At 71.0% G+C, this 55,858-nt stretch carries 55 protein-coding genes and 1 riboswitch; of the genes, 34 read left to right on the top strand and 21 right to left on the bottom strand.

The features are described 5' to 3' along the window. Positions 1-128: 128 nt before the first annotated feature. A complete protein-coding gene (locus ABD817_RS34325; RefSeq protein WP_344922506.1) occupies positions 129-665 on the bottom strand; it encodes an MBL fold metallo-hydrolase in 537 nt (178 codons plus the stop codon). A 612-nt stretch (positions 666-1,277) separates the two neighbouring features. Here ABD817_RS34325 and ABD817_RS34320 point away from each other — a divergent pair. The 4 genes from ABD817_RS34320 to ABD817_RS34305 all read left to right on the top strand — a co-directional run bounded on the left by ABD817_RS34320 (position 1,278) and on the right by ABD817_RS34305 (position 3,130). Next, positions 1,278-1,472 (top strand): DUF5999 family protein, encoded by a 195-nt coding sequence (locus ABD817_RS34320; RefSeq protein WP_344922504.1) that lies wholly within the window; start codon positions 1,278-1,280, stop codon positions 1,470-1,472. Beyond that, positions 1,469-1,924 (top strand): ATP-binding protein, encoded by a 456-nt coding sequence (locus tag ABD817_RS34315; protein WP_344922503.1) that lies wholly within the window; start codon positions 1,469-1,471, stop codon positions 1,922-1,924. Before ABD817_RS34320 ends, ABD817_RS34315 begins: the two co-directional genes overlap by 4 nt. A gap of 51 nt (positions 1,925-1,975) precedes the next feature. Then, the gene (locus ABD817_RS34310; RefSeq protein WP_344922502.1) at positions 1,976-2,320 is read left to right on the top strand and encodes a hypothetical protein; all 345 of its coding nucleotides are present in this window, start codon (positions 1,976-1,978) and stop codon (positions 2,318-2,320) included. 111 nt (positions 2,321-2,431) lie between these two features. Next, complete coding sequence (locus ABD817_RS34305) at positions 2,432-3,130, top strand: DsbA family oxidoreductase (protein ID WP_344922501.1); 699 nt, start codon at positions 2,432-2,434, stop codon at positions 3,128-3,130. Between the two features lie 38 nt (positions 3,131-3,168). Here the strand turns inward: ABD817_RS34305 and ABD817_RS34300 are convergent, their stop codons facing one another. Together ABD817_RS34300 and ABD817_RS34295 are read right to left on the bottom strand one after the other, a co-directional pair. Next, entirely contained in the window at positions 3,169-3,801 is a 633-nt protein-coding gene (locus ABD817_RS34300; RefSeq protein ID WP_344922499.1) for a thymidine kinase, read from the bottom strand. Positions 3,802-4,012: 211 nt separating this feature from the next. After that, positions 4,013-4,660: an SRPBCC family protein gene (locus ABD817_RS34295; RefSeq protein WP_344922497.1), complete on the bottom strand. Its 648-nt coding sequence runs from the start codon at positions 4,658-4,660 to the stop codon at positions 4,013-4,015. 302 nt (positions 4,661-4,962) lie between these two features. Here ABD817_RS34295 and ABD817_RS34290 point away from each other — a divergent pair, with 302 nt between their 5' ends. From ABD817_RS34290 to ABD817_RS34270, 5 genes are all read left to right on the top strand, one after another. Beyond that, positions 4,963-5,418, top strand: coding sequence for a hypothetical protein (locus tag ABD817_RS34290; RefSeq protein WP_344922496.1), 456 nt, complete (start codon positions 4,963-4,965; stop codon positions 5,416-5,418). A gap of 207 nt (positions 5,419-5,625) precedes the next feature. Beyond that, positions 5,626-7,698 carry a hydantoinase/oxoprolinase family protein gene (locus ABD817_RS34285; protein ID WP_344922494.1) on the top strand — a complete coding sequence of 691 codons (2,073 nt, stop codon included), beginning with the start codon at positions 5,626-5,628 and terminating at the stop codon, positions 7,696-7,698. A gap of 120 nt (positions 7,699-7,818) precedes the next feature. Further along, the gene (locus ABD817_RS34280) at positions 7,819-9,720 is read left to right on the top strand and encodes a hydantoinase B/oxoprolinase family protein (RefSeq protein WP_344922492.1); all 1,902 of its coding nucleotides are present in this window, start codon (positions 7,819-7,821) and stop codon (positions 9,718-9,720) included. A 40-nt stretch (positions 9,721-9,760) separates the two neighbouring features. Beyond that, positions 9,761-9,907, top strand: a complete 147-nt coding sequence (locus tag ABD817_RS34275) for a hypothetical protein (protein ID WP_344922491.1) — start codon at positions 9,761-9,763, stop codon at positions 9,905-9,907. A 228-nt stretch (positions 9,908-10,135) separates the two neighbouring features. After that, on the top strand, positions 10,136-10,339 hold the full coding sequence (locus ABD817_RS34270; RefSeq protein WP_343967313.1) for a cold-shock protein: 204 nt from the start codon (positions 10,136-10,138) through the stop codon (positions 10,337-10,339). Between the two features lie 502 nt (positions 10,340-10,841). Here the strand turns inward: ABD817_RS34270 and ABD817_RS34265 are convergent. Genes ABD817_RS34265 through ABD817_RS34255 form a run of 3 tightly spaced genes read right to left on the bottom strand, consistent with a single transcriptional unit; the run spans position 10,842 to position 13,778 of the window. Further along, on the bottom strand, positions 10,842-11,966 hold the full coding sequence (locus tag ABD817_RS34265; RefSeq protein WP_344922490.1) for a serine hydrolase domain-containing protein: 1,125 nt from the start codon (positions 11,964-11,966) through the stop codon (positions 10,842-10,844). Between the two features lie 49 nt (positions 11,967-12,015). After that, positions 12,016-12,837 carry an ABC transporter permease gene (locus ABD817_RS34260; protein WP_344922489.1) on the bottom strand — a complete coding sequence of 274 codons (822 nt, stop codon included), beginning with the start codon at positions 12,835-12,837 and terminating at the stop codon, positions 12,016-12,018. Continuing rightward, positions 12,834-13,778, bottom strand: a complete 945-nt coding sequence (locus ABD817_RS34255) for an ATP-binding cassette domain-containing protein (RefSeq protein ID WP_344922488.1) — start codon at positions 13,776-13,778, stop codon at positions 12,834-12,836. Before ABD817_RS34255 ends, ABD817_RS34260 begins: the two co-directional genes overlap by 4 nt. Before the next feature lie 58 nt (positions 13,779-13,836). On the opposite strand from ABD817_RS34255, the gene ABD817_RS34250 reads away from it, so the two are divergent. The 4 genes from ABD817_RS34250 (at position 13,837) to ABD817_RS34235 (ending at position 20,077) form a co-directional block, all read left to right on the top strand. Then, positions 13,837-14,682, top strand: a complete 846-nt coding sequence (locus ABD817_RS34250; protein WP_344922487.1) for a TetR/AcrR family transcriptional regulator — start codon at positions 13,837-13,839, stop codon at positions 14,680-14,682. Positions 14,683-15,456: 774 nt separating this feature from the next. Continuing rightward, positions 15,457-16,614 carry a CaiB/BaiF CoA transferase family protein gene (locus ABD817_RS34245; protein WP_344922486.1) on the top strand — a complete coding sequence of 386 codons (1,158 nt, stop codon included), beginning with the start codon at positions 15,457-15,459 and terminating at the stop codon, positions 16,612-16,614. A 247-nt stretch (positions 16,615-16,861) separates the two neighbouring features. Further along, positions 16,862-18,358 (top strand): carboxyl transferase domain-containing protein, encoded by a 1,497-nt coding sequence (locus ABD817_RS34240; RefSeq protein ID WP_344922485.1) that lies wholly within the window; start codon positions 16,862-16,864, stop codon positions 18,356-18,358. 198 nt (positions 18,359-18,556) lie between these two features. After that, positions 18,557-20,077, top strand: coding sequence for an MFS transporter (locus tag ABD817_RS34235; protein ID WP_344922483.1), 1,521 nt, complete (start codon positions 18,557-18,559; stop codon positions 20,075-20,077). Positions 20,078-20,138: 61 nt separating this feature from the next. Here the strand turns inward: ABD817_RS34235 and ABD817_RS34230 are convergent, their stop codons facing one another. The 4 genes from ABD817_RS34230 to ABD817_RS34215 are packed head-to-tail and all read right to left on the bottom strand — an operon-like array spanning position 20,139 to position 22,819. Further along, positions 20,139-20,570 carry a hypothetical protein gene (locus ABD817_RS34230; RefSeq protein ID WP_344922482.1) on the bottom strand — a complete coding sequence of 144 codons (432 nt, stop codon included), beginning with the start codon at positions 20,568-20,570 and terminating at the stop codon, positions 20,139-20,141. Continuing rightward, positions 20,567-21,028, bottom strand: coding sequence for a hypothetical protein (locus ABD817_RS34225; protein WP_344922481.1), 462 nt, complete (start codon positions 21,026-21,028; stop codon positions 20,567-20,569). Before ABD817_RS34225 ends, ABD817_RS34230 begins: the two co-directional genes overlap by 4 nt. A gap of 10 nt (positions 21,029-21,038) precedes the next feature. Next, positions 21,039-21,833, bottom strand: a complete 795-nt coding sequence (locus tag ABD817_RS34220; protein ID WP_344922480.1) for a carbon-nitrogen hydrolase family protein — start codon at positions 21,831-21,833, stop codon at positions 21,039-21,041. Then, positions 21,830-22,819, bottom strand: coding sequence for a DUF418 domain-containing protein (locus ABD817_RS34215; protein WP_344922479.1), 990 nt, complete (start codon positions 22,817-22,819; stop codon positions 21,830-21,832). Before ABD817_RS34215 ends, ABD817_RS34220 begins: the two co-directional genes overlap by 4 nt. A 427-nt stretch (positions 22,820-23,246) precedes the next feature. Between ABD817_RS34215 and ABD817_RS34210 the strand changes: the two genes are divergently transcribed. Continuing rightward, on the top strand, positions 23,247-24,851 hold the full coding sequence (locus tag ABD817_RS34210) for a GDSL-type esterase/lipase family protein (protein WP_344922477.1): 1,605 nt from the start codon (positions 23,247-23,249) through the stop codon (positions 24,849-24,851). A gap of 81 nt (positions 24,852-24,932) precedes the next feature. Here ABD817_RS34210 and ABD817_RS34205 read toward each other — a convergent pair whose 3' ends face one another. Both ABD817_RS34205 and ABD817_RS34200 read right to left on the bottom strand, forming a co-directional pair. Next, positions 24,933-25,739 (bottom strand): helix-turn-helix domain-containing protein, encoded by an 807-nt coding sequence (locus tag ABD817_RS34205; protein ID WP_344922476.1) that lies wholly within the window; start codon positions 25,737-25,739, stop codon positions 24,933-24,935. Further along, on the bottom strand, positions 25,729-26,967 hold the full coding sequence (locus ABD817_RS34200) for an MFS transporter (protein ID WP_344922475.1): 1,239 nt from the start codon (positions 26,965-26,967) through the stop codon (positions 25,729-25,731). The genes ABD817_RS34205 and ABD817_RS34200 overlap by 11 nt, the downstream gene beginning before the upstream one ends. Positions 26,968-27,085: 118 nt before the next feature. Here ABD817_RS34200 and ABD817_RS34195 point away from each other — a divergent pair, with 118 nt between their 5' ends. The 3 genes from ABD817_RS34195 (at position 27,086) to ABD817_RS34185 (ending at position 30,085) form a co-directional block, all read left to right on the top strand. Then, positions 27,086-28,270: a pyridoxal phosphate-dependent aminotransferase gene (locus ABD817_RS34195; protein WP_344922474.1), complete on the top strand. Its 1,185-nt coding sequence runs from the start codon at positions 27,086-27,088 to the stop codon at positions 28,268-28,270. 10 nt (positions 28,271-28,280) lie between these two features. Beyond that, a riboswitch (ZMP/ZTP riboswitch) is annotated at positions 28,281-28,363 on the top strand. Positions 28,364-28,377: 14 nt separating this feature from the next. Continuing rightward, positions 28,378-29,301: a bifunctional 5,10-methylenetetrahydrofolate dehydrogenase/5,10-methenyltetrahydrofolate cyclohydrolase gene (locus tag ABD817_RS34190; RefSeq protein WP_344922539.1), complete on the top strand. Its 924-nt coding sequence runs from the start codon at positions 28,378-28,380 to the stop codon at positions 29,299-29,301. Between the two features lie 283 nt (positions 29,302-29,584). Next, positions 29,585-30,085 carry a ricin-type beta-trefoil lectin domain protein gene (locus ABD817_RS34185; protein WP_344922473.1) on the top strand — a complete coding sequence of 167 codons (501 nt, stop codon included), beginning with the start codon at positions 29,585-29,587 and terminating at the stop codon, positions 30,083-30,085. A gap of 287 nt (positions 30,086-30,372) precedes the next feature. Here the strand turns inward: ABD817_RS34185 and ABD817_RS34180 are convergent, their stop codons facing one another. Beyond that, positions 30,373-31,965 (bottom strand): MDR family MFS transporter, encoded by a 1,593-nt coding sequence (locus ABD817_RS34180; protein ID WP_344922471.1) that lies wholly within the window; start codon positions 31,963-31,965, stop codon positions 30,373-30,375. A gap of 81 nt (positions 31,966-32,046) precedes the next feature. Between ABD817_RS34180 and ABD817_RS34175 the strand changes: the two genes are divergently transcribed. The 4 genes from ABD817_RS34175 to bar all read left to right on the top strand — a co-directional run bounded on the left by ABD817_RS34175 (position 32,047) and on the right by bar (position 35,773). After that, positions 32,047-32,640, top strand: coding sequence for a TetR/AcrR family transcriptional regulator (locus ABD817_RS34175; protein ID WP_344922470.1), 594 nt, complete (start codon positions 32,047-32,049; stop codon positions 32,638-32,640). 155 nt (positions 32,641-32,795) lie between these two features. After that, complete coding sequence (locus ABD817_RS34170) at positions 32,796-33,524, top strand: thioesterase II family protein (RefSeq protein ID WP_344922468.1); 729 nt, start codon at positions 32,796-32,798, stop codon at positions 33,522-33,524. 221 nt (positions 33,525-33,745) lie between these two features. Further along, positions 33,746-34,654, top strand: coding sequence for a carbamate kinase (locus ABD817_RS34165; RefSeq protein WP_344922466.1), 909 nt, complete (start codon positions 33,746-33,748; stop codon positions 34,652-34,654). Positions 34,655-34,681: 27 nt separating this feature from the next. After that, positions 34,682-35,773, top strand: coding sequence for a barbiturase (gene bar / locus ABD817_RS34160; RefSeq protein ID WP_344922465.1), 1,092 nt, complete (start codon positions 34,682-34,684; stop codon positions 35,771-35,773). Between the two features lie 60 nt (positions 35,774-35,833). Here bar and ABD817_RS34155 read toward each other — a convergent pair whose 3' ends face one another. Together ABD817_RS34155 and ABD817_RS34150 are read right to left on the bottom strand one after the other, a co-directional pair. Beyond that, entirely contained in the window at positions 35,834-36,595 is a 762-nt protein-coding gene (locus ABD817_RS34155) for a VOC family protein (protein ID WP_344922464.1), read from the bottom strand. Between the two features lie 119 nt (positions 36,596-36,714). Continuing rightward, a complete protein-coding gene (locus ABD817_RS34150; protein ID WP_344922463.1) occupies positions 36,715-37,692 on the bottom strand; it encodes a helix-turn-helix transcriptional regulator in 978 nt (325 codons plus the stop codon). 52 nt (positions 37,693-37,744) lie between these two features. Between ABD817_RS34150 and ABD817_RS34145 the strand changes: the two genes are divergently transcribed. Together ABD817_RS34145 and ABD817_RS34140 are read left to right on the top strand one after the other, a co-directional pair. Continuing rightward, positions 37,745-38,890, top strand: a complete 1,146-nt coding sequence (locus ABD817_RS34145; RefSeq protein ID WP_344922462.1) for an epoxide hydrolase family protein — start codon at positions 37,745-37,747, stop codon at positions 38,888-38,890. A 235-nt stretch (positions 38,891-39,125) separates the two neighbouring features. Then, complete coding sequence (locus ABD817_RS34140) at positions 39,126-39,689, top strand: SseB family protein (protein ID WP_344922461.1); 564 nt, start codon at positions 39,126-39,128, stop codon at positions 39,687-39,689. Here the strand turns inward: ABD817_RS34140 and ABD817_RS34135 are convergent. Both ABD817_RS34135 and ABD817_RS34130 read right to left on the bottom strand, forming a co-directional pair. Beyond that, positions 39,610-40,629: a cation:proton antiporter gene (locus ABD817_RS34135; RefSeq protein WP_344922459.1), complete on the bottom strand. Its 1,020-nt coding sequence runs from the start codon at positions 40,627-40,629 to the stop codon at positions 39,610-39,612. The genes ABD817_RS34140 and ABD817_RS34135 overlap by 80 nt on opposite strands. Continuing rightward, positions 40,608-41,600 carry a hypothetical protein gene (locus ABD817_RS34130; RefSeq protein ID WP_344922458.1) on the bottom strand — a complete coding sequence of 331 codons (993 nt, stop codon included), beginning with the start codon at positions 41,598-41,600 and terminating at the stop codon, positions 40,608-40,610. Before ABD817_RS34130 ends, ABD817_RS34135 begins: the two co-directional genes overlap by 22 nt. A gap of 166 nt (positions 41,601-41,766) precedes the next feature. Between ABD817_RS34130 and ABD817_RS34125 the strand changes: the two genes are divergently transcribed. The 5 genes from ABD817_RS34125 (at position 41,767) to aroQ (ending at position 46,058) form a co-directional block, all read left to right on the top strand. After that, complete coding sequence (locus ABD817_RS34125) at positions 41,767-42,492, top strand: prepilin peptidase (protein WP_344922457.1); 726 nt, start codon at positions 41,767-41,769, stop codon at positions 42,490-42,492. 89 nt (positions 42,493-42,581) lie between these two features. Beyond that, positions 42,582-43,760: a chorismate synthase gene (gene aroC / locus ABD817_RS34120; RefSeq protein ID WP_344922455.1), complete on the top strand. Its 1,179-nt coding sequence runs from the start codon at positions 42,582-42,584 to the stop codon at positions 43,758-43,760. Positions 43,761-43,824: 64 nt separating this feature from the next. Beyond that, positions 43,825-44,328, top strand: a complete 504-nt coding sequence (locus ABD817_RS34115; protein WP_344922454.1) for a shikimate kinase — start codon at positions 43,825-43,827, stop codon at positions 44,326-44,328. Beyond that, entirely contained in the window at positions 44,325-45,401 is a 1,077-nt protein-coding gene (gene aroB / locus ABD817_RS34110) for a 3-dehydroquinate synthase (protein WP_344922453.1), read from the top strand. The genes ABD817_RS34115 and aroB overlap by 4 nt, the downstream gene beginning before the upstream one ends. A gap of 222 nt (positions 45,402-45,623) precedes the next feature. Then, positions 45,624-46,058: a type II 3-dehydroquinate dehydratase gene (aroQ, locus tag ABD817_RS34105; RefSeq protein WP_344922452.1), complete on the top strand. Its 435-nt coding sequence runs from the start codon at positions 45,624-45,626 to the stop codon at positions 46,056-46,058. A 97-nt stretch (positions 46,059-46,155) separates the two neighbouring features. On the opposite strand, the gene ABD817_RS34100 is transcribed toward aroQ, so the two are convergent. Further along, a complete protein-coding gene (locus ABD817_RS34100; RefSeq protein ID WP_344922451.1) occupies positions 46,156-48,234 on the bottom strand; it encodes an ATP-dependent DNA helicase in 2,079 nt (692 codons plus the stop codon). A gap of 265 nt (positions 48,235-48,499) precedes the next feature. On the opposite strand from ABD817_RS34100, the gene ABD817_RS34095 reads away from it, so the two are divergent. After that, positions 48,500-49,927, top strand: coding sequence for a hypothetical protein (locus tag ABD817_RS34095; RefSeq protein ID WP_344922450.1), 1,428 nt, complete (start codon positions 48,500-48,502; stop codon positions 49,925-49,927). Between the two features lie 202 nt (positions 49,928-50,129). Beyond that, entirely contained in the window at positions 50,130-51,713 is a 1,584-nt protein-coding gene (locus ABD817_RS34090; RefSeq protein ID WP_344922449.1) for a Na+/H+ antiporter, read from the top strand. Positions 51,714-51,829: 116 nt separating this feature from the next. Here ABD817_RS34090 and ABD817_RS34085 read toward each other — a convergent pair whose 3' ends face one another. Further along, the gene (locus ABD817_RS34085; protein ID WP_344922447.1) at positions 51,830-52,087 is read right to left on the bottom strand and encodes a ubiquitin carboxyl-terminal hydrolase 14; all 258 of its coding nucleotides are present in this window, start codon (positions 52,085-52,087) and stop codon (positions 51,830-51,832) included. Positions 52,088-52,232: 145 nt separating this feature from the next. On the opposite strand from ABD817_RS34085, the gene ABD817_RS34080 reads away from it, so the two are divergent. From ABD817_RS34080 to ABD817_RS34065, 4 genes are all read left to right on the top strand, one after another. Beyond that, positions 52,233-52,634, top strand: a complete 402-nt coding sequence (locus tag ABD817_RS34080; RefSeq protein ID WP_344922446.1) for a hypothetical protein — start codon at positions 52,233-52,235, stop codon at positions 52,632-52,634. Between the two features lie 174 nt (positions 52,635-52,808). Continuing rightward, complete coding sequence (locus ABD817_RS34075) at positions 52,809-53,150, top strand: YidH family protein (protein WP_329083778.1); 342 nt, start codon at positions 52,809-52,811, stop codon at positions 53,148-53,150. A 19-nt stretch (positions 53,151-53,169) separates the two neighbouring features. Continuing rightward, complete coding sequence (locus ABD817_RS34070; protein WP_344922445.1) at positions 53,170-53,502, top strand: DUF202 domain-containing protein; 333 nt, start codon at positions 53,170-53,172, stop codon at positions 53,500-53,502. A 24-nt stretch (positions 53,503-53,526) separates the two neighbouring features. After that, complete coding sequence (locus tag ABD817_RS34065; protein ID WP_344922444.1) at positions 53,527-54,246, top strand: hypothetical protein; 720 nt, start codon at positions 53,527-53,529, stop codon at positions 54,244-54,246. A gap of 253 nt (positions 54,247-54,499) precedes the next feature. Here ABD817_RS34065 and ABD817_RS34060 read toward each other — a convergent pair whose 3' ends face one another. After that, positions 54,500-54,994, bottom strand: a complete 495-nt coding sequence (locus ABD817_RS34060) for an aggregation-promoting factor C-terminal-like domain-containing protein (RefSeq protein WP_344922443.1) — start codon at positions 54,992-54,994, stop codon at positions 54,500-54,502. 339 nt (positions 54,995-55,333) lie between these two features. Further along, positions 55,334-55,723, bottom strand: coding sequence for an aggregation-promoting factor C-terminal-like domain-containing protein (locus tag ABD817_RS34055; RefSeq protein WP_344922442.1), 390 nt, complete (start codon positions 55,721-55,723; stop codon positions 55,334-55,336). Positions 55,724-55,858 lie beyond the last annotated feature (135 nt).

Genomic DNA, 55,858 nt, shown 5'->3' with positions numbered 1-55,858 from the left:
GGCGAAACTGTGAAGCGGATCGGTAGGGCGGGCCGTCGGTGGGGGCCACGGTTTCCCTCGCCCCGTGATTCCCTCCCCCTTGTGGGGCCCCGCCTCCGTGGAGGAAGGTGCCCGTTCTGGCGCGGGTGTCAGCCGAAGGTGTGCGGTGTCAGATAGTCCGGGATCACGACTTTCGCCTTGGGACTGACGCCGCGCACCGCCGCGACGAGCTCGGCGAGGCTCTTCCTCGACTTCTCGTCGGTCCGCGATGGGTTCCGCAGTTCCACCTCGAAGTTGTCCCAGTGCACCGGTACGACCACCCGCGGCATGTCCAGAGCCCGCAGGAGGCGCGGCACGTGGTCGTACGTGGACGACGAGGAGGTGGTGGTGGGAATCATCGCGACGTCCGGGGCGAGACCGGTGAGGTTACGCTCGACGAAGTCGCTGTCGCCCATGAGGAAAACCGACGGGCCGCCCTTGACCGTCACCTGGAACGCCAGGGTGTCGCCCTCGGGCAGCTCGGAGATGTTCTCCGGCCTGTGTTCCGGCCTGGTCAGCCGGACCCCGGGGAAGACCACGGAGTAATTGGCGTTGCGGCTGTGCAGCGACGCCACCACCTCGACGACGTAGTCGCCGAAGTCCAGGACCTCCCCGCCCTTCACCGGACTGAGCAGGCTGTCCTTCACGTCGAATCGCCCCTGGTCCGTCGTCTACACCTCCTGAAACCTGTTCTGGTTTTTGGGCGGGATGAAGGCTGTGGATCCGCGGAAGGGCGCCCCGCAGGTGGGGGTCGGCGGGGAGCCTCATCCCTCGGGGCCTGTCCGGGACCCCTCGCCGTCGTCCGCCTTTACCTGGCGCAGGAAGAATCTCGTACTGCAAAGAATGCTCTACCAGGACAAGACCATAGTTCTATCGACGCTTAACACATACGGGTGTAAACACAGATGAATCAACACATAAACGGCGGCAAAATCAACACCGTGTTCGCCTGGGGATCGTGACAGAAGATTCCACGTCACGTAAAGGTCATCGAACGGGTGGATGTGGCCGCCGACGGGGCCTGGTCACAGCCGGAACCGTCCGCCGCGAACCGGCCGCGCCGAGATACGCCGAAGTGCACGGAGGCGCGAGCGCGCGAAAGTGCCGCCGCCGGGGAGTGGAAGCGGGGTGGTCCCCCTCCCGTCCGGAGAGGGAACCGATCTCGTCGTCGCTGAGCCGGAGGCGAGCCGGTGAGGACGATCCCTCGCTCGGGCTTGCGTAAGGTCCCTTTCGTGGCCAATCAAGATCGGAGTAGAGCCGTGTGTCAGCACATGCCCGCCTGTCCGCCCGCGGACGCTCGCGATCATGAGGCGGCTCGTCTCATGATCTCTCATCCCGAGCAGGGATGGGGGCTGCTCTGCAACGGTGTGGTGGTCTTCGATGACACCGGGGAGCTCCTGCCCGACGGACGCGGTATTCCCGCCCATCGCGGCCCCTGCGGGAGGCCGGTATGAGACCGTTCACCGTTCTCGCCCTCTGCGCGGTCGCCGTCCCGTTCCCCCGGTCCCGTCCCAAGAGGGCGTCCTGGCCGCTCTTTCCCATCCCGGCCTCGGTGCCCAGGGCCCGGTGGCTGATCGGCGACCGGCTGGCCCAGTGGGGGATCGACGGGCAGGGCGAGATCGCCCGGCTGCTCACCAGCGAGCTCGTCACCAACGCGCTGCGCCACGCGTGGGGGCCGATCCGGCTCACCATCTCCTACCGGGACGGAACGCTGCGCTGCGAGGTGGGTGACGCCAATCCGGCCCTGCCCAGCCCACGCGACGCCCGTGAGGACGACGAGGGAGGGCGCGGGCTGCAACTGATCGACATGCTTTCCGACCACTGGGGCAGCGACCGCACGCCCATGGGAAAGGTCAGCTGGTTCGAACTGGCCGCCCCCGCGCATCCCGACGGTACGGCGGCCTGAGGGGGCCGGGGAACCTCACCGGAACCCGCCGCGACAGGAGAATCCCTCCTCATGGACGGCCCGAACGATCCGGATGGCCTGAACGATCTGGATGGCTTGAACGATTTGGATAGACCGAACGATCCGAGCGGCCTGAACGATCCGGACGACCTGAACGATCCGGACGACCTGAACGATCCGGACGGCTTGAACGATATAGGCGACGTAGGCGATATGAGTGATTCGCGCCGCCCGGACGGCGGCGCACGATGGGAATCGGCAGGCCAGGCCCGTACACGCACACGACAGGAGTCCCGAACGATGCACCGTCAGATCCGGATCCGCAAGCGTCCACGACGCCCCGCCCGGGGCGTGCTGGACCTGCGGAGCCCGTCGGGAAGGCCGCTGCCCTACTGATCCCCGTCGCCGGACGTGAACACCCCACCGTTCCAGCCGGTGGGTGACGGGACGAATCAGGCGAGGCGAATCGGCGGAATCAGTGGGTTCCCGTGCCGGTTGCAGCGTTGTGTGAAGGTTGAAATTTACTCAGACGTCGTCTGCCCCTGGTGCTATATCGGCCACACCCGCTTCGCCCGCGCCGTGGAGCGCTACCGGGCCAAGGGCGGTGAGGTGGAAATCGAGTTCAGGCCGTTCCAGCTCGCGCCGGACGCGAAGTCCAACGGCGAGCTCACGCTCACCTGGGCCGCGGCGAAGTTCGGCGGGGCCGAGCAGGCCGCCCAGATGTTCGAGAGGGTGACCGGGGTCGCCGCCGAGGACGGGCTGGTGCTGGACTTCGATCACTCGATCCAGGCCAACACCTTCGACGCGCACCGCCTCATCCGGCTCGCCGGGGAGCAGGGTAAGGGAGAGGAGGCGCTCTACGCCCTCTTCCGCGCCCACTTCACCGACGGCCTCGACGTCGGCTCCCGCGAGGTCCTTACCGGGCTGGCCCGGGAGGTCGGCGTACAGGCCGACCTGGACGGGGAGGACGGCGCGGCGGCGGTGCGGGAGGAGCTGGCCCAGGCCCGCGCCATCGGCGTCAGCTCGGTGCCGCTGTTCCTTTTCGAGGGTCAGTTCGCCGTGTCCGGCGCCCAGCCCGAGGACACCCTGCTCGCCGCCCTCGAAGAGGTCGCCGAGCGCACCGGCCAGTCACCTGCCGCCAGGGCCGTCAAGGCCGCCACGACCGGTGGAGACGCCTGCGACGACGAGGGATACTGCCCCGTCTGACATCCGCCGGTCGGGACGCTCCTCCCGCCCGGCGGGTATCAGACGGGCAGGCCGAGCTCGCCGGAGCGGTGGTGGCGGCGGCACAGGACCTGGTAGCGGATTGGGTCGGCGCCCGTGTCGCCGATGACGACCTGCTCGCCCGTACGGACCATCCTGCCGCCGACGACCCGGGCGTTCAGGCGCCCGGGGCGTCCGCACCAGCACAGGACCTCGACCTGCAGGCGGCTGATCTCGTCGGCCAGCTCGAACAGCCGCTGGGCGGCGGGGAACATCCGCGAGCGGAAGTCCGAGGCCAGGCCGAAGGCGTAGACGTCGACGCCGTAGCCGTCGGTGAGATCGGCGAGCTGCTCGATCTGGGCGACCGTGTAGAAGCACGCCTCGTCGCAGATGACGTAGTCGATGGGCTCGTGCGCGCGGACCAGGGCCACCAGGTCGAGGTCGTCGACGACCTCGACGGCCTCGCTGCCCAGGCCGATCCGGCTGGTGACCTGCGGTGTTCCCGAGCGGTCGTGCTTGGTGAGCACCAGGCCGCGCCTGCCCTGGCGGCCGTGGTTGTAGTTCATCTGCAGGGCCAGCGTGGACTTGCCGCAGTCCATCGGCCCGAAGTAGAAGCGCAACACTCCGTCCCGGGAACCGGAGGGAACGGCGGAGAGGGCAGACAATTCGGTCACGGGGCGCCAGCCTAGTACTGCGGCTACGCTCCGCGATCTCCACCCCTGATGATCGATCTGCCGCTCGGAGCGTACGGGATCTCCCGCCGGGCACGGCGGGGACGTCTCCGGTCTCATGGGGAGAGGCTTCCGGCCCGCCCGGGAGAGCCGGGGGAGCCGGGGGCTGGGAAGGGCGGGAGAACCGAGGGGGCGGGCCCCCTCGGCCGGTGGGTCAGAGCTCGCCGCTCTCGATGGCCGCCTTGAGGCCCGCCTGCGTCGCCTGGTGGGAGGAGACGCCGTTCGTCACGGTGAAGTCGATGAGCAGGATGCTCGCCTCGAAGGTGAGATGCTCGGTGACGCGCGTCCGCCCGTCGCCCAGGTCCTCGAAGACGATCCTCTGGTGCGTGACGACGTTCGGCAGCGTCCAGGTGTCGGTCTCGTAGTAGAGGTCGTCGCGGTGGATGCGCTGCTGCGCGTGCGTGTTGGCGGTGACGGGCACCCCGGCGACCGGGATGTCCTCCACGGCCGTGAAGTCGACGTAGCGCGTCCCGGCCTCGGTCCGGTCGGCGTGGGTGACGACCCGCTTCAGGAACGAGTGCATGCCGATGTGGTTGTTGATGTTCGAGTAGGCGTCGAACACGTGCTCCACCGGCGCGTTGATCTCAATGGATATGTCGCGCTTGACCTGGCTGCGTCCTGTTATCGGGAGGGGAGCGGCCAGGCACTCGTAGAACCTGTAGGTGTCCCACGCGATCTGCCACTGGGCGGCGAGCACAGGGTCGGTGTCGGCACGGGCGGGGGTGGAGAACACGGTGAGAAGGAGGGCGGCGGCGGACAGCGGCGCCACGAGGAGCCGCAGGAGCCGGGGGAGCTTCGTCACAGATACCTCTGAGAACCGGATGAAAGTAGGTGAATGTCTTCTACCTCATCCGATCGCGGTTTAGTGGGCCGCTCACGGATCGTGATCTCCATGTTTCATGGTGGTTCGTCCTCGTACGTCCGCCCGAAAGATAACGATCTACACATGACAGTGAACTGTGAGCCGTATGGGGACGTTTAGCAGGAAGATGCGCTGGTAGGAGTGGGTGATCCTCGGTTGACAGGCCATGACATGACCCGACTTGGCTTGACGGTGAAAACCGTGGGAGATTCCTTTTGGTCCATCGAAAAGTGGGAGAATCTGTGACGACCACCAACAATTCCGCTCCACCCCTCGGCAAGACACCGGCCGTCGTGACCTCCGGACCCTCCGGCCCCTCCAGTACGGAGACCACGGAGATGCCCGCGGCGCTCGCGGCGATGATGACCGAGGACGAGGCCGTCGCCGCCCAGGCCGAGGCGGCTCGCTGGCGGTACGGGTTCTACGTCGTCGTCACGGGGCTCATGGTCATCCTGATCGGCTTCGTGGTGATCGCGCTGCGCGAGGGCGACACGGCCGCGCCGTTCGCCGGGCTCGTCGGGGTCTCGGGCGCGATCATCGGCGCCTACTTCGGCGTGCAGGTCGGCCAGTCCGGCAAGGACCGGGTCGAGGCCGAGCTGCGCCGTACGAACGAGATGGCCATCCGCCTCGCCGCCAAGATCCACGCGCACGACGCCGACGCGGTGATCAACACCACCATGGGTCCCCGCCGCCGCTAGGGTCCGTTCCCGCGGCCTCCCGGCCCGTGACCGGTGACGGCGGGAGCGTCTCCGGAGAGGCCGCCTCCCGCCGACCCTGCCCAAGCACTGCCCGAGCCTTGTCCGAGCCCTGTTTGAGCCCTGCCCAAGCACTGCCCAAGGATCGGGCGCAGCTTCGGCAGGGTCCGCCGATTTGTGGACTCGCCGGGACTGGGTAGACACGGGGTCATGCGCAGCGTCCGTATCGGGGTCGACACCGGAGGCACGTTCACCGACGTGGTCGCGGTGGACGAACAGACCGGTGAGATCACCACGACCAAGACTCCCTCCACCCCCGCCAACCCGGCCGACGGGTTCATGGAGGGGGTGCGGAAAGTCCTGCGGAAGGCGGCCGGTGCGGAGGACGTGACCATGGAGGCCGTGTCGGCCGTCGTGCACGGCACCACGGTCGCCACGAACCAGCTCCTCGAAGACCGCATCGCCGACCTGGGCTTCGTCACCACCGAGGGCTTCGAGTTCATCCTGGAGATCGCCCGCCAGAGCGTGCCGGACGGCTACGGCAACTCCTACTTCTGGGTGAAACCACCCCGTATCGTCCCGGTGCACCGGGTCAGGACCATCGGCGGGCGCCTGGACCACACCGGAGCCGAGGTACGGCCGTTCGACGAGGAACAGGCCGTCGCGACGGCCCGGTGGTTCCGCGACCGCGGCGTCACCGCGATCGGCGTGTGCCTCCTGCACTCGTACGCCAACCCCGCCCACGAACTGCGCATGCGGGAGATCCTCGAACGGGAGCACCCGGACGCCGTCGTCTCGATCTCGTGTGACGTGCTGCGCGAGTACCGCGAGTACGAGCGGTCGGTCACCACCCTGGTCGACGCGGCGGTCAAACCGACCATGCGCCGCTACATCGCCAACCTGGCCGAACGCCTGGAGGCGGCGAGCCGCGCGCGGGACGCGGACGGCATGCCGTTCTCCGTCATGAAGAGCAACGGCGGCGTGCTGTCCGCGGCCGAGGTCGTACACCAGCCGATCACCACCGTGCTCTCGGGACCGGCCGCGGGCGCGCTCGGCGCCGCGCTGATCGCCTCCACCGCGGGCCGCCCCTCGGTGATCACCCTGGACGGCGGCGGCACCTCGACCGACGTCGCGGTGGTCGTCGACGGGGAACCGTCCCTGACCACCGAGGGCAGCATCGGCCGCTACCCCTGCAAGATCCCGATGATCGACATCGTGACCGTCGGCGCGGGCGGCGGCTCCGTCGCGTGGATCTCCCCCGAGGGCACGCTGAAGGTCGGCCCCAGATCGGCCGGGGCCGACCCGGGGCCGCTCTGCTACGGCCGGGGCGGCACCGAGGTCACCGTCACCGACGCGCACGTCTTCCTCGGCCGGGTCCCCCCGCACCTGCTCGGCGGGGAGATCCCGCTCGACGCCGACGCCGCCCGCGAGGGGATCGAGGCGTTCGCGGGCAAGATAGGGCTGTCCCCCGAACGGACCGCGGCGGGCATCCTGGAGATCAGCGCGTTCAACCAGTCGAACGCGATCCGCCAGATCACCGTCAAGCGCGGCCTGGACGTGCGCGACTTCCCCATGGTCGCCTTCGGCGGCTCGGGACCGCTGCTGGTCTGCCGGTTGGTCGACATCCTCGGCCTGCCATCGGTGATCGTCCCGCCCGACCCGGGCAACGTCTCGGCCTTCGGGCTGCTCACCGTGGACGTCAAGAACGACTACGTGCGTACCTTCGTCACCCGCGACCTCTCCCCGGAGGCCGCCCAGGAGATCTTCGGCGACCTGGAGGGGCAGGCCGCCTCGGCCCTGGACCGCGAGGGCTTCGCCACCGAGGCGCACGTCTACGCGCGCAGCGCCGACCTGCGCTACTACGGCCAGGCGTACGAGGTCAGGGTGCCCGCGCCCTCCGGCCCGCCGGACGAGGAGTGGCGGGCCGAGGTGCTGGACCGCTTCCACACCGAGCACCACAGGCTCTACGGGTACGGCTACCGGGACGATCCCCGGCACGGTGTCGAGTGGGTCAACCTCCGCGTCTCCGGCATCGGCCCGATCATCCGCCCCGTCATCGGCCGCAGACCCCACGGCGACCGGAGGCCCGAGCCCACGGCCTTCCGCGAGGTCTTCTACGACGAGTGGGTCACCGTCCCCATCCACCGCCGCTCCGACCTGGCCACAGGAGCGGAGATCACCGGCCCGGCGGTCATCGAGGAGTACGGCTCCACCCTGCCGCTCCACCCCGGCTTCACCGCGACCGTGGACGAGTTCGGAAACCTGGAGGTACGCCGTGCGTGACGCGGAGCGAACCCGGCGCGATGAGCGACCGATGAGCGCGCGACGAACCCGGCGCGATAAGCGGAGTGGTCCTCGAGGGGCGAGTAGTCCGTGCAGTGAGCGAGGAGCGGTGAGCGACCGATGAGTGCACAGCGAACCCGGCGCGGTGAGGGACCGGCGACCACGGACGGGCGGCCGGTGAGCATGGCCGACCCGGTGCTGGTGGAGATCGTGGAGGGGACGCTCGCGTCGGTGGAGATGGAGGTGGAGACGGCCATCGCCCGTACCGCCCGCTCACCCATGATCCGCGACGCGCACGACTTCCGCGCGGGCATCCACGACGTACGGCTGCGCAAACTGACCGGCAGGTCCTACTCGGCGCTGGTCCAGCCGATCGTCAGGGACTTCCCGGTCGGCGAGATGAGACCCGGCGACGTGTTCTTCCACAACGACGTCTACCTGTCCGAGGGCGGCATCGGCCACCTGCCCGACCTGTGCGTGACGGTCCCGGTCTTCCACGATGGGCAGGTCGTCGCCTTCGTGCAGGCGTTCGGCCACCACGACGACATCGGCGGAGCGGTACCGGGCTCCATGCCGAGCAACGCGCGCAGCGTGTTCGAGGAGGGGCTGATGGTCCCGCCGATCAAGCTGTGGGACGAGGGCGTGCCCAACCGGGCGGCACTCACGATCATGACGCGCAACTCCCGGATGCCCGACTCCCTCGCCGGGGACCTGGACGCCGAGTGCTCGGCCTGCCTGATGGGCGCGCGGCGGCTGGGGGAGCTGTTCGACCGCTACGGGCGCGAGGCGGTCGAGGCGTGCTTCGACGCGATCGTCTCCAACACCACCGAGACGTTCCGCAGGGAACTGCTGGCCAAGATCCCCGAGGGCACGCACGTGTGGGAGGACTACGCCGAGCACGACGGCGTCGACGAGCCCCGCCTGCACACGCAGCGGATGACCCTCACCGTCGACCACTCCGCCGACTCGCCTCTGATCATCGACTTCACCGGCACCTCCCCGCAGGCCAAGGGCCCGATCAACCACGCGGGCGACTACGCCGACGGGGTGTTCCTGAAGAAGTGGCTCGCGCCGATCCTGCGCAACCTGGCCGACACCCCCGAGCGGATGGCCGAACTCGACGTCAACGAGGGGGTCGTGCCCCTCATCGAGATGCGGTTCCCCGAGAAGGGCACCCTGCTCACCCCTATTTTCCCCGCCCCCACCAACGCCCGCACGTTCGTGATCCTGCGCCTGCTGGGCGTGCTGGCGGGGGTGCTGGCCAAGGCGACCGGCGGCCGGATGCCCGCCGACCAGGAGACCATCCGCTACACCGGCGTCTACGGCGACGGCGCCGACGGCACCCCGTACCTGATGAGGGAGGTTCTCGGCGGTGGCTCCGGCGGCCGGTGGTACGCCGACGGTGAGGACACCATCCACGTGGTGCCCGACTCGCGCAACATCCCGGTCGAGTTCGCCGAGTCCCGCTGGCCGTTCCGGGTCGAGCGGCTCGGTCTGGCCCGCGACTCCGGCGGACCCGGCCTCTACCGGGGCGGCCTCGGCTACGACAAGCACCTGCGGATGCTCCGCGACGCCTCGTTCATGTCCATCGCCGACCGTTCGATCCTGTCGTGCTGGGGCGTGAACGGCGGCCGGGCCGGACGGCCCTTCGTCGTGGAGATCGAGGGCAGGGAGATGGAGGGCCTGGTGGACGACTCGCCGGTCCGCGCCGGTGAGATCATCCGGGTGCGCACCACGGGCGGCGGCGGCTGGGGCTCCCCGCTGGACCGCGACCCCGCCCTGGTGGCCGCCGACGTCCGCGACGGCAAGGTCTCCGCCGACGGCGCCCGCGACGACTACGGGGTCGTCCTGTACGGCGACCCCGACGACCTCCGGGTGGACACCGAGGCCACCGAGACCCGCCGCGCCGACCTGCGCGCCCTCCTCCAGGCCGATCCGGCGGCCCGGCCCTTCTTCGACCGGGGTCCGGGCTTCCCCACCCTGTCGGGCGGCCTGCCGTACGCGGAGGTGGACCTCAGGTGACACTCGCGGGACGGCTCATCCCCGGTGACGGAGGGTACGGGTGACGGTGAGACCGCCGAGGACGAGGGCACCGGAGATCGCGACGATCGCCGCCTTCGCCGTGATCGTGCTCCTGGACGCCGTGATCATGCTTCCGGGCGCGCGCAAGCGGGCATCGGCGCGTGGGGAACGGCCGGGCGGCGGATGATCGTCATCGGTTCCGTATCCCGGCCGGGGTGGGCTCGTGGGTTGCTCCGGACAGGTGCTAGCCTGGGCGTAGTTGCGGTTGTGGTACCCATGAAACTTTGTGTGCACCTGACGGATAACCCTTCAGGTGCATTTTGTTTTCCCGGTCATCTCCGGATGGGCTATCGCGGCGACGCGGGATCCACGCGGTGTGGATCCCGGCTCTGCCCCCTATCGAAGGAGAGTAATTATGGCGACCGGCACTGTTAAGTGGTTCAACTCCGAAAAGGGCTTCGGCTTCATCGAGCAGGACGGCGGCGGCGCCGACGTCTTCGCCCACTACTCCAACATCGCCACCCAGGGCTACCGTGAGCTGCAGGAAGGCCAGAAGGTCTCCTTCGACGTCACGCAGGGCCAGAAGGGCCCGCAGGCGGAGAACATCGTTCCCGTCTAGTAGCACCTGCACATCACGGGCCGGGGCCCGCACTTCTTCCGAGGTGCGGGCCCCGGCTCGTTTTGCATCCCTGTCCGTACACCGTGATTCACGGGGTGCCGGGGGCGGGAGCACCCTCGCGGGGCGATCCGACGACAATCGGTGACTTAAGTGAATACCGTCTCTGCGGGCACGGTGTCGGGGACGTGGTCGAAGGGAAAGTCCGAGCGGTGGCGGACTGTCCCGCAGGCGCAGTGATAACGGACATTCACGGCGTACATCTCGCCAAAAGCAGGAGCATTCCCGCAGATGCGGGACCGACAGGCCGTCCGAACACGGCGGCCACCCGGCCGCCAGGGTGTGCACCATGTCCATCAGGTCCAGGGCGTTGCGGCGTGTTGAGCTTGATCGGCTTTTCCCGCTCGTCGGGGTCATTGTGAGCGATCACGCCGTTGTCGCCGAACCCGAGCCACTGGGAGGAAGCGTTGTGGGTCTCGATCTTGTCGGTGGTCGCAGTGCCGGGTCAGCCGAGGGCGACGCCGTACATCGCCTTGATGATCTTGATGGGGATGTCCAAGGTCTTCGGCTCGATGTTGGTGTGGATGACGACGCTCCGCCGGCCGTCGCCGGTGCTCAGTGCGAGGGTGAAGGATCCCGGGAGTGTGCCGCTGACGCCACGCACGGTCAGGCCGTCCATCCCCGCGCTGTCGAACTCGATCACGCCGAGGCCATAGCGGGCGTGCGGCAACCAGACGACGCTGTCATTGGCGACCATGGTCCACATCTCGTGGTGCTGAGCCGGTGGCAGCAGGCCGCCGGTCGCGATCGCCTTGAGAAAGTGGGTCAGGTCTTCGGTGGTGGAGACGATGCCGCCGGCCGCCCAGCCCCATGAGGTGTTGAGCGCGGTGACGTCGACGGGCGGCTTGTCATGGTCGATCATTGACGCCCAGTTCTCCGCGGTGAGCGTCGCCGGGTCGACGCCATCCTTGAGGGCGCCGGCGACGTAGGCCGTGGGATGCGGGTGGAGATAGCCTGTGGCGTCGGCGGGCCGTACGTAGGTGTGGGTCAGGTCGAGCGGCCGGATGACCGTGCGTTCGACTTCGGCGGCGTAGGTGTTGCCGGTGACCTTCTCGATGATCGCGCCGGCCAGGTAGTAGCCGCCGTTGGAGTAGATGAACCGCTCGCCCGGCTCGCCGACCGGCGGCTGGGACACCGCGAGCTTCACCAGCTCGGAGGTGGTCCAGATGCGGGTTGGTCGCGCGGCGATGCTGTGTTGTAGTTCTGGTGCGAGGCCGGTGAGGAACAGGCCGCTGGTGTGGTTGAGCAGATGTCGGATGGTGATCTTGTCACCGTCGTAGCCGCCCGTCTCCATGACGCCGGGCAGCCATGTGTTCACCGGGTCCTCGAGGCTCAGCCTGCCTTCGGCTGCCAGGGCCAGTACGGTGGCGGCGGTGAAGGCCTTACCGGAGCTGCCGATGTGGAGGTGCTCCCCGGGCTGACGCCGATGCCCGGTGGCGAGGTCGGCCATTCCCGCGGCGCCGAACCATGTTCCGTCGGCGTCGTGAACTTCGGCGACGATACCGGGAATGCTGTCCTCGGCGGCCCAGTCCAGGATCTGCTGCACCTCTTCGTGGATGTTTTGTGCCATTTTGATGCCTTTCGGGGGAGAACACGCGGTCTGCAGATGCCTGGAGCGTTCAGCGTCCTCTGCGCGTGTAGGCGCGGAGCGACAGTGGGACGAAGATCACCAGTAGCGCGGCCGACCAGAGCAGGACGGCGGTCACCGGATACGCGAGTGGCCAGGCCACGTTTCCCGACGGGGCGCCCAGGTTGCCGAACAGCTCCCGTGAGGCGGCGGTGAGCGCGCTCACCGGGTTCCAGTCGGCCAGGAAGCGCAGCCAGCCCGGCATGCCGTCGGTCGGGACGAACGCGTTCGACAGCATCGTGAACGGCAGGAACAGCGGCACCATCGCGTCGGCGACCTGGTCGTTCTTCACCGCCAGGCCCACATAGACGCCCACCCAGCTCAGCGCGTACCGCAGCACGATCATCAGCAGGAACGCCTGGGCCGTGGGAATTAGGCCGCGGTGCGGCTGCCAGCCCACCAGCAGGCCCGCGCCCACCATGATGGCCAGCATCAGCAGGCCGATCAGCAGGTCGGCGCCGGTCTGCCCGAACGGCACCGCCAAGCGCGCCATCGGCATGGAGCGGAACCGGTCCATCACGCCTCGGGAGGCGTCGGTGGCCATCCGCGTCATGACCCCCATCACCGAGGAGAAGGTCACCATCGCGAACAGGCCGGGCATGAGGTACTCGCGGTAGTCGCCGCCGTCCGGCACCTGGATCGCGCTGCCGAAGACGTACCCGAACAGCACCACCATGACGGCCGGGAAGATCAGCGCCACGACGAGTTCGCCGGGATCGTGTCGCAGCCGTCCCAGCTCGCGGCCGACCAGGGTCAGCCCGTCGGTGAACGTCCACCGCAGGCGGCGGCCCAGCGGCGGGGCGAGGCCGGTCATCGGACCAGCTCCTTCCGGTCGGTGAGGCGTAGGAACACCTCGTCGAGGGTGGGGCGGCGCAGCCGCACGTCGGCTGCGGCGACCCCGGCGCGATCGAGCTCGCGCACGATGTCGGCGAGCCGGAAGCCGCCGCCCGGCAGGGCGACGCTGAGCCGGTCGGCGCCGGTCGTCGTGGGATCGGTCCCGGCCAGGGCCTTCAGCACGGTCGCCGCCGGACGCAGGGCGGCGGGGTCTTCGAGGACGACGTCGAGGCGGTCGCCGATCGTGGCCTTCAGCTCGTCGGGTGTGCCCGTGGCGATCACCTGTCCGTGGTCGACGACGGCGATGTCGTCGGCCAGTCGGTCGGCCTCGTCCAGGTACTGCGTGGTGAGCAGCACCGTGGTGCCGTCCGCCACCAGTTCGCGGACGTTGTCCCAGATCTCGCCGCGGCTGCGCGGGTCCAGGCCGGTGGTCGGTTCGTCCAGGAAGAGCACCTCGGGGCGCAGGATGAGGCTGGTGATCAGGTCGAGGCGGCGCCGCATGCCGCCGGAGTAGCCGGTGACCTGCCGATCGGCGGCGTCCATCAGACCGAAGCGTTCGAGCAGCTCGTCGGCCCGCCGGTGCGCCTCGCGCCGGGACAGGTGGGAGAGGCGCCCGAACATGCGCAGGTTGCCACGGCCGGTGAGCTTCTCGTCCACGGCGGCGTACTGGCCCGCGAGCCCGATCCTGGCGCGCACCTTGCCGGCCTCGCGGACGACGTCGTATCCGGCGATGCGGGCGTGCCCGGCATCGGGATCGGACAAGGTCGCCAGGATGCGCACCGCGGTCGTCTTCCCCGCGCCGTTGGGCCCCAGCACGCCGCAGACCGTTCCTCTCGGGACGCTCAGGTCCAGCCCCCGTAACGCATGGGTGTCGCCGAAGGACTTGTGCAGCCCCTCGGCGACCACGATCGGATCAGACATGACCCCTCCACTGGGTACGTTGTACGCGATTTCGGGTCAGGTTAGATTACTGGGTACCATGTACGCAACTGGGGAGGAGGAGACGGTGGCCGACGCCGAGTACGTGAACATCTGGATGCGGCCCGAACGCCCCGCCCGCGGGCCGAAGCCGGTCTACAGCCGCGCGCAGATCACCGAGGCGGCTATCCGGATCGCCGACGCCGAAGGGCTTGAGGCCGCCACCATGCGGCGGATCGCCGCTGAGATCGGCGCGGGCGCGATGTCCCTCTACCGGTACGTCCCGAGCCGCGACAACCTGGTCGAGCTCGTGGCCGACCGGCTGATGGGCGAGATCGACGTCGCGGGCATGCCCTCGGGCGACTGGCGCGCCGACCTGACCCGCTACGCCGACGGGCTGCGAGCCATGTGGCTGAGGCACCCGTGGATCGCCACCGTGCAGCGATCACTCCCCGGCCTGGGCCCCAACCAGCTGCTCTTGATCGAACGGCTGATGGGAGTGCTCGACGCCTTCGTCTCCATCGACGAGAACCTCGGCCTCGTGGCCATGCTGAACAGCTACGTTGAGGGCACCGTCCGCGAGGAGATCAGCTCGGCCGAGGAATTCCGCCGCAGCGGGCTCAGCGAGTCGGAGTGGATGGCGCGAAGCTACTCGTACGTCGATCGACTGGTGAAGAGCGGGGAGTACCCGATCTTCACCAAGATTGTGATGGAGGCGCGCCGGCCGCACCTGAGTCGCGACGACCAGTTCCGGTCCGGGCTCCAGCGTGTCCTCGACTGCATCGCCGCGGCCCTCCCGTCAACGGCCGAGTCTCCGATGCCGGCGCACCGAGAGGGGCGGGAAGAACAGGACGGGCGAGGGCAGGCTCGTAGCCGACCATCCGAGAGGGCATCAAGAGCGGAATAGACGTACAAGCCATCATGCGGCAAATCAGGAAAGTCTTCGGCGCTTTGCTTGATGGTGATTTTCCGCGAGATGCCGGCTGGACATCACAAAGAATGTGACCATGCTGTTCGGCAAAAGGTTGCCGTCGTCTACATGTGGGGCGGGACAACTCACTCACTGGCGACGTGGCTTCTCAGCTGTCGAGTCGTACCAACAGCTTCCTTGTCAACCGATGAACGCTATGAGGGTGGCCGGTGCTCCGTTGACGAGGAAGCTGTCGACGCTTGTTGACCTGCGGTTCTATGAGGGGAGAGGGGGGAAATTCTTTAGTTGCTCAGGGGGGTGATGCTTCGTCGTTGCGATGTTCATTCTCTGAAACGATCTAGATGTTGGCATTGTAACGAAGTCGAACGAGATCGTAGGTCTCTCGTGCCGCTTCCGCCGATGGGGAAAATTCCGCTTTTTGGGAGAAGTGCCGCATGGAAAGGCTTTTGGATCTCTGGTTGGCGGTCTGTGGTGGTCAGGCGGAGGGTTTGGTGTTGCGCCTGAGCGAGACGGTGCGTGGGTGATCCCCGGGCTCTCCGGCCGGAGGCGTACGGGAGTCGTACGGGAGGGGGATCGTGACTGATACATCCTCGTGATCTCGCCCCCTCCCGTCCCGTCCGGTGATGGTATGGGAGATCATGGGTGTTCCTCCGTCCGGATATCGTGCCAAGTGGTCTGATGACGAGCAAGCCGGGAGCGGGGGAGACGTCTTTCCGACCGGGTTCGGCCACCACGTACCGGAGGTTGATCTTGCAGGGAGCACTCGGCGACATCGTCGTCCTCGATCTCTCTCGCGCGCTCGCGGGCCCGCACGCCGCGCAGATGCTCGGTGACCTGGGCGCCCGCGTGATCAAGGTCGAGCATCCCGCGGGAGGTGACGAGTCGCGGGGCTGGGGTCCGCCGTTCGTGGGCCCCGACCACGACATCTCCACCTATTTCCTCGCGGCCAATCGCAACAAACAGTCGATCGCCGTCGATCTCAAGTCCGCCGAGGGCAAATCGCTCATCGAGCGGCTGGTGCGGCAGAGCGACGTGCTGGTGGAGAACTTCCGCACCGGGGTCCTGGACCGGCTGGGCTTCTCCGTCGAACGGCTGCACGAGCTCAACCCCCGCCTGGTCGTCCTGTCGATCACCGGTTTCGGCCATGACGGCCCGGAGGGCGGCAGGCCCGGCTACGACCAGATCGCGCAGGGCGAGGCGGGGCTGATGAGCCTGACCGGCCCGTCGGCCGAGGAGCCGTACCGGGTGGGCGCCTCGGTGGCGGACCTGCTCGGGGGCATCCACGGCGCGTACGGCGTGGTCGCCGCGCTCTACGAGCGGGAGCGGACCGGGCGGGGCAAGGTCGTGCGGACCTCGCTGCTGGCCGCGGTGACCGGGGTGCACTCCTACCACGGTACGGCCTGGACGGTGGGCGGCCAGGTGCCGCGGGCGGGCGGCAACCACCACGCCTCCATCGCCCCGTACGGCGCCTTCCACTGTGCCGACGGCATGATCCAGATCGCGGCGGCGAACGACGCGCAGTGGCGCAAGGTCGCCGCCTTGCTGGACATCGACCCATATGTCGCGAAATATGCGACCAACAGGGAGAGGTTTGCGCATCGGGACGAGCTGATCGCCGACATGGAGCAGGCGCTCGTCAAGCACGACAGAGGGCACTGGCTGGTCGCGCTCGGCGAGGCCGGGGTGCCCGCCGGGGCCATCAGGTCCCTCGACGAGGTCTACGCCTGGGACCAGACCCGCTCCCAGGGCCTGGTCGTCGAGGTGGACCACCCCGTGCTCGGCGTCATCGAGCTGCCCGGACCGCCGCTCCGCTTCGACGGCGACCCGCCCGTGCGCCACACCGCCCCGCCCGCCCTCGGCGAGCACGGAGACGAGGTTCTCGCCTGGCTGGAGGAGCGGGAGCGATGACAGGCACACCCCCCGCCCACGCCCGCGTGCCTTCCGGTGGAGCGTGGGCACCCTCCGCTCATGCCCGCGTGCCGTTCCACGGGGTGCGGGTATCCCCTCTCCGCGTGCGTGTGCCGTCCGGTGAAGCGCGGGTGTCCTCCGGCCGCGCCCGCGTGCCGTTCCACATAGCGCGGGCATCGTCTGCTCACGCCCACGTGCCGTTCCACATAGCGCGGGTGTCCCTCCTCCGCGCCCGCGGGGCGCGGGCATGACCCCGGCACGGCCCGACGCGCGCACGCTGATCGACACCTTTCTCGATCCCGGGACGTGGGTGTCGTGGGACGAACCGCCCGCCGATCCCGCCGCGCCCGGTTCGGGGTACGCCGAGGAGCTGGCCGCGGTCCGGGCCAAGACGGGATACGACGAGTCGGTGATCACCGGAGAGGGCCTGCTGGAGGGGCGCCGGGTGGCGATCGTCGCGTGCGAGTTCTCCTTCCTGGCCGGTTCGATCGGGGTGGCCGCCGCCGAGCGGCTCACCGCCGCGGTCGAGCGGGCCACCGCCGAGAAACTCCCGCTGCTCGCCGCCCCCGCCTCTGGCGGGACCCGGATGCAGGAGGGCGCGGTGGCCTTCGTCCAGATGGTGAAGATCACCGCCGCCGTGGCCGCGCACCGCGCCGCGGGGTTGCCGTACGTCGTCTACCTGCGCCATCCCACCACCGGCGGCGTCTTCGCCTCCTGGGGGTCGCTCGGGCACGTCACCGCCGCCGAGCCGGGCGCGCTGATCGGCTTCTTGGGGCCGAGGGTGTTCGAGTCGCTGCACGGCTACCCGTTCCCCGAGGGCGTCCAGGTCTCGGAGAACCTCTTCGCCCACGGCCTGGTCGACGCCGTCGTGTCGGCGGAGGACGCCCGGCGGGTCGCCGTACGGGCGCTCGCCGTGCTGTGCGCCCCCCGTCGAGGCCTGGATCCGGGGCCCGAGCCGGACGAGCGGGTCCCGACGGTCCAGGCGTGGGACGCGATCAGCCGTTCCCGCCGCGACGACCGCCCCGGGGTCCGGGCGCTGCTCAAGCTCGGCGCCTCCGACGTCACCCCGCTCAACGGCACCGGCGTGGGCGAGAACGACCCCGGGCTCATCCTCGCCCTGGCCAGGTTCGGCGAGGCTCCCGCGGTCGTGCTCGGTCAGGACCGGCGGCACCAGCGGATCGACGCCCCGCTCGGCCCGGCCGGGCTCCGGGTCGCCAGGCGGGGCATGCGTCTCGCCTCCGGGCTGGGGTTGCCGCTGGTCACCGTGATCGACACCGCCGGGGCCGCGCTGTCCAAGGCGGCCGAGGAGGGTGGCCTGGCCGCGGAGATCGCGCGTTCCGTGGCCGACCTGGTGATGCTCGACGCCCCGACCGTGTGCCTGCTGCTGGGGGAGGGCGCGGGCGGTGCCGCCCTCGCGCTGCTCCCCGCCGACCGGGTGCTCTGCGCCCAGCACGGCTGGCTGTCGCCGCTGTCTCCCGAGGGGGCCTCGGCGCTGCTGTACCGGAGCGTCGACTTCGCCTCGGAGATCGCCGCGGCGCAGGGTGTGAGATCCACCGACCTGCGCCGGAACGGCCTCGTTGACCGGATCATCCCGGAGTTCCCCGACGCCGCCTACGAGCCGGAGGCGTTCTGTGTCCGGGTCGCGCGCACCCTGGAGTACGAGATCGCGGGACTGCTGGGACAGGCCCCCGCCGACCGCCTCGCCGCCCGGCTGGCCCGTTACCGAGGGCTCGGCGTGAGCTGAGGGACCCGCTGCCGTGGGTTCGGCGTGAGCTTGAGGGATCGCGGGTTCAGCGTGAGCTGGGGGAACGGGCGTCATGCCCGCCGGTCCCGCACCGGTGGGCATCGGTCTCACCTGTCCGGGCACCGGTCGCCCTCCGGCGTCACGGCACGGCCGTCGGCGCTTGACCTCAATCATGGTTGAGGTTCCATCCTGATGGCCATGACCATGACCATGACCAATCCGGCCACGGCGGGAAGGCGGGAGTGGGCCGGCCTCGCGGTGCTGACACTGCCCGCCCTCCTCGCCTCCCTCGAACTGACCGTGACGAACCTCGCGTTACCCGCCATCGGCGAGGATCTGGCGGCGAGCGGCACCCAGCTGTTGTGGATCGTGGACGTCTACGCCTTCCTGCTGGCCGGGTCGCTCGTCACCATGGGCGCGCTGGGTGACCGGATCGGCCGCCGCCGGTTGCTGCTGATCGGGGCGGTGGCGTACGGCGTGGCCTCGGTCCTGGCCGCCTACGCGCCCGACGCGGGGAGCCTGATCGTCGCACGGGCGCTGATGGGGGTCGCCGGATCGACGCTCATGCCGTCCACGCTGTCCCTGGTCACGTCCATGTTCGCCGATCCACGACAGCGGGCGGTGGCCATCGGGGTCATCGTCGCCGCCGTCTCGGGAGGTACGGCGATCGGCCCGCTGGTGGGAGGGTGGCTGCTGGAACGGTTCTGGTGGGGGTCGGCGTTCCTGCTGGCCGTACCCTTCATGACGCTGCTGCTGATCGCGGGTCCGGCGCTGCTGCCGGAGCGCCGGGACGCCGTCACGAGGCGGCTGGACGTGGCCGGCGCACTGCTGTCACTGGGCGCGGTGCTGCCGGTGGTCTACGGGCTCAAGCAGATCGCGGCCGACGGCCCCGAGGTGACGTCCGCGGTCGCGGTCGTGACCGGGCTCGCGCTGGCGGGGGCCTTCGTCCGCAGGCAGCGCACGCTCGCCGATCCCCTCGTCGATCTGCGCCTTTTCGCCGGACGGACGTTCAGCGCCGCGGCCGGCACGCTGGCACTCGGCATCTTCGTCCTGTGGGGTTCCAACTACGCCGTCGCGCAGTATCTGCAACTCGTACACGGCCTGTCACCCCTGGAGGCGGGCCTGTGGACGGCGCCCTCGGCGGCGGGTGTCATCGCCGGATCCCTCCTGGCTCCCCGGATCGCGCGGAGGGTCCGCCCCTCCGTCGTGATCGCCACGGGACTGGCGGTGTCCGCCGTCGGCCATCTCGTGCTCACCCGGACGCAGGGGGCGGACGGGCTCGCCGTCCTGGTGGCCGGGACCGTCGTCGTCTCCGCGGGGCTGGGGCCGATGATGGCGCTCGCCACCAACCTGGTCATCGGCTCCGCGCCGCCTCACCGGTCCGGCGCCACGGCGGCGATCGCCTCGGTGGTGCCCCAGCTCGGCGGCGCGCTCGGCATCGCGGTCCTCGGCAGCGTCATCACCGCGGTCTACCGGGGGCGGATCTCATCGGCCCAGGTGCCCGAGGTGGCCCGGGTGCCCGAGGTCGCACACGACAGCCTCAGCGCCGCGGTGGCGGTCGCGGAAAGCCTTCCCGAACGTCTCGCGTCCGGGCTTCTCGGCACGGCACGCGCCGCGTTCGTCCAGGGCTTCCACCTGACCGCGGCGATCAACGCCGTCCTGATGGCGGGGATCGCCCTGCTGGTCGTGATCCTGCTCCGCGAGGACGTCCGGCGCTGAGGCACTCCGGCCGACGTCCCCCACCCCGCGAGGCCGGGAGCTCCGTGGCCGTCCCCCGCCGCTACGGCTCCGCGCCCTCCGGGGCGAGGGGGACGGGCAGGCGCTCGATCCTGATGGAGAAGACCTCGTCGCGGGGGACGACGACCTCGTACGCCCCGTGGTCGACCATCCAGTAACCGAGCGCCTCGGCCTTCATCCCGCTGTGCCCGGTGTAGGCGATGTGCAGGCTTTCCTCGCCGTTCTCCTCGGAGACGTCGAGGACCAGGCACGGCTCCCCGCCGAACGCGCCGACCGTGCGGACCAGCACCAGCCAGTCGAGCTCCTCGCGGTCGACGACCAGCCGCCAGTAGCCGGAGGCCGCCTCGAAGCCCTTCTGGGCCTCCTCGTTGAACAGCACCACCTCGGCGCCGCCGGGACCGAGGGCCGCGGCGTACGTACGGCCCGAGTAGCGGGCGGCGAACCCCGAGGCCACCGGCTCGATCTCGGCGCTCATGAGGCGGGCCGCCAGCTCAGGCCGTCGTAGAGGCCGAAGCGCCGCTCCTCGCCGGAGACCACGTGGATGATCTCGGCCCCGGCGGGGATCGGCATGGGCGTGGTGTGGAACTGCGGCACGACGTGCTCCCGCGAGGTGGTGAAGCCGTTTCCGGCGAAGGGCGGTGAATCGTTCCAGTCACCACCCATGTGCGGGCCGTACGGCACGACGTAGGCGTCCATGTCGCGGGCGAACCAGCGCATCAGGTAGATCTCCGGGACCGTCTCGGTCAGCTCCGAGCCCTCGAACCCCAGGTCGAGACCGGCGAAGAGCTGCGCGGGGGTGGTCAGCCGCGCGCAGTCCTGAACCCGGTACACGTACCCCGAGATCACGGTGCGTCTGCCGGCCAGATAGGGCACGAGCAGCCGAGGCGGTATGACCTTCTGCATCTGCGTTCTACGCCCAGGTGGCTCACTCACGGTCGGCATTTTACGATCCGCCGACCTGGAGCCGCCGGTGTTCCAGGCACGGCACGGCATTCCGGGTGGCAATCGTGATCTGGGAGTCGATTTCGCATGTCTGCACGGCGGGGGTGCTGCCCACGTCGGTGCGTGTCACTCCCATGGGATCGACCAGCATGCTCCGCCCGATCCCGAAGCCGTCGCGGGCCTCCGGATTCGGCGCCTGGCCCACGGCCGCGACCCAGGTGGTGTTCTCGATCGCGCGGGCCCTGACGAGGGTGGTCCAGTGTTCCTCCTTCATCGGCCCCGAACCCCACGCGGCGATCACCGCGAACATCTCGGCCCCCCGGTCGACCAGGGCGCGGGTGAGCTCGGGGAAGCGGATGTCGTAGCAGGTGACCAGGCCCACCCGGAGCCCGGCCAGCTCCACCACGACCGGGGTGTCCCCCGGCGCGACCAGCTCCGACTCGTGGGCGCCGAAGGCGTCGAACAGGTGGATCTTCCGGTAGGCGGCCTCGATCGAGCCCGAGGGGCCGATGGCGACCGCGGTGTTGTGGACCCGGCCTCCGGCGGGCTCGAACACCCCCGCGATCACCGCCAGGCCGTGCTCCCGCGCCGCCCGGGTCAGCCCGGTGACGAACGGCCCGTCCAGTGGCTGGGCGAGCTCGGTGACGCGCCTGCCGTACCGGGTGAGGGTGGCCTCCGGGAGGATCGCCAGCTCGGCACCGCCCTCGGCGGCCTCGGCGAGGGCGTCGAGGGCACGGCTCAGGTTGGCGGCGGGATCTTCGGCCACCGGGATCTGGCAGAGGGCGATGCGTGTCACGGGTGTGACCCTATCCGTCTGTTCGGCACTCGTTCCATCCACGTGAGGCTCCGCCACGCCCATTCCAGCGGTCCGTACCTGAACCTGGCCAGCCACACGCGGCTGAACAGCACCTGGAGCACCAGGGTGACGGCGGAGAGCGCCACCCCGGCGAGCCGGGTCGTGTCCGCGACGAGGAGCGGTACGAAGAGCAGGATGATCGGGGTGCTCATCAGGTAGTTCGTCAGGGCCATCCGGCCGAGCGGGGCCAGGACCGCCCGCAGGGGGTCGCGCAGCCGGGTCCGCAGCAGGAGCAGCAGCCCGGTGCAGTACGCCGTGGCGGCGGCGAGCCCGGCGGCCGGGTAGACGGCCCCGTAGAAGAGGGCGGGATCCCTGGCGATGCGGACCCAGAGCCAGGTGAGTGTCACGCCCAGCACCACGCTCGCGACGAACGTGGGAAGCAGCAGCCACCCGGGTGGCGGGCGCTCCATCAGGGCCATGCCCAGCACGAACACGCCGGGGATGAGGATCGTCCCGCCGCCCTGGTGCACCGCCCACGCGGTGAGGGCGACGCCCAGCACCACCACCGCGGGCTGGGGGAAGAACGAGGCGGGCAGCAGCACCACCACCCCGAAGATCGCGTACGGCAGGAGCACCTCGCCGTGGTTGAAGAACTGGTGGACCAGGCCGAAGGCCGCGAGCACCGCCAGCCTGCGCAGCAGCACGGCCCGGGGGTGCTCGGTCCGCCCGGCCGCCGACCTCAGGAAGAGGACGAAGCTCAGCCCGAACAGGAACGAGAAGATCGGATAGAACCTGCCCTGCAGCAGGTTGTCGATCGCCCAGTCGACCGCGTTGCGGTCCGAATCCTTCAGGTGGTCACGCGTGTGCTGCCAGGTGTTGACCACCATGATCCCGCACACCGCGAAGCCGCGGAGCACGTCGAGCTCGTGGAGCCGGGTCGGTCCGGTCGGTTCCGCCGGTCCGATCGGTCGGGTCAGTCGGGTCACAGGAAATAGACGTACCACTCGATAATCGACTACGCATAGACGACCCGGCCCGTTCACCGGCGCCCGGACGGCCCGAGCGGTGGACGGCGCGCCGGATGGGGCGGTGGGCCCGCTGCGGACGAAGCGGTTCGGGCCGGGGTGCTGAGTCCTCGATAGGTCGGACCTATCAGCGGAGATCTGGGCGGATGTGCCGGACCTGCCGGGAGGGATGTCCGGAAAACCGTACTTATGGGAACGGTGCAACGGAGCACCGGGTAGTCCTTCCCGTGGAGGGCCAGAAATACCTCCTATCTATGACTTGACGGGGTTTATACACCGCTCTAATCTCGCGTTGGTTAATTCAAGTGCTGAACTATGGCGAGGGGTGTCCGTAACATGGCCGTCTCGCGGGTTCGGTTCGCGGTAACACCGGTTCGCAGGAGAATCCATGAGACGACGCGGCTTTTCCCGTCTGTTCGCAGTGGCCCTCGCGGCCGTCCTGGCGGCGAGCACGGCCGGTACGACGGCGGGCCCGGCCGCCGCCGCGGCCCCCGCCTGGACCGGCACCTGGGCGGCCTCGCCGCAGAGCAGCGGCACCACGTTCAACCAGCAGACCATCCGTCAGATCGTGCGCACCAGCATCGGCGGCACGGTGGCGCGCGTCCAGCTCTCGAACGCGTTCGGCAACCGGCCGGTGACCTTCGACAACGTGCACGTGGCCCGGCGCACCTCCGACTCCGGCGTCGACCTCGCCACCGACCGGGTGGTGACCTTCGGCGGCCAGCGCTCCGTCACCGTCCCCGCCGGGGGGCTGGCGGTCAGCGACTCCATCGCCTTCACGGTCGCCGCCCAGTCGGACATCGCGGTCAGCATCTACCTGCCGCAGCAGACCGGTCCCGCGACCTACCACCAGGTGTCGTCCCAGACCAACTACATCGCCTCGGGCAACGTCGCCGGGAACGCGAGCCTCGCGAACGCCCAGCAGGTCGGCAGCTACTACTTCCTGGCCAACCTGGACGTGCAGAACGCCGCCTCGCAGGGCGCCGTCGTCACGCTGGGCGCCTCGATCACCGACGGCGTCGGCTCCAGCTTCAACGCCAACCGGCGCTGGCCCAACCGGCTGGCCGCCCGCCTGGCCGACTCCGGCCGGGTGGTCGGGGTGCTCAACCAGGGCATCAGCGGCAACCGGCTGCTGGCCGACGGCGCCGGGCAGAGCGCGATCAACCGCTTCGAGCGCGACGTGCTCTCCCAGCCGGACGTCCGGTGGGTGATCTTCTCCGACGACCCGATCAACGACCTGACGTCGACCTCGCCGCCGACCCGCGCGGCGCAGCTCATCGACGGCCTCAAGCAGCTCATCGACCGCGCCCACCAGCGGAACGTCAAGTTCTTCTGCTCCACGCTGACCCCGTACCGAGGCTGGTCGGCCTGGTCGCAGGACGCCGAGAACCAGCGCGTCGCCTACAACACGTTCGTCCGCGGCGCGGGCAGCGGCTGCGACGGCGTGCTCGACCAGGACGCGGCGCTCAGGGACCCGGCCAACCCGACGATGTTCCTGCCCGCCTACGACACCGGCGACCACCTGCACCCCAACGACGCGGGCCTGCAGGCCGCCGCCAACGCGGTCAACCTCAGCTGGTTCGGGACGCCGGGCACGCCGGTCCCGTCGGTGATCGGCCTGCGGGCCAAGGCCAACGGCCGCTACGTCACCGCCGCCAACGGCTCACCGCTGATCGCGAACGCGACGTCCGTCGGGACCGCGCAGCAGTTCGAGCGCGTCGACCTGGGCAACGGCAACGTGGGACTGCGCGCGAAGCTCAACAACCAGTTCGTGGCCGCCGAGGGCGCCGGGGCGCAGCCGCTCATCGCCAACCGTCCCTCGGCCGGTGCCTGGGAGACCTTCCAGATCATCAGCAACCCGGACGGCTCGGTCAGCCTCCGGGCCCAGGTCAACGGCAAGTACGTGTGCGCCGATGGCGGGGGCGCGCAGCCGCTCATCGCCAACCGCGACGCGATCGGCCCCTGGGAGCAGTTCGAGATCGTCACCGGCTGACCGCCGGGATCTCGTACCGTCGTCGGCCGATCGCCGATGACCCGAACCGGCGGGGCGACCCGCCGGTTCGGACGTCTCCGCTCAGGTTTCCCGGGGGGCGTCCGGGGAGCGGTTCGAGATCGTCACCGGCGGGCCGGTGAGCGCCTCCAGCCTTTCCATGATCCGAGAGAGCGCCGTCCGCTGCGCGGCGTTCAGGGCATCGCGCATGTGCTGGTAGAAGAGGCCGTACGACTCCCTGTCGAGGAGATCGGCGCCTCCGTTCCGCCCGGTGAACTCGACGACGATCCTCCCGACCCGCTCGGTGAAGTCGTCGACGAGGCGGTCGACGACCGCCGGACCCGCGTCCGCGTCCAGCCGGTCGAAGCGCCGGGCGAGCCCTGTCACCACCTCGGCGGTGCCTGGCGCGGCGATGTGCTCGTAGAACCCGGTGAGGTGTTCGATGCCGGCCTCGCCGACGAGATGCGCGAGAAGGACGGACTGCTCCCGGTCGATCCTGTTCATCGCCGGTGAGACGCCCGACAGGGCGAAGGCCGCGAAGAACCGTGCGAGCTCGGGGGGCACGTCGGGGAGGGTGCGGTGCTTGCGAATAATCCCCAGCATTGTCTTCTGCTTGGTGAGGCGGGCGATCTGGGCGTCGAGCTCGCGTTCGAGGTCGCTCAGCAGATCATGGTGGTCCTCCTCCGAGTCGAGGATGCCCGCCACCTTGTGGAGGGGGATCCCGAGCGCGGCGAGCCGTTTGACGCGCAACAGCCTGACCAGGTCGTGGATCGTGTAGCGCCGGTATCCGCTCGGGTCGCGGCCGGGCTCGGGCAGGACGCCGATCCGGTGGTAGTGGCGCAGCGTACGGACCGTCACGTCCGCGAGGGACGCCAGCTCGCTACTTCGCACGCCCGGTCACCTCCTGTCCCGCCCCAAGGTTACGCAGCGCGGGCGCGCGGAGTGCCGCCAGGACGGTGACGACCCAGACGACGCCCATGGTGATTCCCGCGGCGGCCAGGCCACCGAGATGGCCGATGAGCGCGGCGGCGAGGATCCCCGCCGGTCCCGCGATCATCATGAGGGAGTTCTGCGTGCCCATGACGCGACCGCGCAGGTCCTCGGGGATTCGTTCGATCATGAGCACCCCGAGCAGGCCGCCGAGCAGTCCCGAGGAGAGCCCCAGCACGAACGCGCCGGTGAAGACGACCCATATCGGGGGAAGGGCCGAGATGACACCGATGCCCACGGCGGTGCCCAGCAGCCCGGTCACGAACCAGGCCCGGCGTGACCCGCGTGCCCCCAGAGCGGCGTAGAGGCCGCCGCCCACGAGGGTTCCCGCGGCGATCGCGGTGAGCACGAAACCGAGCGTCTCCATCCGGCCGATCAGCGTGAAGTGCGCGGGGAGGACGATTCCCTGCAGGGAGACGATCACGGTGATCAGCACCAGGTTGAGCATCGTGACCGCGAGCAGGAACCGGTCGCGCCGGAACAGCACCCGCCAGCCCTCCTTCAACAGCCCCCACCCCGAAGCGGGCGAGGAGGACGCGGGATCGGTCCCGGCGGGGATCACGCCGACGTGCCTCGGGATCAGGAGCGTGAGCATCGCCGCCGCGGACGAGGTGCCCGCGGTGATCCAGAGCACCATGGAGCCGTCGAACAGGACCAGCAGGCTCCCGGCCGCGGCCGGGCCGATCACCATGATCAACGCGCCGATGCTCTCCCTGACACCCATGAGCCGGTGCGCGGGGACGCCGCCGGCCCGTACGATCGCGGGCAGGATCGCCTCGCGGGCCGTCATCCCCGGCACGTCACCGACCGCGCCGATGATGCCGAAAAGGATGAACCACCCCAGGTTCAACCCGGTCACGAGATCGACGACGGGCAGGGCGGCCAGCGACGCGGCGGAGATCAGATCGGTGATCACCGACGACGTGCGCCGGTTGATCCGGTCGATCACGACACCCATGACCAGACCCGAGACGAAGGCCGGTACCGCGGTGGCGGCCGACAGGATCCCGGCGGAGAGGACGCTTCCCGTCGTCTGCAACACGATCAGGGGGAGAGCCACCGCGGCGATCGAGTTTCCCAGCAGTGACAGGGCGTACGAGGCCAGGTAGATCAGGGGAACGGGCTTCATGCCCCCAGTGGAAACCATGACCTTACGTCGGGGGCAAATGCCGGAGCCCGCACCCCCGTAGGAGGAACGCGGCGGTGGTCACGAGATGCCGTAAGAGGGCGGGACTACGCTGGAGCGCGTGAGTGATCCTCTGGTGGCGCGGATGCGCGAGTTCGGCACGACCATCTTCGCCGAGATGTCGGCGCTGGCCCTGCGGACCGGCTCGATCAACCTCGGGCAGGGCTTCCCCGACACCGACGGGCCCGCCGCGATGCTGGAACGGGCGGTGTCGGCGATCCGCGAGGGCTCCAACCAGTACCCGCCGGGGCCGGGGGTGCCCGAGCTGCGCCAGGCCGTCTCCGAGCACCGCAAGGACCACTACGGGCTCGACTACGACCCCGACGGCGAGGTCCTCGTCACCGTCGGCGCCACCGAGGCCATCGCCGCGACGATCCTCGCGCTGTGCGAGCCCGGCGACGAGGTGATCGCCTTCGAGCCGTACTACGACTCCTACGCCGCCGCCGTCGCCCTCGCCGGGGCCGTGCTCCGCCCGGTCACCCTGCGCCCGGTCGAGGGCCGCTTCACCTTCGACCCCGCCGAGCTGCGCGCCGCCGCCGGGCCGCGTACCCGGGCCGTCCTGGTCAACTCCCCGCACAATCCCACCGGAACCGTCCTCACCCGCGCCGAGCTCGACGAGATCGCCCGGCTGTGCCTGGAGCGCGACCTGGTGGCCGTCACCGACGAGGTCTACGAGCACCTCACCTTCGACGGCGTCGAGCACGTGCCGATGGCCACCCTGCCGGGCATGCGCGAGCGCACCGTGATGATCTCCTCCGCGGGCAAGACCTTCTCGGTCACCGGCTGGAAGACGGGCTGGATCTGCGCGCCGCCCGAGCTCGTCAGGGCCGCGCAGACCGTCAAGCAGTTCCTCACCTTCACCGCCGCCGCGCCCTGGCAGCTCGCCGTCGCCCACGGCCTGCGCCACGAGCTCGACTGGGTCTCCGCCCTGCGGGCGGACCTGGAGTCCAAGCGCGACCGGCTGATGGCGGGGCTGTCCACGGCGGGCTTCGAGGTCTACCGTCCCGCGGGCACCTACTTCGTGCAGACCGACATCCGTCCCCTGGGCTTCACCGACGGCCTCGCCCTGACCCGCGAGCTGCCGTCGCTGGCGGGCGTGGTCGCCATCCCCACCCAGGTCTTCTACGCCCGCCCCGAGCGCGGGGGTCACTTCGTCCGCTTCGCCTTCTGCAAGCGGGACGAGGTCATCGACGAGGCGGTGAGCCGGCTGGCCGGGCTCGGGGCGGTTCGACCCACGGGGGGTTGATCGGGCATCCTGGGGGTGAAGCGACTGGCGGCAAGAGGATGGCATCAACCATCGGGGAGCCCGTCGTGGGAGTCGACCGCCTGGGCGCCCACGCCGAGAGGACGCGCATGCCCCAGCCCGCATCGAACGGTCCCGAGTCCGAGAGCGCGCCGTCGGCCCGATTGCTTCCCGGCGGCCCGGTCGCCGAAAGCATCCTGGCCGACGTGGCGACCCGGGTGGCCGCCCTGACCGGCGGGGGGATCACCCCGAGCCTGGCGACGGTCCTGGTCGGCGACGACGACGCCAGCGCCGGATACATCCGCATCAAGCAGCGGCAGGCCGCCGAGCTCGGCTTCGCCTCCCCGCACGAGCACCTGCCCGCGAGCGCCACCCAGGCGGACCTGCACGCGGTCATCACCGCTTTCAACGACGACCCGGCGGTGCACGGGCTGCTCGTCCAGCACCCCGTCCCCAAGCACCTCGACTACGACCGGGCCCTGCAGGTCATGGATCCGGACAAGGACGTCGACGGCATGCATCCGCTCAACATCGGGCGGCTGGCGCTGGAGCTCCCCGGCCCGCTGCCGTGCACGCCCGCCGGGATCGAGGCGCTGCTCGCGTACTACGACATCCCGGTGGCGGGCCGGGAGGTGGTCGTCCTCGGGCGCGGGGCCACACTCGGCCGTCCCCTGTCGATCCTCCTCGCGCAGAAGCGCCCGACGGCGAACGCCGCCGTCACCGTCGTGCACACCGGGGTGAGCGACTGGCCCCGCTACACGCGGCGCGCCGACGTCCTGGTCGCCGCCGCGGGCGTGCCGGGGATCGTCCGGCCCGAGCACGTCAAGCCCGGCGCCGTCGTCGTCGGCGGCGGGGTGCGTTACGAGGGCAGGCGCCTGCTGCCCGACGTCGACGAGTCCTGTGCCCGGGTGGCCGGGGCGATCACCCCCAGGGTCGGCGGGGTCGGGCCCACCACGGTCGCGATGCTGTTCCGCAACGCGATCACGGCGGCCGAGCGCGCCACGGGTGCCGCCGGAGAGGACGGCGCCCGGTAGCCGTCCGACGCCGCCCGCCCGCCGTTACCGGCCCGGCGCCGCCTCATGGCGGCCACCCGTTCCGTGGCCGCGCGGAGGGCGCGTTCCCTCACGAAACGCCGGTCGCCGTGTCGTCGGCCCGGAATCAATCTCCCTGCGTGTACCTTCTGCTGCGGAGAGTGGTCGACGGGCGTGCCCGCGAGGGCGGTACGCACGGTGCGGAACGGGTGGGGCGGGCGGGTTCCCTCCCGATGACGCGCGCCGCTCTCCACTCCCGTGATTCGCAGGAAGGAGAGCATCGACGATGCGACGGGGATTCAGGGTGCTGGCGGCGGTGGTGGTCGCACTCGGTTGCGTGGGGTTCGTCCCGGGCGCGGCGACCGCCTCCGGCTCGGACTCCGCCGCCTGGGGGCCCGTCCGCAGCCACCAGAACTGGCGCTGCCTGGACGCCGACCTCGGCACCATCGGCCCGAACGGGACCAAGGTGCAGCTGTGGGGCTGCAACGGCTGGGACAACCAGTCGTGGAGCTACGACGTGTCCAGTCACACGATCCACAGCAAGGAGAACGGCCGCTGCCTGGACGCCGATCTCGGGACCATCAACGCGAACGGCACCAAGGTGCAGCTCTGGGACTGCAACGGCTGGGCCAACCAGAAATGGATCTACGACGCGACGAGCCGCACGATCTACAGCATGTACAACGGGCGCTGCCTGGACGCGGACCTGGGGACCATCGGCTCGAACGGGACCAAGGTGCAGCTGTGGAACTGCAACGGCTGGGCCAACCAGAAGTGGACGCTCTGACGGCCGTCCGAGGGCTGACGGCCGTCCGAGGGCGGCACGCGTCGTTCGCGGTGTTCTCGCGACGCGGCGACCGGCTGCGGCCGGGCCACCTGGGGAGCCGGTGTCGCCGGGCGTTCTCGCCGACCGGCACCGGCCCGGCGGCGGTGTATCCGAGGTAGCGCGCGACCTGTGGCGAGCGGGAGCCGCTCCCGCCGGGGGAGGGCAGGCTCGCGCGAGGCGGGTGGGAAAGGGCCCGGGGCCGGCCGGAGAGCGGACCGGCCCCGGGCGGCGCGGGGGTGTTACGGGGGTTACGGCCTGCCCGCGATGACCGGCGAGGTGGTGGCGGGGTCGGTGGAGGCCGCCGGGGTGGCGGCCCGCGCCGAGCGCAGCGGGATCTCCCTGAGCATCAGGGAGGCCACCGCGGCGAGGACGGCGATCGGGACGCCGACCACGAAGACCGCGCTCATCGCCCGGGTGAACGCCTCCAGGATGATCTCCAGGATCGGCGCGGGGAGAGCGTGGATGGCCTCGGGGGAGCCGAGGCTGGGGGCCGCGCCGCCGCTCAGCGGCAGGTTCGCCGCCTTCGCGAGGGAGACCAGCTCCGCGGTGAGCCGGTTGGACAGGATCGCGCCGAAGGCCGCGACGCCCACCGCGCCGCCGAGGGAGCGGAAGAACGACACCCCGGAGGTCGCCGAGGCGAGGTTCGCGCGGGTCACCGCGTTCTGGGCGGCGAGGATCAGGATCTGCATGGAGGCGCCGAGCCCGATGCCGAGCACCGCGTTGTCGAGGCCGACGATCACCAGCGAGCTGTCGACGTGCAGGCGGGAGAGCAGGAACAGCCCGAGCGCGACCAGCAGCATGCCCACCACGGGGAAGATCTTCCAGCGGCCCGTCCTGCTGACGAACCGGCCGGTCAGGATCGAGGAGGTGAGCAGGCCGAGCACCAGGGGCAGGGTCATCAGGCCTGAGCCGGTGGGGCTCATGCCCTTGACGATCTGCAGATACTGCGGCAGGAACATCAGCGCGCCGAACATCGCCGCGCCGACCAGCAGGGAGGCGACGGAGGTGAGCACGAAGGTGCGGTCGCGGAACAGGTGCGGGGGCAGGATCGGGTCGGCGGCCCGGCGCTCGGCGACGACGGTGAGGCCGAACATCGCCAGGCTGAGCGCGCCCAGACCGTAGGTCCACGCGGAGTTCCAGCCGAACTCCTTGCCCCCGAGGGAGAGCAGCAGCATCAGCGCGGTGGTGCCGCCGGTGATGAAGGTCGCGCCCCACCAGTCGACCTTCGTGTCGCGCCGGACGAGCGGCAGCTTCAGCACCTTCTGGATGACGACGAACGCGACCACCGCGAGCGGCACGCAGAACCAGAAGGTCCAGCGCCAGGACATGTTGTCCACGATGAACCCGCCGAGCAGCGGGCCGGCCACCGTCGAGACGCCGAAGACCGCGCCGATGTAGCCGGAGTAGCGCCCGCGCTCGCGGGGCTCGACCACGTCGCCGAGGATGATCTGCGGCAGGGCGGCGAGGCCGCCGGCGCCGATGCCCTGCAGCGCCCTGGCCGCGATGAGCTGGCCCATGTCCTGGGAGAACCCGGCGGCGATGGAGGACAGCACGAAGACGACCAGCGAGACCTGGAACATGAGCTTGCGGCCGTAGAGGTCGGAGAGCTTGCCCCAGATCGGGGTGGAGGCGGTCATGGTCAGCAGGGTCGCGCTGGCCACCCAGGCGAGCTGCTCCTGACCGCCGAGCGTGCCGACGATCGTCGGCAGCGCGGTCCCGACCACGGACGTGGAGATCATCGACGTCAGCATGGCGAGCATCAGCCCGGCCAGGATCTCCAGCACCTGTCTGTGGGTGAAACGCGGTTCGGCCTCGGCCTGGATCCGTTGTTCGGTCAGCATGAACCGTCCCCCAATGCATGTACAGTACACATGAAGTTAGTAGACGCTTGTTTACTCGTCAAATCTGAAAGGATCCCGTAGGTGGATGAGATACGGCAGCGCGACAGGGAGGGCACCAGGCGGCGCATCCTCGACGCCGCCCGCCGGCTGTTCGCCGACCTCGGGTACGACCAGGTGACGATGCGGATGATCGCCGCGGAGGCGGACGCCAACATCGCGCTGATCAACCGCTACTTCGGCAGCAAGCGCGACCTGTTCGCCGAGGTGCTCGCGATGCAGGGGCGCTTCCCCGGCGTCCTGGACGGCCCCGAGGAGGAGCTGCCCCGCCGCCTGGCCGAGTACGTCGCCGAACGGCTCCGCTCCGACCAGGGGAGCGTGGTGCTGGCCGCGCTCATCCGGTCGTCCAGCGCCCCGGAGATCCACGAGATCATCCGCGACCGGGTCAGCTCGGCGATCCTGGGCCCCCTGTCGGCGCGGCTCTCCGGTCCCGACGCGACCTTCCGGGCGATGGTCGCCACCGCGCTCGTCACCGGCAGCGGCACGATGCGCCAGCTCTACGGCCCCGACTCCGGCGACGCCCCCGACCACGAGACCGTGGTCGCCCGGCTCACCGCCGTCTTCGAGGCCTGTCTCGGGGTGGGAGACCCCGGCACCGCCCCGGCGCCGTCGCGGTGACATCGCGGTGACGTCGGCGCGGCGCGTTCGGGACGGGGCCGGACGCGCCGCTCGATCCGGTTTCCGCCCGGTGCGCGGACGCTCCTCGTGACCCGGTCAAAGGGCGGGCGCCATCCGCGATCATGCGGTCGCCCGGGGCGTGCGACCATGGTCACATGACCTGGTTGCGCTGTGCCTTCCCCCGGCCGGGGGCGACCACGCGGCTGTTCTGCCTCGCGCACGCGGGCGGGTCGGCCAACGCCTACCGCACGTGGTCGGAGCTGCTGCCCGCGTCCGTCGAGCTGCACGCGACGCAGCTGCCCGGCAGGGCCGACCGGTTCACCGAGCCGCTGCCGGACGACATGGACGCGCTGGCCGACGAGGTGACCGGGTCGATGCTGCCGCTGCTGGACCGGCGTTTCGCGCTGTTCGGGCACAGCATGGGGGCGACGCTCGCCTACGAGGTCACGCGCCGCCTCGAAGCCCGGGGAATCGCCCCGGCGCGGCTGTTCGTGTCCGGCGCGAGGGCGCCGCACGCCCCCCGCGACCGGCCCGAGATCTCGGAGTACGACGACGACCGCTTCGTGGCCGAGCTGGCGAAACTCGGCGGCACCGAGGTGGAGGTCCTGTCCCACCGGGCGATGCGCGAGATCATCCTGCCCTACGTCCGCGCGGACTTCCGCCTGGTCGAGGCGTACCACCACCGTCCCGGACCTCCGCTGTACACCCCGATCTCCGCCCTCGTCGGCGACGCCGACCCGGTGGTCACCCCCGTCCAGGCCAAGTCGTGGGAGGCCCGTACGAGCTCCGACTTCTCCCTGACGGTCTTCCCCGGCGACCACTTCTACCTGCAGCCGCAACGCGCGCCGGTGGTCGAGGAGATCGCCCGGACCCTCGCGGGGTGAGCGGGATGAGCGGGGTGAGCGGCCGCGACGCGCGGACAGGAAGGACAGGGGAACGTCCCGGTACGGGCTTCGGACGGTAGAGGCCGTACCGGTCCCGGGTCATGTCCGCCCCCGCGAGGCCCACGCGAGCCGCCCGGTTGGCTGGTTGTGTCGAAGGAAGGGTCCTCCTTGGGCAATGAGTGCCCATGAGGTGGAACGGGGAGGCCATTAGCGTCGGCCAGGTGGGTGAACGAGTACTGATCGCGCTCGGTGGCAACGCGATGACCGGGCCCGACGGCGGCGCCTCGCCGGGTGACCAGCACCGCGCGGTCGAGCAGGCCGTGCGCCACGTCGTCGCGCTCGTCGAGGACGGCCACCAGGTGACCCTCACCCACGGCAACGGCCCCCAGGTCGGCAACCTGATCCTGAAGAACCAGCTCGCCGCGCACGTCGTGCCCCCGGTGCCGCTCGACTGGTGCGGGGCGCAGACGCAGGCCACCATCGGCACCCTCATCCTCAACGCGTTCGACGGCCGCGCGGCGGTCGTGGTCACCCGTACGCTCGTCGACCCCGCCGACCCGGCCTTCCAGGACCCGGTCAAGCCGATCGGCCGCTACTTCAGCGAGGCGGAGGCGCGCCGCTTCGAGGATCTCGGCCAGACCTGGCGCCGCTTCGAGCGGGGCTGGCGCCGCGTGGTGGCCTCCCCCGAGCCGCTGGAGATCCTCGACGCGCCCGCGGTGGCCGCGCTGGTGGCCTCGGGATTCACCGTCGTGGCCGCGGGGGGCGGCGGCGTGCCGGTGACCCGCGACGCGGAGGGGCGGCTGGCCGGGGTCGAGGCCGTGATCGACAAGGATCTGGCCGCCGCCGTGCTCGCCAGGGCCGTGCGGGCCACGGTCCTGGTCATCGCGACCGACGTCCCCCGGGCCGTCGTCGGGTTCGGCACGCCCGGGGCCCGCCCCCTGGGCCACGTCACCGCGGCCGAACTGCGCGTGCTGCACGCCGCGGGACACTTCGCGGGGGGCAGCATGGGCCCGAAGGTCGAGGCCGCGCTGCGCTTCGTCGAGCAGGGCGGCGACCGATCGGTGATCACCTCCCTCGAGGACATGGGAGCGGCGCTCACCGGGGAGACCGGCACCGTGGTGCGACAGTGAACACGACGCGATCGAAAGGTGGCAGCGATGCCCGAACCCATTGAAGTGCGCAAGGTGCCCATCGAGAGTGTGACCGACGCCTCCGGGCTGGCCCGGCTCATCGACGACGGGGTGATCGAGGCGCACCGGGTGCTCGCGGTGATCGGCAAGACCGAGGGCAACGGCGGGGTGAACGACTACACCCGCATCCTGGCCGACACGGCCTTCCGCGGGGTGCTCGCGGCCAAGGGCCACCCGTCCCCCGAGAGCGTGCCGCTGGTGTGGTCGGGCGGCACCGACGGCGTGCTCAGCCCGCACGCCACGATCTTCGCCACCACCGCGAACGCCGAGCCGGGTGACGAGCCGAGGGTGAGCGTCGGCATCGCGATGAGCGACGTGATCCTGCCCGAGGACATCGGCCGCCCCGCGATGGTGGAGAAGGTCGCCGCCGGAGTCCGCGAGGCCATGAAGCTCGCCGGGATCGACGACCCCGCCGACGTCCACTACGTCCAGACCAAGACCCCGCTGCTCACCCTGTCCACGATCAACGACGCCAAGTCGCGCGGCAAGGACGTGGTGATCGAGGACACCGGCCCGTCGATGGACATCTCCAACTCCACCACCGCCCTCGGCATCGCCGTCGCCCTCGGCGAGATCGAGATGCCGGCCGCCGACCAGATCCACCGCGACCTGTCGCTCTACTCCTCGGTCGCCTCGTGCTCCTCGGGCGTCGAACTGGACCGGGCCCAGATCGTGGTCGTCGGCAACGTACGGGGGATCGGCGGCCGGTACCGGATCGGTCACTCGGTCATGAAGGACGCGCTGGACGCCGACGGCATCTGGGAGGCCATCCGCTCCAGCGGCATCGAGCTGCCCGAGCGCCCCCACCCGTCCGACCTGGGCGACAGGCTCGTCAACGTCTTCATGAAGTGCGAGGCCGACCCGTCGGGCAGCGTGCGGGGCCGCCGCAACATCATGCTCGACGACTCCGACGTGCACTGGCACCGCCAGATCAAGGCCACCGTCGGCGGTGTCGCGGCCAGCGTCACCGGGGACCCGGCCGTGTTCGTCTCGGTCGCGGCGGTCCACCAGGGCCCCAGCGGCGGCGGCCCGGTGGCCGCCATCGCCGACCTCGGCTGACGGGCGGCACGCGGAGGCACGCGCCGCCCGCGCGTGCCTCCGCGTGCGGGCCGCGGGCCGTCATCCGCCCGCGGCCGGTCGCGGACCCGGACGGAGGGCCTGCCGGGGGGTCAGCACACAGAACTCGTTGCCATCGGGATCGGCCATCGCCACCTGACCGGCCTCGCGCGGGCCGACGTCGATTCGAGTCGCCCCGAGGGAGACGAGACGGTCGACCTCCGCTCGCTGATCACCGTGCGCAGGTGGGGCGAGGTCGAAGTGCAGCCGGTTCTTCCCGGTCTTCGGCGCCACCGGCGGACCGCCCCACGTGATCTTCGGACCGCCGTGCGGCGAGCGGATCGCGGTCTCCTCGTCCTGGTCCCAGACCAGCGGCCAGCCCAGGGCCTCGCTCCAGAAGTATCCGACCTCCCGCGAACCGTCGCACGCGAGCGCTCCGACGAATCCGCAGTCAGCGAGGAAGTTGTTGTCCGGCCCGATGACGCAGAACTCGTTGCCCTCGGGGTCGGCGAGCACCACATGGTCCTCCTCCGGGCGTTGCCCGATGTCGATGTGCCGCGCACCGAGCTCGAGCGACCTCGCCACCGTCTGCCGCTGGTCCTCAAGGGACGTGCTCGTCAGATCGAAGTGCATCTGGTTCGGGCCGGTTTTCTCCTCCCGGGCCGGAAGACATCGGATCCGGAACCCGGTGTCATCGCTCGGCAGGAGCGTGATGCCGTCGCGGGGATCGTCGGTCATCTCCCAGCCCAGGACTCCGGTCCAGAAGCGCGCCAGGCGGAGCGGGTCGTTCGCGTCGAAGCAGAGCGCGACGAGCTGAGAGGTCATCCCGCGTCTCCAATCTGCCGGCTCACGGGCGCGGACAGGGCACCTCCGCCCGCCGCATGACGGAGGCAACGCTAGCCCGCCCGAAGACCGCGACGCCAACGCTTATAAGCGCGTACGGGTCAGGCGGGTTTGTCAGGAGGTGTGTGATGCCGGGCCGCGTCGACGAGGCGGGTGCCGAGCGCGCGGATGTGCTGGATGAGTTCGGGCGGTTCGTGCACCTCGAACGGGACGCCGAGTTGCGCGACCCACATGGCCAGCTCGTCGAGGGAGTTCGATCCGGTGCTGAGGACGCACACGCCGTCGCCGGCCGGCTCGACCACCGCCATCGTCGGCGGCATCCGGGCGGCGACGACATCGGCCGGGGCCCGCACCGTGAACCGGCCGCGGTAGCGGTACGGGTCGACGGAGATCCGCTCCGAGATGTAGAGGGCGAGGTCGGCGCCGGGCGGCTCGCGGGGGGTGAAGCGTGGCCCGTTCGGGGTGCGCAGGCGCAGCCGGTCGACGCGGAACGTGCGCCAGTCGTCCCGGCCGGTGTCCCACGCCACCAGGTACCAGCGGCGGCCCGAGTTCACCAGCCGGTACGGTTCGGCGGCGCGGAGATCCCCGGTGCCGTCGTGGGAGCGGTAGTCGAACCGCAGGCTTTCCCTGCCGCGTACGGCCGAGGCGATCGCGGTGAGCACGGACGGGTCCACGGCCGCGTCCGGGCCCACCAGCGGGACCGTGACCGACCGCAGGTCGCCGACCCGCTGCCGGAGCCGGGGCGGGAGGACCTGTTCGAGCTTGGCGAGGGCGCGGACCGAGGTCTCCTGGATGCCCGCCACGCTGGAGACGGCGGCGGTGCCGAGCCCGATGGCGACCGCGACCGCCTCGTCGTCGTCGAGCAGCAGCGGCGGGAGCCCGGCACCGGCGCCGAGCCGGTAGCCGGGTGTGCCCGCGGTGGCGTGCACGACGTACCCGAGTTCACGGATCCGGTCGATGTCGCGGCGGATCGTGCGGGGCGAGACGCCGAGCCGTTCGGCCAGCTCGGTGCCCGGCCAGTCCCTGGGGGTCTGCAGTAGCGACAGCAGCCGCAGCAGCCGTGCCGATGTCTCCAGCATGACGCCGATCCTAGGACCGAAGCTGTCCTAGCAGGTGCCTAGCCTGACGGACATGAACGACGACACGCGAATCCATCCGTTCCGGATCGACATCCCGCAGGCACAGCTGGACGACCTGCACGGCCGGCTGGCGGCGACCCGCTGGCCGGACGAACTGCCCGGTGTGGGCTGGTCCTACGGGGTTCCCGTCGGCTACGCGAAGAAACTCGCCGAGTACTGGCGCACCGGTTTCGACTGGCGTGCCGCCGAGGCGCTGATGAACACCTTTCCGCAGTTCACGACCCGGATCGACGGGCAGAACGTTCACTTCCTCCACGTCCGCTCGCCCGAACCCGACGCGCTGCCCCTGATCGTCACGCACGGCTGGCCGGGCTCGGTCGCCGAGTTCCTGAAGGTCATCGGCCCGCTCACCGACCCGGCGGCGCACGGTGGCGACCGGTCCGACGCGTTCCATGTCGTCGCCCCGTCGATCCCCGGGTTCGGCTTCTCCGGTCCCACCACCGAGACCGGCTGGGACCTGGAGCGGATCGCGCGGGCGTGGGCGGAGCTGATGGAGCGGCTCGGCTACCGGCGATACGGCGCGCAGGGCGGCGACAGCGGCTCGGTCATCTCGCCGATGCTCGGCCGCGCCGTGCCGCAGAACGTCGTCGGCGTGCACGTCAACGGCGCGCTCGGGTTCCCGACCGGCGACCCGGCCGAGTTCGAGGGGCTCACCCCCGCTGAGCTCGCCCGCCTCGGCCAGTACCAGGACCAGGACCATTCCGGTTACGCGATCATCCAGGCGACCCGGCCGCAGACCCTCGCGTTCGGGCTGCACGACTCGCCCGCGGCTCAGCTGGCGTGGATCGTGGAGAAGTTCAAGGAGTGGACCGACCCGGCCCGCGAGCTGCCCGAGGACGCGGTGGACATCGACCAGATGCTCACCGACGTGAGCGTCTACTGGTTCACCGGGACCGGCGCCTCGGCCGCCCGCCTCTACAAGGAGGGCCAGAAGGGCTGGGGAGCGGTGGCCGAGTACTCGGCGCTGCCGCACGGCGTCGCCGTCTTCCCCGGCGACGCCGGAGTCCGGCGGATCGCCGAGCGCGAACACGACGTCGTGCACTGGTCGGAGTTCGACCGCGGCGGCCACTTCGCCGCGATGGAGGCCCCCGACCTGCTCGTCGGGGACATCCGGGCCTTCTTCCGCCTCCTGCGGTGAGCCCCTGACCCCGGCCAGGCCGTCTGGGTCCTGCCGCCAGTGGTGGTATTCCCGGTATATCCGGCATATCCGGTACGGCCGACCCCGCCCGACCTCGCCGTACCAGGCTGAATCAGGCCGAGCCGAGCTCGATCCGGCTCGGTGCCCCCCCGGCGCAGGCCGGGGCAGTGCCAGGGGTGATGCCGGGAGGGGCGGTCGTCCTCCCGTCCCGGCCGCGCGGGTAGGCTCCCGGTTCGTGCCGAGCATTCCGCAGCCCCTGGTCCCCGGCGACGACGGCGCCGCCGACGTCGCCGTGACATCCGCGCTCGCGGCCTTCGCCGCGGGGGAGGCCCAGGCCGGTGAGGTCGTCGCCGCGCTGAGCGGGGCCCGGCTGCTCGTGCCGGTGGTCGCCCTGCTCAAGGAGTCGGAGATCGGCGCGCACGGGCTGCGGCAGGAGAAGGAGAGCGAGATGGCCCTCCCGAAGCTCGTCGGCGCGGACGGCCGCGAGGCGGTGCTCGCCTTCACCGGGACGGAGCCGCTGCGGCGCTGGCGCCCCGACGCCAGGCCCATCCAGGCCACGATCCTTCAGGTCTGCCAGGCCGCGGTGCACGAGAGCACCGCGGCGGTGGTGGTCGACGTCGCGGGCCCGGTGCCCTTCGTGATCGAGGGCGATCTCCTGCGGGCGCTCGCCGCGGTCGAGTCGGGCACCCTCGACCGGCTGGGAGCCGAGGCGCCCGGCGTCACCGTGGCGCGGATGGAAGAGATCGCCGAGTCCCCCAGGCGTCGGCGGTTCGGTTGGCCGCGGCGTGGACGAGGTTGACCGTCAGGATCGCCGGGGCGATCACGGCGACGAACCCGCCGAAGTCGCGCTCGAAGACCAGGGCGAGGATCACCGCCGTCACCCCGTTCTGCTGGGCCAGCCCCAGGTGCACCCGGTCGATCATCGGCAGGCCGTGGGTGAGCACCAGCGCGGCGACCATCTGCGCGGCGTACGCGGCGAGCCCGAGCAGCACGCCCATGCCCATGTTCGTCCCGCCGACGAGCAGCAGGCCCATCAGGAAGGCCGACAGCGCGAACGCCGCGCTCACCGCCCTGCCCAGCCAGCGCGAGTCGGGCAGGCGCAGGTAGAGCCCGGCCGTCGCCAGGCCGAGCATGAGGGAGGTCCACGCGGCCGACACGACCGCCCCGGCCGCCGTCACGTAGGTCAGCACCGGCGGGGCGTTCCTGATCAGCCGCCACAGCAGGTAGACCACCCCCGCGAACAACACGTTCAACCCCAGGTCGGCGAAGTACGCGGCCGACAGGCCACCCCCGCCCGAGCCACTCACCAGCGCCGCCGCGTAGACGGCCAGGATGATCGTCACCGGGTCGTCGAAGGAGGACCACGCCCCGAGGATCGTCTTCGCCCGGTTGGAGAGACGGTCGTCCCGCATCACCCCGGCGACCGAGAGCGGGTCGATCTGGGCGACCACCACCGCCATGATCAGTGCCCGGGGGTCGCCGGAGACGAGGTAGACGACCCCGGCGATGAACGCGGTCTTGAGCAGCACCCCGACGGTGACCGCGAGCACGATCAGCCGGGAGTGCTCCCTGGCCTCGGCGCGGTCGATCCCGTGCGTGCTTCCGTACAGGCCGATCGCGAGCAGCAGGCTGCTGAACAGCACGTACGCGCCCGAGTGTTCCATGTCGCGCAGGCCGCCCAGGTCGGCGGCGAGCCAGCCGAGGCCGACGACGACGATCAAGAGCCCGATTCGGGCCACCGCTCACTCCTTGGGATGGACCGCAGGTGCCCCTGGGGCTTCTGAGGGCGTTCTCGCTGGTTGATCGGGGGCAGGGTGAAGTGCCCGCGGATCGTGTCCACGAGCCTGGCCATCTTGTCGTCGGAGACGTCGACCTTGCGCTGGTCCAGGGTCACCCCGATGAGATAGCGGGTCTCGTCGATCCAGTAGAAGAACATGGCCCCGCGCTCCACGTCGAGGACCGTGCGGATGAGGATGCCGCCCTCCAGCCTGCGCAACTGCTGGTTGAGCCGCTGGGTGAGCCAGTTGAGCTGGTTGCCCGCCCGCAGGTAGATCTTCCTGCGCTCCTCCTGGTCGGTCTCGTGGAAGAAGTGGGCCAGGTCGCCGTCCTCCAGCACGTCGGTGTAGAAGCGGCACTTCTGGTCGGCGAAGTAGGCCACGAAGTGCAGGTCGTCCTGGTCGACCATGGACACGCAGCTGGCCAGCGCCTTCTCCACCGAGGGGCCGATGTTCGGCATGGTGCGGATCAGGATCTCCGACTCGCCGATCACCCTGCGCTTGGTGGCGGTGGGCAGCGGTCCCATCCCGGCCTCCAGGTACGGGAGGTAGAGGCCCCGGCGGTACTGGACGAGCAGGTAGACGCCGGTGGCGACGGCGAACGCGCTCACCCCCGCGGTGATCAGCCCGTGCAGCTCGCCCGGCACCCCGCCCCGCCAGAGCACGGGGCCGAACGCCGCCACGAACCCCAGCACCGCCTCGCCCGCCGCGGTGACCGTCAGCCCGACCACCAGCAGCACCGGCAGCCGCGCCCTGATCCGGCCGAGCACGGTGGCGATGAGGGCGAGCGCCACGATCACCAGGACCACGGTGACCGCGCGGGCCACGTCGTACTCCTCGCCCTCGATGTACCACGCGAGGAGTTCGAGAAGCACCGGCAGGAGGACGAGGGACGCGATGACCGCGGGTAGCTTGCTGAAGCGATCCGTGTCCACGCGATCCGGCCCTCCGGGGGTAGGAGTGCCTACAGCCTCCGTGATCATCGCGGTTCCCGTCAATGACCTCCGGGGTCATCCGGCCCTCGGCGACCCTTGGGCCGGAGTGGGCCGGAGTGGGCCGGATCCCCGGCGCGCAAGGGGGTCGCGGATTATGGTCGGCTCCATGAACCCCCCGGTGCCCCTTCTGCTCCTCCCCGCGCTGGCCGCCCTGGCGGGTCTGGCGATCGGGGCCGGGACGCGGCGCGTGGTGGCCCGCCATTCGGGGGCCGAGGGGGAGCGGCACGGTCCCCCTCCCGTGGCGGGGGCGGTGGAGGCGGTCACCGCGGCGGTGCTGGCCGCCCTCGCGCTGCGGGCGCTGTGGCCGGAAGCACCGGCGGGGACGGCGGCGTGGCCGGGAGGACGGGCGGCGGAGATCACGCCGCTCGGGAGGGCGGGGGAGCTGCTCGCCTTCGGCTGGCTGGCGGTGGTCGCCGTCGCCCTGTCCTTCGTCGACGCCGCCGTCCACCGGCTGCCCGACCGGCTCACCCTCGCCGCCTACCTGGGGACCGTCGTCCCGCTGGCCGTGTCGGCCCTCGCCGACGGCCGCTTCGGAGACCTGCTCGGCGCCGGGCTGGGCGGCCTCGCCCTGGCGGGTTTCTACCTGGTGCTGTTCCTGGTCAACCCGGCGGGCATGGGACTGGGCGACGTCAAGTTCGCGGCGAGCCTGGGCGCGGCCCTCGGCTGGCTGGGCTGGGACACCCTGGTCGCCGGGGCCTTCCTCGGACTCCTGGCCGGGGGGCTCTACGGGGCCGCCCTGATGGTGCTGCGCCGCGCGGGCCGCAAGAGCGAGATCCCCTTCGGCCCCTTCATGGCCGTCGGCGCCCTGGCCGCCGTCCTCACCGCCCTCTGACGCACCACCCGCTGTGACGATCACCGACGGATGTCTCAACCAGTGAACGAAGGCCATTCCAGTGGGCGACACGTGGAAGACTTGTCACCATGTTGCGCTGGTTGACCGCCGGAGAGTCCCACGGCCCCGAGCTCGTCGCGATCCTGGAAGGCCTGCCCGCCGGGGTGGAGGTGACCACGGCACAGCTGGACGAGGCGCTGCGCCGTCGCCGCCTCGGTTACGGGCGCGGGGCGCGGATGAAGTTCGAGCAGGACGTCGTGACCATCGCGGGCGGGGTCCGCCACGGCCGGACGCTCGGCAGTCCCGTCGCCATCCGGGTGGGCAACACCGAGTGGCCCAAGTGGGAGACGGTCATGGCCGCCGACCCCGTCGACCCGGCCGTGCTGGAGGGGCAGGCGCGCAACGCGCCGCGCTCCCGCCCCCGTCCCGGCCACGCCGACCTCGCCGGGATGCAGAAGTACGGCTTCGACGATGCCCGCCCGGTGCTCGACCGGGCCAGCGCCCGCGAGACCGCCGCCCGCGTCGCGCTCGGCCAGGTGGCGCGGAGCTTCCTCAAGCAGGCCCTCGGCGTCGACATCGTCAGCCACGTCGTCTCGATCGGCGGGGCCGTCGCCACCCGGGGCATCGTGCCCGGCCCCGGCGACCTGGAGGCGATCGACACCGACCCGGTGCGCTGCGCCGACCCCGACGGCAGCGCGGCCATGGTCGCCGAGATCGACAGGGCGCACAAGGACGGCGACACCCTCGGCGGCGTCGTCGAGGTGGTCGCCTACGGCCTGCCGCCGGGCCTGGGCAGCTACACCCACTGGGACCGCCGCCTCGACGCCCGCCTCGCGGCCGGTCTGATGGGCATCCAGGCGATCAAGGGCGTCGGCGTCGGCGACGGGTTCGAGACGGCCCGCCGCCCCGGCTCCCTGGCCCACGACGAGATCGAGAACACCGCCGACGGCGTACGCCGGATGACCAACCGGGCCGGTGGCGTCGAGGGCGGCATGACCAACGGCGAGCCGCTGCGCGTCAGCGCGGCGATGAAGCCGATCTCCACCGTCCCCCGGGCGCTCGCCACCATCGACGTGCTGACCGGTGAGGCCGCCAAGGCCCACCACGAGCGCTCCGACGTGTGCGCGGTCCCGGCCGCCGCGATCGTCGCCGAGGCGATGGTCGCGCTGATCCTGGCCGACGCCGCGATCGAGAAGTTCGGCGGCGACTCCGTCGAGGAGGTCGCCCGCAACCTGTCCGGCTACCTCTCCTCGCTGGTGATCAAATGAGTCGGCGTCCGGGCGAGGGCGCTCCCGGGTCCCCGGTGGGCGGGCCGACGTCGAAGGAGATCGCATGAGTCCCCGAGCAGTGCTGATCGGTGCCCCCGGGTCCGGTAAGTCGACCGTCGGGCAGCTGCTGGCCGAGCGGCTCGGGGTCGCCTTCCGCGACACCGACGCCGACGTGGAGCGCACGGCGGGCAAGCCGGTGAGCGACGTCTTCATCGAGGACGGCGAGGAGGTCTTCCGCGAGCTGGAGGCCGACGCCGTACGGCGGGCGCTGGCCGAGCACGACGGCGTGCTCTCCCTCGGTGGCGGCGCGATCCTCGCCGAGGCCACCCGCGAGCTGCTGGCCGGGCAGCCGGTGGTCTACCTGGAGGTCGGCCTCTCCAACGCCGTCCAGCGGGTGGGCCTGGCCTCGGCGCGACCCCTGCTCGTGATGAACCCGCGCAGCCAGCTGAAGAAGCTGATGGACGCCCGGCGCCCCGTCTACGAGGGGCTCGCCACGATTATCGTGGCGACCGACGAGCGCGAGCCCGGCCAGATCGTCGAGGAGATCGTGGAGGGCCTGAAGCCGTGACGATCTCCAGGATCGAGGTCCCCGGCGAGAGCCCCTACGACGTGGTGGTCGGCACCGGGGTGCTCGGCGAGCTGCCCGCCCTGCTCGGCGCCGGGGTGAGCACCGTCGCCGTGATCCACCCGGAGAGCCTGCCGGAGATCGCCCGCCCCGTCTGCGGCGCGATCGAGGCGGCCGGGTACGAGGTCGTCGCGCTGCCGGTGCCCGACGCCGAGCGTGCCAAGACGGTCGAGGTGGCCGCGGCGCTGTGGTCCGCCTTCGGCCGCGCGGGCGTCACCCGCTCCGACGCCGTGGTCGGCGTCGGCGGGGGAGCCACCACCGACCTGGCGGGGTTCGCCGCCGCCACCTGGCTGCGCGGCGTCAAGGTCGTGCAGGTGCCGACCACCCTGCTCGGCATGGTCGACGCGGCGGTGGGCGGCAAGACCGGCATCAACACCCCCGAGGGCAAGAACCTGGTCGGCTCCTTCCACCCGCCCGCCGGGGTGCTGTGCGACCTGGCGACACTGATCTCGGTGCCCCGCGACGACTACGTGGGCGGCCTGGCGGAGATCATCAAGGGCGGTTTCATCGCCGACCCTCGGATCCTCGAACTCATCGAGGACGACCCGGACGGCGCCAGGCGCCCCGAGGGGCGGCACACCCGCGAGCTGATCGAGCGGAAGATCCAGATCAAGGCCGACGTCGTCGGAGCCGACCTGCGCGAGGGCGGCCTGCGGGAGATCCTCAACTACGGCCACACGCTGGCGCACGCCATCGAGCGCGTCGAGGAGTACCGGATGCGCCACGGCGAGGCCGTCGCGATCGGCATGGTCTACGCGGCCGAGCTGTCCCGCCTGGACGGCAGGATCGGCGCCGACGTCGTGAAGCGGACCAGGTCCATCCTGACCTCGGTCGGGCTGCCCACCGCCTACCGCCGCGAGGCCTGGCCCGAGCTGCGCGACCACATGCGCCTGGACAAGAAGAGCCGAGGCGCCAAGCTGCGCTTCGTCCTGCTCGACGACCTGGCGAAGGTGTCCCCGCTGGTCGACCCGCCGGAGGAGCTCCTAGAGGCGGCCTACCACGAGGTCGCCCGGTGAGCCGCACGCCTGCGGCACTCCCGGCGCGCGGTGGTCCGTACGCCTCGTACGCCGCAGGGAAGGCGGGCGCGCCCGGTGGCCCGGGTGTGTCCGCGAAGCAGGGGCCGGGGCAGGGGCGGGGGGCGCTGCGAGGTCCGGCGGGGCGGTGCCGGGTGGCGCGCCGGGGGAGTGACGTCGGCCGCGTGGCAGGCGCGCGGCCACCAAGGAGCGGTGAGTGACCCGATGAGACCCGTCTACGTGCTCAACGGCCCCAACCTGGGGCGGCTCGGCACCCGCGAGCCGGATGTCTACGGCGCCGAGACCTTCGCCGACCTGGCCGCGCTCTGCCGGGAGACCGGCAGGGAGCTCGGCCTGTCGGTCGACGTCCGGCAGACCGACGACGAGGCCGAGATGCTGGGCTGGCTGCACGAGGCGGCCGACGGCCGGATCCCCGTGGTGCTGAACCCGGCGGCGTTCACCCACTACTCCTACGCGCTGCGCGACGCCATCGCCCAGCGCACCGCGCCCCTGGTCGAGGTGCACATCAGCAACCCGGCCGCCCGCGAGGAGTTCCGGCACACCTCGGTGGTCGCCGCCGTGGCGACCGGCACCATCGCGGGCTTCGGCCTGAGGTCGTATGTGCTCGCCCTGCGGGCCATCGCCGAGACCACCTCCTGATCCCGCCCGTCTCCTGATCCCGGGCCCGCGCGGGACACCTCGCCGACGGGGTGCCCGCGCGCGGCCGACGGCCGGAGAACAGCCGGTGGCCTCGGTCTCAGGAGGCGCTGAGGCGCTTGAGGGCGCTGCGTACCTTCGCCGGGTCGTTGGTGGGCCAGAAGGGCGGCAGGGAGTCGCGCAGGAACCCGGCGTAGCGGGCCGTCGCCAGCCGGGGATCGAGCACCGCGACCACGCCCTTGTCGTGCTGGCTGCGCAGCAGGCGGCCCGCGCCCTGGGCGAGCAGCAGCGCGGCGTGGGTGGCGGCGACCGACATGAACCCGTTGCCGCCCTTGGCGGCGACATGGCGCTGACGGGCGGAGCTGAGCGGGTCGTCCGGGCGGGGGAACGGGATGCGGTCGATGATGACCAGGCGCAGCGAGGGGCCGGGGACGTCGACACCCTGCCAGAGCGACAGCGTGCCGAACAGGCAGGTCGGCTCGTCCTCCGCGAACTGCTTGACCAGCAGCATCGTGGAGTCGTCACCCTGGCAGAGCAGCGGCACGCTCAGCCGGTCGCGCAGGGCCTCGGTGGCCGCCTTCGCGGCACGCATCGAGGAGAACAGCCCGAGAGTGCGGCCCCCCGCGGCCTCGATCAGCTCGGTGATCTCCTCCAGGTACGCCTCGGGCAGGCCGTCGCGGCCCGGCTGGGGCAGGTGCTTGGCGACGTAGAGGATGCCGCTGCGCGGGTGGTCGAAGGGGGAGCCGACGTCGATCCCGGCCCAACCGGCCCGGCCCTGCCCGCCCTTCCCCTGCTTTTTCTTCCCCTCTTCCTCTCCCGCCGTCTCGTCCTCCGCGGCGCCCTTCCCGCCGCCCAGGCCCCACTGGCGGGCCAGGCCGTCGAAGGCGCCGCCCAGGGCGAGCGTGGCCGAGGTCAGGATGACCGTACGGTCGCCGAAGAGCTTGTCGCGGAGCATGCCCGCCACCGTCAGCGGCGCCACCCGCAGCAGGGGCGGGCGCCGGTCGGTGCCCTCCTCCAGCCAGACCACCTCGGCCCGGTCGACCTCCTCGGCGTGGCCGAAGGCGTCGAGCATGCGCTGCGCGGTGTCGTGGACCTCGTCCAGCGAGGTGAAGGCCGCCCTGCGCAGCCCCGCGCCCTCCGGGTCGTCCTTGTCGCCGTTGCGCGGGCCGAGGGCGGTGATGCACGCCCACGCCGCGTCGCGGACCAGGGCGAGCGTCATCCCGAGCACCTGGGGGAGCTCGTCGAGGCGCCCGGCGGGGGCGGCGGCGAGCAGGGCCTTGAGGTCCTCGCCCGCCTCCATCAGCCGGTCGGCGAGGTGCTGCTCGATGAGCTTGCCGACCCGCCGCGCGGCCACCGTGACCATCGTCTCCGACAGCTCGCCGCTCACCACCGAGGTGACGCGGTCGACGAGCTCGTGGGCCTCGTCGACCACGACCACCTCGTGCTCGGGCAGGAGCGGGAAGTCCTCCATCGCGTCGATCGCGAGCAGCGCGTGGTTGGTCACGACCACGTCGGACTCACCGGCGCGGGCGCGGGCCAGCTCGGCGAAGCACTCCATGCCGCTCGGGCAGCGCGCGGCCCCCAGGCACTCCCTGGCGCTGACCGAGAACTGGCGCCAGGCCTGCTCGTTGACGCCGGGGACGAGCTCGTCGCGGTCGCCGGTCTCGGTCTCGTTCGCCCACTCCTGGATGCGCTGGACCATCCGGCCCGTCGCGTTGACCTCACGGGGGTCGAAGAGCTGCTCCTGCTCCTCGTCGGGCCAGCCCGCGCTCGCCTTGTAGCGGCACAGGTAGTTGCGGCGGCCCTTGAGGATCGCGAACGACGGCTCGTGCGGCAGCTTCGGGGCGAGGGCCGTGGCGAGGCGCGGCAGGTCGCGGTCGACGAGCTGGCGCTGGAGCGCGATGGTGGCGGTGGAGACGACCACGGCGCCCTTGGAGGTCATCGCGTGCCTGATCGAGGGGATCAGGTAGGCGAGTGACTTGCCGGTGCCGGTGCCCGCCTGGACGGCCAGGTGGTCACCCGACTCGATCGCGTGTTGCACCGCCCTCACCATGGTGATCTGCCCGGGGCGCTCGACCCCGCCCACCGCCTCGACGGCGGTGCTCAGCAAATCCTCAACCGGGGGAATATCCACCTTTGAGGAGACGTCTTCGGATGGGGCGATGGAGTCGGTCGGCACGACAGCCAACCGTACCCGCTCGTCCCGACAATCGCGGCTGCTCCGGTGAGTCGCCGCGTGGACGCATACCCGTATTCCGGAACCCGAGGTTCACGTCACATGGCAAACTGGCTGGATCACCCGGCTCATCAATCCTCGTAAGGTCAAGGGAGGGTCTACCGTTCTGGTGCCGCTGAGGCGGAAGATAGGGATGGAAAGACCGTTTCGGTAGGGTTTCCCGAGGTCGAGTGGACGAATAAAGGCTGGTTATCGCACTATGTCCTCCATGTCGGAAGTTGTCCCGTTGCCGTCGTTCGGCGAGGTGTTCTTTGACGAGCGTGGCCAGGAGCGGGTGCTCCGGGTCACCTGGCACGAAGGCACGCTGGTGCTGAGCCTGTGGCGCGGCGAGATGTGCACCGCGAGTTTCCGCATGCCCATGAACGATGTGGGACGCCTGGTCGACACCCTTGACGAGGGCTTCGTCGAGGCCGGTGGGCAGTACCCCGACGAGGTGGGCGAGCCCGTTCAGGCCGCGCAGCCCCCCCAGGACGAGCCGCAGGCCTACGGCGAGTATTCCGGCACCGGCGAGTATCCCGGCACCGGCCAGTACGCCCGGCCCCGCCCCGAGGACTACGCCCAGCCGCAGCAGTATCCCGACCCGGCCGGCCACGCCCCCTCGCCGCTGGACGAGCCCCGCCAGGTCGCCGCCCTCGGCCCGAACGACGTGCTCGTCGCGCGAGGCGCGGTGCCACCGCCCACGGACCGGCCCGAGCGCTCCGACCGCTCCGACCGGCCCGAGCGGCCGCAGGACCGGATGCCCCCCGGGTACGGCTCCTCGGACGCCGTGCCGCGCGAGAACATGATCGTGAACGACTCCCTGCCCTACGGGCAGCCGCAGCCCGCCGAGCCGCTCGGCGCGGGTCCCGCCACCGGCGAGGCCGCCTACCAGCTGCCCGGCGACCGCTACCCGCCCGCGCAGCCCGCCCCGTACGGCGCCCAGCAGCCCGACCCGTACGCCGCCCCGGCCCAGCCGCAGCCCGACCCCTACGCCGGGCCCGCCGACCGGTTCGGCGGCCAGCGGCCCGACCAGTACGGCGTGCCGCCCCAGCCCCGGCCCGTCGACCCGTTCGCGCCCCCGGAGGGCCGCCGGAAGCCCGCCACCTCGTTCACGCCGCGCCCCGACCAGTTCGCCGGGCGGTTCGTCGATCCCGCCCAGGGACTCACCGACCCGGGCCGGCGGCCGGAGCCCGAGCCCTACGGGCAGGGCCAGCAGAACTCGACCGACCCCTTCGGGTTCGCCGCCCAGCAGCAGGCCGCCTACGGAGGCCCGCAGGCCGACCAGTACGGCGGCTACCCGGCTCCCGCGCAGCCCGACCCCTACGCGTTCGGCGCCCAGCAGCCGCACCAGGCCGGTCACCCCGCCGACCTGCGCGACCTGTACGGCCCGCCGTCCGCGTACCCCCAGCAGGACGTCGACCCGTCCGACCCGCTGGGCCTGCGCGGTCAGGCCGCGCCCGACCAGAGGCTGCCCCGCCCCTACGTCCAGGAGCCGCCCTACACCACCGGCGAGAGGCTCCGTCCCGAGCAGCGCTACGACGAGCAGCAGCGCTACGACGAGCGGTACGACGACCACCGCCGCGACGAGCGCCAGTACGACGACAGGCGCCGCGAGGGCCGCCGCCGCGACGACCGGGACGAGCAGCGCGACTGGTGACCCGGTGACCTCCCCTCCGGGACCTCCGGGACCTCCGGGACGCGGCACCGTCGCGTCCCGTTCGCGAGGTTCGTGCCCGAGGGGATAACGTGTGGCGTCCGCCGGTGTGCTCCGGCGCCGTGTGACGGTTCCTGCCGTCCCGGGCGGTTCGCGAGGCGCGCCGGGGCACGTAATCTGATCGATCCCTATCGGGCGGGGTGGCGTGGACGAGTCGACGGTGCTGCAGATGCTGGCCGTGTCGGTCGTCGGGATCGCGGTGGCCGCGGTGGCCCGGCGAAAGGGCTGGCCGTCGCCGCTGCTGCTGGTGCTCGCCGGGGTGGTGCTGTCGCCGTTCGTCCCCGGCTACGAGCTCGACCCCCAGCTGGTCCTGCTGGTCTTCCTGCCCCCGCTGCTCTACTCGGCGGCGATCGACAGCTCCTACCTGAGGCTCAAGGACTTCCGCAGGCCGGTCGCGCTGCTCTCGGTTGGCCTGGTGTTGTTCACCACGCTGGTCATCGGGTGGGTCACCCACCTGCTCCTGCCCCAGCTGCCGCTCGCCGCCGCGTTCGCGCTGGGCGCGATCGTGGCCCCGCCCGACGCGGTCGCCGCCGTCGCGGTGGCCCGCAGGCTCGGGCTGCCCCGCAAGGTGGTCACCATCCTGGTGGGGGAGAGCCTGTTCAACGACGCCACCGCGCTCACCGCCTACCGGGTGGCGATCGCGGCCGCGGTCGGGCAGGGCCTCACCTGGCAGGACGCCGCCCTCGACTTCGCCCGTTCCGCGGCGGGCGGTGTGGTGATGGGCCTCGCGCTCGCCTGGGTGCTGGCCTGGGTGCTGGTCCGGCTGCGCGACGCGCTCGTCGAGAACACCGTCATGCTGCTCACCCCGTTCGCCGTCTACCTGGCGGCCGAGAGCCTGCACGTCTCCGGTGTGATCGTCGTGGTGATCGTCGGCCTCTACATCGGCCACCGCATGCCCAGGGCGGGTTTCGGCACCCGGCTGCTGTCCGACGCGGTCTGGCGGGTCCTCGACTTCTTCCTGGAGACGATCGTCTTCGCGTTGATCGGCCTGCAGATGTGGCCGATCATGAGGGGCCTGGAGTGGGGCGACGGGTGGAAGCTCGCCGGGATGGCGCTGGCCGTCTTCGCCGCCGCGGTGATCGCCCGGGTGGTCTGGGTCGTGCCGAGCATCTACCTGCCCCGCATCCTGTCCAAGAAGATCCGCAGGACCGAGACCCACGCGCCGACCTGGCAGAACGTGACCATCGTGAGCTGGGCGGGCATGCGCGGCGTGGTCTCCCTGGCCGCGGCCTTCGCCATCCCGGAGACCTTCCCCGGCCGTGACCTGCTCCTCTTCCTCACCTTCTCGGTGGTGATCGGCACCCTCCTCGTCCAGGGCCTGACGTTCCCGGCGCTGATCCGCAGGCTGAAGGTCTCCAACGAGCGGGAGACCTACACCGACAACCTGGCGGAGGCGGCCGCGCAGCAGGCGGCGGCCACGGCCTCGCTGGCCCGGCTGGACGAGCTGGTGGCGGACGGTGTCGACGAGCTCCACCGGGAGGTCGTGGACCAGCTCAGGACCCGCGCCGAGCGCCGTACCCTCAGCGCCTGGGAGCGCTTGGGCGGCGGCACGGGGCCGGAGGGGGAGGAGACGCCCAGCAGCGTCTACCGGCGGTTCCGCCGGGAGATGCTCGTGGTCGAGCGCGACGTCTTCGTGAGCCTCCGCGACGAGCGGCGCATCGACGACGAGGTGCTCCGCCGGGTCCTCCACGAGATCGACTTCGAAGAGGCCACCCTGGAGCGCGATTAGGGCCTGTTTTGTGGATCTTCGCCGTGGCGGGGATCGTCCAGGTGGATGCCCCGCGAGATAACCGGAGTCATGGGCGACGGCGCCGCCTGGACGACCGCGGTAGGACAAAACAGGCTCTAGCCCATCACGCTGTCCACGTAGCACCAGCGCCAGTCCTCGCCGGGTTCGAACGAGGCGACGACCGGGTGGCCGTCTCCCACGAAGTGGGCGGTGGCGTGCTTGTTGGGCGACGAGTCGCAGCAGCCGATGTGCCCGCAGGCCAGGCACCTGCGCAGGTGGACCCAGCGGCTCCCCGCCGCCAGGCACTCCTCGCACCCCTCGGGCGTGCGCGCGGGCGCGTCCTGGGCCTCGGCGAGATGCTCACAGCTCTTCATGATCTCCCCCTCGTGTGACTACTGATGATCGTACGACCAGAGGGGAGTGTCCGATTCCGCCCCCTCCCCGCAGGGGGAAGGAAGGGTGGGTAACGAGCCGGTACGGCGGCGCCTGCCGAACCGGCTCGTTGGGTAGGGTCGGGACATGCGACCCCTTCCGCGACGAATTCCCGTCCTCGCCGCCTCTGTGCTGGCCGCCGCCCTCGTCACCACCGGCTGCTCCGAGATCCAGGAGGTGAGCCAGGGCATCGACAAGGCCCAGCAGTGCGTGCAGGCCGCGGGCATCGTCACCGAGACCGCCGCCAAGGTCTCCGGGCTGCTCAACGACCCCGCCGCGATGGAGCAGGCGCTGAACGAGGGCGGTGCCAAGCTGGGTGATCTGGCCAACGACGCGGCCAACACCTCGCTGAAGGAGGCCGCCGAGAACGTCTCCGGCACCCTGGAGGGCTTCAACGTCAACGACGCCAACAGCGCCGTCGACGCCGCGCAGAAGGTGGCCACCGACTCGGTGCAGTGGGTCCAGCAGCTGACCAACGCCTGCGGATAGTCTCCGCCGCCTCGACGCGGCGCGGCTCGCCCGCCATCGGAGCCTTCGCCCCGGTGGCGGGCACCTTCCGTCCGAGCGGGCGGGAGGTGCCCGAGCGCGTCTCCGGAAATCCCGGGTTCTCTAGGGGAAAAGTGGTTGAAATACCGTCGTTCCTATGAAGACCCAGGAAAGTTCATGAACTCTCCGGACCACGAGCCGGATCCCCGGTTCACCCTCGCCAACGAACGCACGTATCTGACCTGGCTGAGTACGTCGCTCGCGCTGAGCGCGGGGGGCGTGGCGATGGCCGCCGTCTCCGCCGACGTCTTCGTCCCGTGGATGCGCACCCTGCTCGCGGTGGTCCTGGTGTCGCTGTCCGCCCTGGCCGCCGCGATGGCCTACCCCCGCTGGCGCCGCGTCCAGCGTGCCCTGCGCAGCTCCGCCCCGCTCCCGCCCCCGGCCCTCGCGCCCCTGTTCGGATACGGCGTGGCGGCGGTCGCGGTGCTCGCCCTGATCCTCATCCTGCTGTCCCGATGAGCTGCCCGGTGAGCCCCCGGTGAACGGGCCCTGGGACGCGGGCCTGCAGAGCGAGCGGACCCGCCTCGCCTGGGTCCGCACCGCCGCCATGCTCGCCGTCACCAGCCTGGCCGGTGCGGGCGTCGCCCTGCGCACCGGCATACCCGTGCCGGTCATCCTCCCCTTCGTCCCGGCCGTGTTCTGCGCCGTCCTGCTGCTCACCCACACGGGCATCCGCTACCGGCGCGCCCAGGAGGCCCTGCACGGGGACCACCCCCTCGACAACCGGGCCGACGCCCTCATCGCCTGGATCGGTACGCTCGCCGCCGTGGCCGGTGCCTTCGCCTTCGTTCTGGAAAGGTTCGGAAGGTAAAAAAATGCGGCAAGATATCGCAGCATGTCACGCTTCGACGATCTGCCCGGCTACGCCGCGTCGATCGCCTCGCTGATCGACGCGGTCAATCTCGGCGTTCACATCGCGAGCAGGCCCCTCAGCCGGGAGCTCACCGAGCGGTCCGGCCTCCAGACGGACCTGCTGGTCGATCTCCGATTCGTGCTCCCCGTCAGGCCGCTCACCACCGGGGGGCTGGCCGCCCTCTATCGTTACAACCCCTTCGACCGGGCGGAGATCGACGTACAGATCGGCCAGGGAACCCTGGTCGACGACGGCGCGCTGCACGCGACCGCGACCGCGCTGTCCTTCATCGCCTCCCTGTACGAGGCGCACGCGGCGGTGACCGGCGAGTTGTGGGCCGCCCAGTCCGACCGGCTGCCCGAGCTGGCCGATCTCGCGGGGAGGCTCCTGAGGGCCGGTGCGGCCGATGGCGGCGCGGCCTTCGCCCAGGCCGCGCCGCCCTACGAGCCGGTGGGGACCCCGCCCGGCGTACTGCTGTTCAACCGGCTGGCCGCGCTGCGCTACCACCGCGCCGACGCGCACGCCGACGCCTGGGAGCGGGAGGGTCTCACCGCGGACCAGATCCTCGCCCTGCCCCCGGGGCCCGTCCGCGACCGGATCGAGGCGGAGACGAACCGCCGCGCCGCGCGGCCGTACGAGACGCTGAGCACCCGTGACCGGCAGGCCCTGTTGCTGGGCCTGAGCGCCCTCGACCTGCCGTGAAGCCCTGAAACCCTGAGGCCCCGAGGTCGTGAGAAGGGTCGTGTCACGGAGGGGAAAATCCGGAGATGTCCACGTGGAGAGTGCGGCCGGGTCCGGGCCGGTGCGCTGCCGTGCGACTCGGGAGGGTGGCGTCCAGCGGGTGGCCGTGGACGGGGGTGGGTGCGCGGCCGTGTGGCCGGGGAGGGTGACGCCCGGGGCCTGGGCCCCGGGCGTCAGGAGAGTGCTCCCTTCCCCTGGACACTCTCCGGGTGGGTCAGTACCAGTTGCTCGACCGGAAGTGACCCCACGCGCCGCACGGTGACCCGTAGCGGCTCTTGATGTACTTCAGACCCCAGTGGATCTGCGTGCTCGGGTTGTAGCGCCAGTCCCTGCCGCTGCCGCCCATCTTCGAGCCGGGCAGCGCCTGCGGGATGCCGTACGCACCCGACGAACGGTTGTACGCGCGGTGGTTCCAGTTGCTCTCCCTGGTCCAGAGACTGTCCAGGCAGCGGAACTGGCTGTGCGGCCACGCTCGGCGGGACACGAGACGATAGGCGATCGTCTTGTTCCTGCTCTTGGCGGTCCTCGCGACCGCTTTCACCCTCGGCTTCACCTGGGTGGACCAGGTGAGGCGGTGCACCGTCTTCGCCGTCCCTTTCCTGGACGTCTCGGAGGTGCTCTCAGCCTGTCCCGTCGTTGTCGGGCCGACCATTGTCGAGGCGGCCAGCACGGTCACGACGGTGTTGCGCAGAACGCGGTAGCTGTTCACATGGATCCTTGTCCTCGGGCCGCGTGCGGAAGGTGCGGGAGGCACGTGGTGCTCTCCCGCGTCCTGACGATCCGGCGCCCGTGGCTCGGACGGGGACGTCCGCGCGGTCTCTCCGGCCTGTTTCCGGCATGAGACGCCGCGGCGATCTCTCTAGGCGGCTTTCTAGTACGCGAGAGGAGCGCCGAACGGCGGATGGGACACGCGAAGGAAAGGTGTTTGCCCGAACTTCGGGATTTACGGGTGGTTCGGGGAAGGGCCGATTACGACCGGCGAATCACCCATACGGGGAGACGATGTGAAAATCACCCTGCCATGGGGTTTCAGATCACCGCTCCCTGATCAGTACCAGCCTCGCGTCGTGAAGTGCGCCCACGCCCGGCACGGCGAGCCGTAGCGCTGCTTGATGTATCCGAGCCCCCACCGGATCTGCGTCCTGGGGTTGGTGCGCCAGTCGCGCCCGGCGCTGGCCATCTTGCCGCCGGGCAGCGCCTGCGGGATGCCGTACGCGCCCGACGAGCGGTTGTAGGCGCGGTGGTTCCAGTTGCTCTCCCTGGTCCAGAGCCTGCTGAGGCAGTTGAACTGGCTCTTGTTCCAGCCGTGCGCGGACACCAGCGGCCTGGCGACGGCCTGGTTGCCCGTTCGTGCCGAGGACGCCTGGGCGACCGTGGTGGTGCCGAGGGTGAGCACCGAGGTGATCACCAGCACACCGGTACGGCGGAGCGTCGACATGGGACTCCCTTGTGCGTTGGGGACGGGGGACGGCCGACACGATGCCCGGCGATTCGGCGGCGGGCCAGTCGACAGCGCCTGTCAGGAGTCCTGTCAATGATCGGTAAGAGAATGATCAAAGCATTGGCGAGGCGG

Source organism: Streptosporangium oxazolinicum (assembly GCF_039537505.1).
GTDB lineage: Bacteria > Actinomycetota > Actinomycetes > Streptosporangiales > Streptosporangiaceae > Streptosporangium > Streptosporangium oxazolinicum.
The sequence above is the reverse complement of the archived record's forward strand: the minus strand, read 5'-3'. Positions and strand labels throughout refer to the sequence as shown.

What these genes read in the sequence shown, in the direction of transcription:
- ABD817_RS34270 (WP_343967313.1), top strand. Translation starts at nt 10,136, where the DNA reads ATGGCGACCGGCACTGTTAAGTGGTTCAACTCCGAAAAGGGCTTCGGC.
- ABD817_RS34125 (WP_344922457.1), top strand. Translation starts at nt 41,767, where the DNA reads ATGAACCCCCCGGTGCCCCTTCTGCTCCTCCCCGCGCTGGCCGCCCTG.
- ABD817_RS34180 (WP_344922471.1), bottom strand. Translation starts at nt 31,965, where the DNA reads ATGCTGACCGAACAACGGATCCAGGCCGAGGCCGAACCGCGTTTCACC.
- ABD817_RS34250 (WP_344922487.1), top strand. Translation starts at nt 13,837, where the DNA reads ATGTACGCAACTGGGGAGGAGGAGACGGTGGCCGACGCCGAGTACGTG.
- ABD817_RS34285 (WP_344922494.1), top strand. Translation starts at nt 5,626, where the DNA reads ATGCGCAGCGTCCGTATCGGGGTCGACACCGGAGGCACGTTCACCGAC.
- ABD817_RS34190 (WP_344922539.1), top strand. Translation starts at nt 28,378, where the DNA reads ATGCCCCAGCCCGCATCGAACGGTCCCGAGTCCGAGAGCGCGCCGTCG.
- ABD817_RS34235 (WP_344922483.1), top strand. Translation starts at nt 18,557, where the DNA reads ATGACCATGACCATGACCAATCCGGCCACGGCGGGAAGGCGGGAGTGG.
- ABD817_RS34055 (WP_344922442.1), bottom strand. Translation starts at nt 55,723, where the DNA reads ATGTCGACGCTCCGCCGTACCGGTGTGCTGGTGATCACCTCGGTGCTC.
- ABD817_RS34095 (WP_344922450.1), top strand. Translation starts at nt 48,500, where the DNA reads ATGTCGGAAGTTGTCCCGTTGCCGTCGTTCGGCGAGGTGTTCTTTGAC.
- ABD817_RS34240 (WP_344922485.1), top strand. Translation starts at nt 16,862, where the DNA reads ATGACCCCGGCACGGCCCGACGCGCGCACGCTGATCGACACCTTTCTC.
- ABD817_RS34315 (WP_344922503.1), top strand. Translation starts at nt 1,469, where the DNA reads ATGAGACCGTTCACCGTTCTCGCCCTCTGCGCGGTCGCCGTCCCGTTC.
- ABD817_RS34185 (WP_344922473.1), top strand. Translation starts at nt 29,585, where the DNA reads ATGCGACGGGGATTCAGGGTGCTGGCGGCGGTGGTGGTCGCACTCGGT.
- ABD817_RS34115 (WP_344922454.1), top strand. Translation starts at nt 43,825, where the DNA reads ATGAGTCCCCGAGCAGTGCTGATCGGTGCCCCCGGGTCCGGTAAGTCG.
- ABD817_RS34170 (WP_344922468.1), top strand. Translation starts at nt 32,796, where the DNA reads ATGACCTGGTTGCGCTGTGCCTTCCCCCGGCCGGGGGCGACCACGCGG.
- ABD817_RS34255 (WP_344922488.1), bottom strand. Translation starts at nt 13,778, where the DNA reads ATGTCTGATCCGATCGTGGTCGCCGAGGGGCTGCACAAGTCCTTCGGC.
- ABD817_RS34155 (WP_344922464.1), bottom strand. Translation starts at nt 36,595, where the DNA reads ATGACCTCTCAGCTCGTCGCGCTCTGCTTCGACGCGAACGACCCGCTC.
- bar (WP_344922465.1), top strand. Translation starts at nt 34,682, where the DNA reads ATGCCCGAACCCATTGAAGTGCGCAAGGTGCCCATCGAGAGTGTGACC.
- ABD817_RS34260 (WP_344922489.1), bottom strand. Translation starts at nt 12,837, where the DNA reads ATGACCGGCCTCGCCCCGCCGCTGGGCCGCCGCCTGCGGTGGACGTTC.
- ABD817_RS34150 (WP_344922463.1), bottom strand. Translation starts at nt 37,692, where the DNA reads ATGCTGGAGACATCGGCACGGCTGCTGCGGCTGCTGTCGCTACTGCAG.
- ABD817_RS34080 (WP_344922446.1), top strand. Translation starts at nt 52,233, where the DNA reads ATGCGACCCCTTCCGCGACGAATTCCCGTCCTCGCCGCCTCTGTGCTG.
- ABD817_RS34200 (WP_344922475.1), bottom strand. Translation starts at nt 26,967, where the DNA reads ATGAAGCCCGTTCCCCTGATCTACCTGGCCTCGTACGCCCTGTCACTG.
- ABD817_RS34265 (WP_344922490.1), bottom strand. Translation starts at nt 11,966, where the DNA reads ATGGCACAAAACATCCACGAAGAGGTGCAGCAGATCCTGGACTGGGCC.
- ABD817_RS34085 (WP_344922447.1), bottom strand. Translation starts at nt 52,087, where the DNA reads ATGAAGAGCTGTGAGCATCTCGCCGAGGCCCAGGACGCGCCCGCGCGC.
- ABD817_RS34145 (WP_344922462.1), top strand. Translation starts at nt 37,745, where the DNA reads ATGAACGACGACACGCGAATCCATCCGTTCCGGATCGACATCCCGCAG.
- ABD817_RS34065 (WP_344922444.1), top strand. Translation starts at nt 53,527, where the DNA reads ATGTCACGCTTCGACGATCTGCCCGGCTACGCCGCGTCGATCGCCTCG.
- ABD817_RS34075 (WP_329083778.1), top strand. Translation starts at nt 52,809, where the DNA reads ATGAACTCTCCGGACCACGAGCCGGATCCCCGGTTCACCCTCGCCAAC.
- ABD817_RS34230 (WP_344922482.1), bottom strand. Translation starts at nt 20,570, where the DNA reads ATGAGCGCCGAGATCGAGCCGGTGGCCTCGGGGTTCGCCGCCCGCTAC.
- aroC (WP_344922455.1), top strand. Translation starts at nt 42,582, where the DNA reads ATGTTGCGCTGGTTGACCGCCGGAGAGTCCCACGGCCCCGAGCTCGTC.
- aroQ (WP_344922452.1), top strand. Translation starts at nt 45,624, where the DNA reads ATGAGACCCGTCTACGTGCTCAACGGCCCCAACCTGGGGCGGCTCGGC.
- ABD817_RS34210 (WP_344922477.1), top strand. Translation starts at nt 23,247, where the DNA reads ATGAGACGACGCGGCTTTTCCCGTCTGTTCGCAGTGGCCCTCGCGGCC.
- ABD817_RS34310 (WP_344922502.1), top strand. Translation starts at nt 1,976, where the DNA reads ATGGACGGCCCGAACGATCCGGATGGCCTGAACGATCTGGATGGCTTG.
- ABD817_RS34280 (WP_344922492.1), top strand. Translation starts at nt 7,819, where the DNA reads ATGAGTGCACAGCGAACCCGGCGCGGTGAGGGACCGGCGACCACGGAC.